Source organism: Microbacterium sp. SORGH_AS_0888, from assembly GCF_030818905.1.
Classification (GTDB): Bacteria; Actinomycetota; Actinomycetes; order Actinomycetales; family Microbacteriaceae; genus Microbacterium.
In genome coordinates this window covers 1,418,312-1,474,720 of record NZ_JAUTAZ010000001.1, presented here as the reverse complement: position 1 = coordinate 1,474,720, position 56,409 = coordinate 1,418,312, and the positions used below count along the sequence as shown (strand labels likewise).

Here is a 56,409-nt window from a genome sequence, read left to right as displayed (position 1 = left end):
GACCGAGATCGACGGCGTCGCGATGGAGCGGTACTACACGTGGCAACGCTCCTGCAGCCGCATCACCGCGACCGCGATGCCGGCCATGTCGCTGCCGGCCGCGTTCTCCGCCGAGGGGCTCCCCATCGGCGTGCAGCTCGTCGGGCCGTACCGGGGTGAGCGGGCGATGCTGGAGTACGCGCTGACGTGGGAGGCGGCCGTCGCCGACGTGGCCGCTCGCCGTCCCGCCCTCTGACGCCGAGACGGCCCCCTCCCGCCCGCGGAGCGGGGGAGGGGCCGTCTCGCGGACGCGGGGTGCGCGTCAGCTGGTGAGCCAGGTGGTGTAGCGCTGCGTCATGTCGTCGTACTGGTCGGCGCGCGCCTGCGCATCCGGCCAGACGACCGTCGTGTGCGAGGGCGCGTTCGGCAGCCGGTCGATCTCCTCGTCCGTGAGGTACGTGAACGCCTCCGAGCTCGACGGGCCGTAGTTCGTGCGCTTCGCGAACTCCGCCTGGCGCTGAGGGTCGGCCATGAACCGTGCCAGCTCGAACGCGGCCTCCGGATGCGCGGCCGCCGACGGCACGACGAAGGGGTTCGCCTCGATGAAGGCCTGGTCCCACGACACGGCGACCGCGATGCCGTCGTTGCTCAGCCCGGCGTAGAGTCCGTTGGGGGCGAACGCGATGCTGGCGCCGCCGCTCGTGAGCAGCTGCTGCACCTGCGGGTACTCGGTGTAGTACACGAGGGAGGGCTTCAGCCGGTCGAGCTTGGCGACCGCGCGGTCGAGGTCCAGCGGGTAAAGGTCGTCCGGGGCGACGCCGTCGGCCAGCAGCGCCGCCTCGAACATGAAGTCGAAGTACTCGCCCGGGACCGCGCGCTTTCCCGGGAACGCCTCGACGTCCCAGAAGTCGGCCCAGGTCCGTGGGCCGCCGTTTGGGAAGGTGCCGGCGAGGTAGCCCTGCGCGTAGCCCACGAACGAGTTCGCGACGGCGTACGGTGCGACCGCGGCGGGGAGCTGGTCCGAACGCGGGACGTCGGCCGGGAGCTCGAGGAGGTTGTCGCCGTACTTCACGGTCTCGGCGAGCCCCGTCATCATGATGTCGTAATCGCCGGGATCACCGCCGAGCATCGCGTTCTGGATGCTGCCCTCGATCGTGGTGGAGATGACCTCCGTGCCGGACTCCGCCGTGAACGGGGTGAAGTAGATGTCGTTGTACGCCTCGTTCGACGTTCCTCCGTAGTCGGCCCACACGATCGGTCCTGCGGTGGCGGGCGACGAGCCGGCGCCGCCCGTCGCGCCGCCCGCACACGCGCTCAGGGCGAGCCCCGCGACCGCTGCAGCGCTCGTGAGGCCCAGGATTCTTCGAGCATTTCTCATCTGCACGTTCCCCCTCTTAATTGGATCCAACACTGACATGTTAGGATCCATTCTGTTTCGAGTGCATGAACTCTCGCGCCAGCCGGTGCGGACCGACGTCGAAGGAGAACCGATGCCGCGTCACATCCCGCCCGCTCCGCCGTTCGACGTCGCCGAATACGAGATGCGCATCGACGCGCTGCGGCGTGCGCTGCGTGAGGCCGAGATCGACGTGCTCCTCGTCACCGCCCCGGTCAACCTCTGCTACCTGACCGGCTACGTCGCGAGCTGGTACGCGCCGCGACTCCCCGTGGGGGTTCTCGTCTCGGCGCACGTCCCCGAGCTCGTCGTCGTCGACTGGTCCCGGCACGCGGACTACGTCCCGCTCATCGCCCTGCACGACGAGGTCCTCCTCGTCGACTACGGCACCGCCGCGGAGGAGCTCGTCGAGGGTCTCGCTCGCCGCGGCTGGGCCGAGGGACGGATCGGTCTCGAGTGGTCGGCTCCGAACCCGGTGGCCGGGGTGCTCCGCGACATCGCCGGCGGGCTCGCCCGGCTCGGCGCGGACGTGGTCTCGGGCGACTACCTCGTCGACGACCTGCGGGTCTACAAGTCCGCCGCCGAGCTCGACCGCATCCGCCGCGCCGGCGGGATGCTCGACGAGGCGTTCGAGGAGCTGCGCACGCGCCTGCGGCCCGGCATGACCGAGCTCGAGGTCTCCGCCCTCATCACGACCCTTCTGGCCGAGCGAGGATCCGAGGTGCCGGCGCAGCACGCCCTCGTCTCGTCCGGTCCCACCGCCTGGGCCGACGTGCACGCGTTCCCGTCCCGCCGCGTCATCCAGCGGGGCGAGGTGGTCTCGGTCGACGCCTGCGCCGTCGTCGACCGGTATCACGCGAACCTCAGCCGAGCCTTCGTCGTCGACGGCGAGAACCCGCGCGCCGAGGAGCTGCTCGCCGCCGGGGCCGCGAGTCTCGCCGTCCTCTGCCGCGAGGCGCGCCTCGGCGAGAGCCCGGCGCCCGCCATGGCGGCCGCCGAACGGGCGCTCCGGGCCCGCGTCGCCCCCGAGAACGTCTGGTGGGTCGGCGGCTACGGGCTGGGGATCGCGTTCCCGCCCAGCTGGGTCGGCCACACCTACCTGGCCGACGACGGTCCGCGCCGTGCGGTGCTGCGTCCCGGCTATGTCTCCAACTTCGAGACGGTCCTGTACGACAGGACGGCGGGCTTCGAAGCCGCCGCCATCGACACGGTGGTCGCCACCGAGGCGGGGCTGGCCCCCCTCTCCCGCGTGCCCCGCGAACTGCTGCACACCTGAACCCCGCGTGCGGCGCACGCCGCCGGAAGGAGACCCATGTCCGAGACGCCCGCCGTCTGGCCGGCCCCGAGCCCGACGCTCTACGGCACGCGTCATTCCGTCTCGAGCGGTCACTGCCTCGCCTCCGCGGCCGCGTTCGCCATCCTGGAGGCGGGCGGCAACGCCGTGGATGCGTGGATCACGGCGCTCCGGGACTACGGCACCCTGAGCTTTGCGGATGCGGCGATGCGCCTGGCGGCCGACGGTTTCGCGGTCTTCCCGCTGCTCGCCGACGGCATCGCCAAGCGTCAGGCGGGCTATCGTCGCTGGCCCGCCAACGAGGCCATCTACCTGCCGGACGGGCGCCCGCCGATCGTCGGGGAGCGCTTCGTGCAGACCGACCTCGCCCGTGCCATCCGTCTCATGATCGATGCGGAGGCCACGTCCGGCGGCTACCTGGCGGCCGACGACCTTGCCGAGTTCCGTTCCCGCGACGAACCGGTGGTGAGCGTGCGCCGGCGCGACGTCACGATCGTCACGTGCGGTGCCTGGTGCCAGGGCCCGATCCTGTCCGAGGCGCTCGCCATCGTGGAGAAGCACGGCATCGAGGGGATGGCCCACAACAGCGCCGACTACATCCACACCGTGACCGAGGCGCTCAAGGGCGCCTTCGCCGATCGCGAGCACCACTACGGCGACCCGGCCTTCGTCGAGGTGCCGCTGGAGCGGATGCTCGGCGAGGAGCACATCGCCGCACGCGCGGCCGCGATCGACCCCGCCCGCGCCGTCGACGGACTGCCGCCGTCGCCCATCGGCGGGAGCCGGCCGCTCCCGGACGCGATCTCCGCCGACGGGGTGCGTCGCATCGGCGAGGGCGGCACGAGCTACGTGTTCGTCGTCGACCGGTGGGGCAACGCGTTCTCCGCGACCCCGTCGGACGGCGCGTCGACTGCCCCCGTCATCCCGGGGACCGGGATCGTGCCCTCGCTGCGGGGGCTGCAGTCGCGCCCCGACCCCGCGCATCCGTCCGGCGTCGCCCCCGGCAAGCGGCCGCGGCTGACCCCCGACCCCGCCATCGCGGTCCGCGACGACGGGAGCGTCATGCCGTTCGGATGCCCCGGCGGCGACATGCAGGTGCAGGCCATGCTGCAGGTCTTCCTCAACGTCTTCCACTTCGGGATGGACCCGCAGGAGGCGGTCGACGCGCCGCGCTTCTCGACGTGGAGCTTCCCCGACTCGTTCGCACCGTTCGACTGCCTCGCGGCGCACGTGTTCCTGGAGGACCGGTTCGACGAGGACGTCTACGCGGACCTCGTCGCGCGCGGGCACGACGAGCGCTGCTGGCCCGCGTACACCCGCGACGCGGCCGCGGTCGAGGCCGTCTACCGCAACGCGCCGACCGGGTTCCTCGAGTCCGCGGCCGATCCGCGCCAGCCCGCCCAGGCGGTCGTCTCGTGAGCGGCACCGCGGTCTATGTCGCCCCCGTCCTGACGATGGACCCGGAGCGTCCCCGCGCCGAGGCCTTCGCCGTGCGCGACGACCGCATCCTCGCCGTCGGCACGCGGGCCGAGGTCACGGCGGCTGCCGGGCGCGGCGCCGCGGTGACGACGCTGGACGGGGTCGTGCTTCCCGGCCTCATCGACGCGCACCTCCACATGCAGCGCGGCGGCCTCAAAGCGATGAGCTACACCGCTGCGGACGCGACGGTCGACGAGATCTCCGTCCGCATGCTCGAGACCTTCCACGCCGAGGACTGGGCGGGGGAGGAGCCGCCGACCCTCGACGAACGCGTCGCGTCGCTGCGGCGCTTCCAGGTGCACCTGCACTCCCTCGGGTTCACCGGTGCCGTCGATCCCGCGACCACGCCCGAGGAGATGCGCGGCTACCAGGAGGCCGCCCGACGCGGTGCGCTGACGATGCGGACGCTCGCGATGCCGTACCTCGAGATCGGTGCCGCGGCCACGCCCGATGTCGACGCGGTCATCGCGACCCTCGGCGGTCTCGGCGCCGCCACGGGCCTCGGCGACGAGATGCTGCGCATCGGGCCCATCAAGGTCTACGTCGACGGCGAGGCCACGAAGGGGCAGGCCCTGCTCGAGGAGCCGTGGGATGCGAGCGGCTATCGCGGCGCGCAACGCATCTCCGACGAGGACTATGCGCGGCTGGTCGCCTGGTGCGCGGCGCACGGGTGGGGTGTGGGGACGCACGCCGTCGGCGGCGCGGCGATCGCCCTCGTCGTCCGCGAGTACGCGAAGGCCGGGGCGGCCGCGGTCCGCGCAGGGCGCTTCCAGATCATCCACGGCTACCTCGAGCCCTCCGCCGAGGTCATCGCGCAGGCGGCGCGGATCGGGGCCATCGCCTCGCTCCAGCCCTCGATCATCTGGCACAACGGTGCGGCATTGCGCGAGAAGCTCGGAGGCCGCGCCGAGCGTTCGAACCCCGTGCGCAGCTGGCTCGACGCGGGGACGACGGTCGCCTTCGGCTCCGACGGGCCCTTCTTCGAGTTCGACCCCCGCCGCCTGATCTGGCAGGCCGTCACGCGCCGGGTGCGCGGTGCCGAGGAGCCGCTGTCGGACGCCGAGGCGATCGAGGTCGCGGAGGGCTTCGCCGCCTATACGACCGGGGCCGCCTATGCGGCGATGGCGGAGGACGACCGCGGCATGATCCGTGCCGGGGCCTTGGCCGATTGGGCGCTGTGGGCTGAGGACCCCCTGAACGCTCCGATAGACGAGCTGCTCGGCATCCCGGTGCTGCGCACGGAGGTGGGCGGGCGCACCGTCTACGAGAGGACAGAGTCATGAGCACCGACGGCCCCCTGTACACCTGGACGGCGCGGGAGCTGGCCTCGGCCGTCGCGGCCCGCGACGTCTCCGCCGCTGAGGTGATGCGCGCGCATCTCGACCGCATCGAGGAGGTCGAGGCCCAGGTCGCCGCCTTCGTCTCGCTGCTTCCCGAGCCGGTGGCGATGGCGATGGCCGACGAGGCGGATGCGGCCGTCGCCCGTGGCGACGAGCTCGGGGCGCTGCATGGTCTCCCGACCGGGGTGAAGGACCTCATGGACGTCGCGGGGCTGCCGACCTCCCAGGGGTCGGCGGCGTACGCCGACGCACCGCCCGCACCGCGCGACAGCGTGCTGGCCGAGCACCTGCGCCGCGCCGGCGCGCTCATCATCGGCAAGACCAACACGCCGGAGATCGGTCTCGGGACCTTGACCTTCAATCCCGTGCGCGGCGTCTGCCGGAACCCGTGGGATCTGCGTCGTCACGCCGGGGGCTCCAGTGGCGGCGCGGGAGCCGCGCTGGCAGCGGGAATGCTGCCGATCGCGGACGGCTCGGACAGCGGTGGCAGCATCCGCTATCCGGCGTCCTTCTGCAACGTCGTGGGGCTGCGTCCCACGCCGGGCATGGTGCCGAGCGGTCGGGTCGGCAACGGCTGGGACCCGCACGGGGTCGCCGGACCGATGGCGCGCGATTCCCGTGACGCGGCGCTCATGCTGGCGGGCATCGCCGGGCACGACCCACGGTGGCCGCTGTCCTGGGTCGACGAGCCCGGAGCGCTCGCCGCGCTCGAGGACCTGCCGCTGTCCGGGCTGCGGTTCGGCTGGAGCCCCGACGTCGGTGGGCTGCCGATCGACCCCGCGGTGCGGGCGGTCCTGGCCGACGCGCGCCGCCGGCTCGAGGCGGCCGGTGCGACCGTGCTCGACATCGAACCCGATCTCGACGGGGCGGACGAGGCCTGGCGGATCGTGGAGATGTTCGGCTTCGCCGCCGACGGCCGGCCGCGGCTCGCGGAGGGGCGCACCGGATTCCGAGCCGACTACCTGCGCAACGTCGAGGAAGGCCTCGCCCTCAGCGCGGCCGACGTCATGGACGGCTTCGCCGCGCGGACGGAGATCTTCCGGCGCACCGCGGCGGTGCTGCGGCAGGTGGATGCGATCATCTACCCCGCGACACCGGTCGCCGCGCCGCCCGCCGAGGTGGAGTGGGTGGCCGAGATCGACGGTGCGAGGTTCGACCGCTACTTCCTCTGGCAGCGCGCCGCTTGCCGGCTCACCGTCACGGGCCATCCCGTGCTCGCGACCCCGGCCGGATTCACGGGCGGGGGCCTGCCGGTCGGCATGCAGATCGTCGGGCCCTCCCGCGGCGACCGGCGGCTCCTCGCGATCGGTGCGGCCGTGGAGGACGCCCTCGGCCTCGTCGGCCGGATGCCGACCGTTGTCGGCCGCGCTGCGGAGTGGTGAACGCGCGCGGATGAGCGGCTCGGCCGTGCCCCCTGACGGCTGTTACAAAGACGAAACAGATCTGTCACGCGTAACGGATCCATATATGTCTAGATTGGATCCACATTCTTCTTTTTCATATCCCGAACCTGTGCGAGAGGTCGTCATGTCTCACTCCCCCCGGTTGCGCCGCGCGGGACTCGCCGTGCTCGGGCTCCTCGGTGTCGCGGCGCTGGCGGCCGGCTGCGCGGGCGGCGCTGAACCGTCGTCGAGCGGCGACAGCACCGTCCTCGGCGGGCAGGTCGTGTGGGCCGACTACGGCGGCCCGACGAACGAGAGCCGTCAGGTCGCCTACTTCGACGGGTTCACGCAGCAGACGGGCGTCGATGTCGTCTCCACCTCGATCGAGGACGCCGTCTACACGAGCATGCTCACGGGCGACCCGGGCGACTACAGCATCTTCCAGGCGAGCGCGGCAGAGGTGCTGCCCAATGTCGGCAACCTTCTCACGGTGCCGGCGGACGCACAGGGCGACCTCCTGCCGGAGAACGTGCGGCCCTACTACATCGGCGGCTTCGTCTTCGGTGAGACCCAGGGGTGGCTCACTGCGACTTTCCCCCACGGCGGTCCGCAGAGCTGGGCGGACTTCTTCGACATCCAGAAGTTCCCGGGCAAGCGTGCCTGGCCCGGTTCCCCGGGCTCGTTCGACGCGTCCTACGAGATCGCGCTGCTGGCCGACGGCGTCGCGCCGGACGACCTCTACCCCCTCGACCTCAAGCGGGCCGAGGCGAAGCTGGACACGATCCGCGGCGACCTCGTCTTCTATCAGGCCTACCCCGAGGTGCAGCAGCTGCTGACCAGCGGCAGCGTCTCGATCGCCGTCGCGGTGACGGGGCAGTTCACCGCCCTGAAGAACGCCGGCCAGGACGTGACGGTGCAGTGGAACCAGGCGTTCGCCGTCCCCTCGGGCTTCGTCGCTCAGTCGGGTGTCCAGAACAAGGCGGCCGTCGATGCTCTCGCGTCCTGGATGAACGATCCGAAGAACCAGGCGGTGTTCACCGAGCGCACCGGGTACGGGCCGGTCAACTCGAAGGTGTTCGACGAGCTCGACCCGGATGTGGCCGCCTCGCTGGTCAACTCGCCGGAGCATGCGAGCCAGATCCTGTACTGGGACACGGACTGGCGCAGCCAGAACTACGAAGAGCTGCTGAACTCGTACACGGCCTGGCTGGCCGGTTGATCCTTCCGTGTCCCGCGGGTCGAGGCCCGCGGGACACCTCCTCCCGCACCACCCCACCCGAAACCCCCGCACCACCTCATCCGAGAGGAATAGCACGTCATGTCAACAATCCTGCGCACCCGCCGGGGTCTGATCGCGGCGGTGGCCATCGGCGCCGTCGCGGCGCTGGCCACCGGCTGCGGCAGCTCCGCCTCGCCCGAGAGCTCCTCGTCGGGCGGCGGCGATGCCCTCAGCGGACAGGTCGTCTGGGCCGACTACGGAGGGCCGACGAACGAGAGTCGTCAGGTCGCCTACTTCGATGGCTTCGGCGAGAAGACCGGTGTCGACGTCGTGTCCACCTCCATCGAGGACTCCGTGTACTACGGAATGCTCGAGGGCGGTTCCGGCGACTACGACATCTTCCAGGTCGGCGCCGCCGAGGTGCTGAACTACTCGGGAAACGTCGAGGAGCTCACCGACGCCGCGCAGGGCGACCTGCTCCCGGACACGCTGCGTCCCTACATGGCTGCCGGGTTCTACATCGGCATCGGCCAGGGCTGGCTCACCGCCACATTCCCCAACGGCGGTCCGCAGAACTGGGCTGACTTCTTCGACACTCAGAAGTTCCCCGGCAAGCGCGCGTGGCCGGGTGCGCCGGGCTCGTACGACTCGTCGTACGAGATCGCGCTCCTCGCGGACGGGGTGGCGCCCGAGGACCTCTACCCGCTCGACATCGCGCGTGCGACGAAGAAGCTCGACAGCATCCGTGGCGACCTGGTCTTCTACCAGTCCTACCCGGAGGTGCAGCAGCTGCTCACGAGCGGCAGCGCCTCGATCGCGGTGAGTGTCACCGGTCAGTTCACGGCCCTCCGCAACGCCGGGCAGGACGTCACGGTGCAGTACAACCAGCTGTTCATCACGCCGAACGGCTTCGTGATCCCGAAGACCTCGAACAACCCGAAGGCCGCGATGGCTCTGGCGGAGTACATCAACGACCCGAAGAACCAGGCCGTCTTCGCCAAGCGCACCGGCTATGGCCCCGTCAACTCGGCCGTGTTCGACGAGCTCTCGGCGGACGATCAGAAGAACCTCGTCAACGCCCCTGCGCACGCCGACCAGGTGCTGCACTGGGACGAGCAGTGGCGCGCGGACAACAAGGACAAGCTTCTCGACGCGTACACCGCCTGGCTCGCGGGCTGATCCGGCGAGTCCGCAGAGAGGGACCCTGTAACGGGAAGGAAACCCGACGGCAACAGCAAAGGATCCATATCAATCTAGATTGGATCCATGATGGATAGACGGGTAACCGAAACGCCCGTGCAACGTCGACCCGGGAGCATGACGAAGTGAGTTCTTCGACCATCGCGACAGGCGCCCGCATGGCCCCGGTCGCTCAGCGCCGCACGCTGGGGGTCTCCCGTGCGGAGCTGCGCTGGCTCATGTGGCCACCGCTCCTCTTCTTCGTCGTGGCGCTCGGGCTCCCCATGGTCGCGCTCGTGATGCAGTCGCTCGAAGGTGGTGGAGCGGCCTATCCCGGCATGTTCTCCGTGCCGGCCTTCCTCGGCTCGCTCGGCCGGACGCTGCTCATGGCCCTGGTCACGATGGTGCTCACGAGCATCCTCGGTGCCGTCTACGGCCTGGCGCTCGTCGCGTCGCCCGCCTGGCTCCGGATCGTCCTGCTCGCGGCACTCATGCTGTCGCTGTGGACCTCGGTCATGGTCCGTTCGTTCGGCTGGATGCTGATGGAGCTCCCCAAAGGCGCCATCTACTGGTTCCTGGGGCTGTTCGGCCTCGCGGACGAGCCGCTGGAGATCTACCAGACGACCTTCGGGATGTACCCGGCGATGATCGCCGTCATGCTGCCGTTCGCGGTCCTGCCGATCATGAGCGCGCTCCAGTCGATCGACCAGGAGCAGTTGAAGGCCGCCTCGGTGTTCGGGGCCGGCCCCCTCCTGACCTTCCGCACCGTCACCTGGCCGCAGATGCTGCCGTCGATCATCAGCGGCGCCGTGCTCGTGTTCGTCATGGCGCTCGGCTTCTACGTGACGCCGCTGCTGCTGGGAGGTCCGTCCAACATGACGATCTCCGGTGTCATCAACTCGCAGCTGAAGACCGCGAACCGTCCCGACCTCGGCGCCGCCATGAGCATCCTGCTGGTCGGCGCCACCATCCTGATCTACCTGATCGCCGACCGGCTGTTCCGTGTCAGCGAGAAGTGGGGCTGAGAGCGTGAGCACCACCGTCGGACGCAGCCTCGGGCCCTACCGCCTGCCGGTCATCGTGATCGCGATCCTCGCGAGCCTTCTGCTGATCGTGCCCTTCCTCATCCTCGTGGCCACCTCGTGGACGTCGGGGAGCTTCATCCTCTTCCCGCCGGAGGGCTTCTCTCTCCGGTGGTACGGCGAGGTTCTCGGCGACCGGCGCTGGATGGGTGCCTTCTGGCTCTCGGTCTGGGAGAGCGCGCTGGCGACCCTCATCGCGACGATCCTCGGTGTCGCGGGCGCGATCGGCCTGACCCGCGTGCGCTCCCGGGCGGCCGGGCGCTGGATCCGGACGCTGTTCATCGTGCCCATCGCGCTGCCGCCGATCGCCTACGCGGTGGGGCTCTACGGGGTGAACCTCGAGCTCGGCTTCCTGCGCGGGACCCTGGTCACTCTGGTGATCGGGCACGCGCTCGTCGCACTGCCCTACGTCTTCGTGATCGTCTCGGGCGGCATCGCCCGGATCGATCCCGCGTTGCGTCCCGCCGCGTGGACACTCGGGGCGCGATGGCCGCTCATCCTCTGGAAGATCGAGTTGCCCGCCCTCCTGCCCTACGTGCTCTCGGGGGCGCTGTTCGCGTTCATCGTCGTCTTCGACGAGGTCGTCCTGGCCGTGTTCCTGCTGCCGCCGGGCACCCAGACGCTCCCGCTCAAGATGCTCAGTGCCGCCTCCGAGGCGTTCTCGCCGGAGCTGACCGCCGCCTCGACGCTCGTCTCGCTCCTCGCGATCGTCGTGCTGGCCCTCGTTCCCCTGCTCACCCGGCGGCGCGGTCGCCGGACCGTTCCCCGACGCCGAGCCCGACCCGTTCCGGCCGTCACGGAAGGAGTCCCCGAATGACCATCGCCCTCTCCGTCTCCGACGTGCATGTCACGCTCGGTGCCAACCATGTGCTCAAGGGCGTCTCGCTCGACGTGCGGCCCGGGGAGTTCGTGACGCTCCTGGGGGCGTCGGGCTCCGGCAAGTCGACGCTCCTGAACGTCATCGCCGGGCTCCTCGGCGTGGACGGCGGGCACGTCACCTTCGACGGCGTGAACGTCGAGAAGCGGCCGCCGCAGAAGCGCAACGTCGGCGTGGTGTTCCAGTCCTACGCACTGTTCCCGCACCTCACGATCGGCGAGAACGTCGCGTTCCCGTTGCTGGCCGCCCGGCGGCCGGCGAAGGAGCGCCGGGCGGTCGCCGAGGAGATGCTGGCCCTCGTCCAGCTCCCCGGGATGGCGGACCGCGACCCGGCGTCGCTGTCGGGCGGCCAGCGCCAGCGCGTCGCGCTGGCCCGCGCGCTCGCGGCCAACCCGGGGATCCTGCTGCTCGACGAGCCCATGGCCGCTCTGGACAAGCAGCTGCGCGAGCAGATGCAGGTCGAGATCACCCGCATTCAGCGCAAGGTGGGGATCACGACCGTGTCCGTGACCCACGACCAGACCGAGGCGCTCACGATGTCGGACCGCGTCGCGATCATGCACGAGGGGCGCCTGGTGCAGGTCGCGAGCCCCGAGGATCTGTACCGGCGCCCGGTGAACGCGTACGTCGCGAGCTTCCTCGGCGAGGCGAACCTGCTCCCGGTCTCGGACGGCGGCCTCATCGACGACACGGCGGGCGTGCACGTCGAGGGCACCGCGGTGCTCCGTCCCGAGGACATGAGCATCGTCCGCCCGGACGAGACGACGCCGGCATGGTCGATCGAGGGCGCCGTGCGCCTCGTCAGCTTCCAGGGCTCCCGCTACCGCCTCGAGGCAACGACCGATCACGGTCGGAAGGTCGTCGCGTCGCTGACGCCGTCCGCCGACGTCACCGGCCTCGCGGTCGGATCCCGGGTGCGCCTCGCGTGCCGCAACCCCGAGCGCGTGCACATGATCGACACGGTGCCCACGGCCGCCATCCCGATCCCGGTCTGAGGGACGCGTCAGGGGCGGTCGAGCAGGAGCGCCGGCTCGGTCACGAGCATCCGGTGGATCCGCTGCGGCGCGATCCCGGCGCGCTCGAGCGCGGGCACGATGCGGCGCAGCACGTGGGCGTAGCCCATGCCGCCGTGCCGTGTGAGCTGGCCCTTCGTCCACACCGAGCAGGTGAGGGTCACGCGCGCCTCGGGCCGCTCGGCGAGCAGGGCGCACAGCGCCGCGATGCGGTCGTCGTCGTTGGCGTCGCGCGCGCGGTCCGCGAAGTGGTGCTCGCTGCCGAACGCGAACTCGACGACCGCGCCGGTGTCGGAGATCTCGGTGATGTAGGCGAGGTCGAGCACCTTGTCGATGTTGCAGAACAGGACGCGGGATGCGGCGAGCCCCTGAGCGGTGAGGATCCCGGCGACCTCGGGGCCCCGGCGGGCGGCCGCATCCAGCCGGATGCTCACGGCCGTCCCGGTCTCGGCGGCCGCGCGCCCGGCGGCACGCAGCGCGCGGCCTTCCGCTCCGGTGATCTCCGCGGAGGTTCCCAGCAGCCCCAGAAGCCCGGCGCGGAAGGAGGTGCCCGGCACGGCGTCCTGGAGGGCCGTCCGGAAAGCGGTCTCGAGCTGGGACTCGTCGAGCGCCCGCCACCACTCCGGGAGCGTCTTGTCGATGTACCCGCCGTAGGCGGCGACGATCGTCACCCCGCTCCGGCGGGAGAGCTCCGGCAGCTCCGCGTGTCGGGGGCCCATGCCCCAGGACGTGGCCTCGACGACCGTCCCGAGCCCCGCCGCTCTGGCGAGGAGGAGCTCCGCGACCGCGTCGTCGGGATCGTCGAGAGCGAGGTTGTCCGGGAGCGAGAGCCAGCTCCACCGGAGATCGCCGAGGATCTCGGGGCGGATCGGGCCGTGGAGGATCTCGCCTTCCCGCGTCGGGCGCAGCAGGACGGTGGAGTCGGTGAGGAGGTGCTCGTTCGTCGCGACGGCGCCGAGGGATGCGGCCGGCACCGGTCCGAGGACCGTCTCGATCATCGGACCAGCCCCAGTAATTGGATCCCAAGTACCATAGACTGGATCCTAACTGACGAACCGAGGAGGCCGCGATGATCATCGACGCGTACAACACCACGCAGGACGTCCGGGGCCGCTCGGACTACCTCACCGGCGCGCGGCCCGGTCAGGAGCCGCCCGCCTACGTCCCGTTCGACCCGGCGCGCATCCTCGATCGGATGGATGCCGCCGGCGTCGACATGGCGATGGTGTGCTCGCTCGCGCAACGCATCGAGAACGACTTCATCATCGGCCTGCAGAACGCGTTCCCCGATCGCTTCATCGGCTTCGGCCAGGTGATGCCGCAGGCCGACGACGCGCTCGAGGAGATCGCGCGTCTCGCGGGCGCCGGCATCCGCGGCCTCAAGCTCCACCCGAGCATGCACGGCTATCACGTGGCGGATCACGGCCTGCTCGACCCCGTCTTCCGTGCGTGCGCCGAGCACGGCATGGCCGTCATCATCAACGCGCTCGACGACGCCTTCTGCGCGCCGTTCTCCATCGAGGAGATCGCGAAGGACCACCCGGACGTGCCCACGATCATCGCCCACATGGGCGCCGTGTGGAACGTGCCGGAGGCGATCATCGTCGCCGAACGTCGCGAGAACGTGTACCTCGAGACATCCGCGACCCTGATGGCCGACGTCAAGCGCGCCTATGCCCGGCTCGGGCCGGAGAAGATCCTGATGGGCTCCGAGTGGCCGGGCTCCGACTTCGACCTGGAGCGCATGAAGATCGCCAAGGCGGTCCCGGACGCCGCCGATCGCGCGCTCGTCGAGGGCGGCAACTACGCACGCATCATGCGCATCCCGGAGCGGGCGTGACCGATCGGCCGCCGCTGGCGCGCCCGGCGGAGATGGACGACGCCGACGCCGAGCTCCTGGGCGTGGCGCGGGAGCTGCTGGGCGCCGTCTACCGCGAGGGGCGCCACGAGGTGACCGCGGCCTTCCGGCTCGCCGACGGCGCGATCGTCACCGGCGTCCACGTGGACGGCTCCGCACGCCGGAGCGCGGTCTGCGCCGAGGGGGTGGCTGCGGGCAACGCCGCGGCGCACCTGCCGGCCGCGCCCGTCGTCTCCGCCGTCAGCGTGCTGCGGCACCCCGGGGGGACCTGGCACGTCATCGAGCCGTGCGGGGTGTGTGCCGAGATGCTGTCCGACCACTGGCCCGACGCCCGGGTGTGGATCACCCGGGGCGATCGCATCGTCGCCACCACGATGGCGGAGCTCCTCCCCGCCAAGCGCCGGCGCACCTGGTGACGGCGCGGTCCGTCCCCACGGTCGGCGCGGATCATGCGGCGGGATCGCGCGGCTCGTCGCGGTCCGCGCGCACGCGCGGGCTGTCGTCGCGGGTGAAGGCCACGAGCACCGCGAGGGCGACGAGCTGGAGCGCGGCGACGATGAGGAAGGCGAAGGTCGACGAGGCGACCGCGATCACGGCGCCGCCGAGGAGCGCCCCGCCGCCGTAGCCGATGCTCGTGAAGCTGGAGAACAGGCCCATCCCGAACGCCCGGTTCTGCGAGGTGAGGCCGCGGGTGGCGAGCATCGTCAGCGACGGGTAGAGCGGCGAGAACCCGACGCCGATGAGGACGGCGCCCGCCGAGGCCGCCCAGAAGCTCTGCGAGAGGGCGAGGACCGTGAGCCCCACCGTGAGAGCCGACAGCGACACCGCGGTGGCCCGCAGCGGTCCGATGCGGTCGGGCAGGCGCGCGAGCACGAGGCGCGCGCCCACGACGCTGACCGCGAAGACGGCGTAGACCGTCGCCGCGCCGCCGAGGCCGACCGCCGGCACGCCGGCCGACCCGAGGTGGACGATGAGGAACGCGATCATGAGCCCCTCGCCGGACCACGCGGCGGCGGCGACGATGCCGGCGCTCCAGACCGAGCGGAGGGCGGAGAGGGCCTGACGGCCCGCACCGCGGGGGAGCACGATCGCGCCGGTGGTCGCGGAGGGCGGTGCCATGCGCGGGCGGGGGAGCGCGAGGATCGTCAGGACGGTCGCCACCTCCAGAGCCGCGCAGACGGCGAACACCCACACCGGGCCGCCCACCGCATCCACGGCCGTGCCGACCTGCGGTCCGACGGCGAGCCCGATCCACACGCTCAGACCGAAGTAGCTGAGTGCCTTGCCGCGCTGGGAGGATGGGGTGATCGCCACGAGCCAGGTCATGACGAGACCCATCGCAGCGGAGTTGCCGAGGCCGAAGAGGATGCGGCTGAGACCCGCGCCCCACAGTGTCGGGATGAGCGCGAGGATCGACATCCCGATGACCGCGATGAGTCCCGCCGTCGCCGCGACCACCCGGTACCCCTGCCGGTCGGCGAGCGCGCCGGCGGCCGGCTGCGCGACCATCGACGAGACCGCGGCGATCGCGATGACGAACCCCGCGAGGGTGCTGCCGCCGCCGAGCACGTCCTCGACGTACGCCGGGATGATCGGCGTGCTGGCCGAGTTGGTGATGCCGCCGAGGGCGGAGGCGATGAAGATGAGCCAGAAGGGCAGGGTGCGCGTGACGTCGCGCTCGCCGTTCATGCGCGCGGGGCGTCGGGTGCGCACTCCAGGCTGAGCCACAGTTCGAAGCAGTTGTTGCGCGAGAGGCTCGTTGCTCCGATCGAGGCGCGTCCGACGCTTCCGGCCTCGTCGCCGAAGACGTCCAGGAGCAGGTCGGTCGCGCCGTTGGAGACGAGATGCAGGTCCTCGAAGCCGGGTGGGCAGACCACGAAGCACAGGGCGCGGGACAGGCTCACGACGTTGTCGAGCGACCCGACGGCGTAGCGGATCATGCCGAGGGTGTGCACGGCGGTCAGCCGGGCGGCCGCGTAGCCCTCCTCGACCGTGACGTCCACGCCGACGACGCCCGGGTGGAGCCGGTCGCCCGCGCGGTTCTCCGGGGTCAGCCCGGCCAGCTCGACGAGCGCGCCGATGCGGTGGAAGGGCTTCATCCGGCCATATCGGATCCCGAACGGCGGGTCGCTGTAGTCGGGGATCTCGAGTCCGAGCTCACGTACGCGTGCTTCTGCGGATGTCATCGGGCACCTTTCCTCGAGTTGTATCCTATATTATTAGAAATGGATCCATTGTGACGAGGAGATCTGATGACCCGGAGCGCGGAGCAGCGTGTCAAGGAGCTGGGACTGACCGTCCCGGACTACTCCGACCCGCCGTACGGCGAGCGGTACGCGACGATGAAGGCGTTCCACCACCTCGGGCGCACGCTGACGATCAGCGGCATCACGCCGGAGGACCGTCAGGGCAACAAGGTCTTCCCCGGACGCGTCGGGGAGACGGTCACGCTCGAGGAGGGGTACCAGGCGGCACGGTACGCGGCGATCAATGTGCTCGGGCTCATCCGTTACGCCGTCGGCTCGCTCGACGAGGTCTCCGCCTTCATCCGCACGCTGACCTTCGTGTGCGTCGCACCGCATTTCACCGACGTGAACCTCGTCACCAACGGCGCCGCCGATCTGTTCGTCGAGGTCTTCGGCGACCGCATCGGCCGTTCGACCTCCGCCGGCATCGGTGTCACGAGTCTGTCCGGCAACAACGTGTTCGAGATGGTGACGGTCGTCGAGACCCGTCATCCGGCTCCGGAGGGGGCGGAATGAGGGTCGACACGCACGTCCACATCTACGCCGACCCGGAGCGCGGACGCTACGAGATCGAGAACTTCCCCATCGTCGAGTACGGCGAGATGGCCGAGATCCCTCTCGCGGGCGTCGGAGGATCGCGCGAGGACGCCCTCGACATGCTCGCGGCGGCCGACGTCGACTACGCGACGGTCCTCGGCAGCTACGAGGTCCCTGGCTACCCGGATCTGCCTGAGGGGCGGCGGCACTGGCCCGCCGAGCCCGTCTACCCGCAGTACCGCGACGACCTCGTCGCCTACAACCGCTGGGTCTGCGAGCTGGCGTCGACGGATGCGCGGCTCCTGCCGTTCGTGAGCGCCAACCCGGCGGTCATGACCTCGGACGACGCGCGCGAGCACCTGGGCCAGGCTTTCGGCGACTGGGGCGCGCGGGGACTGAAGCTGCATCCGATCGGCATCCGTACCTACCCCGACGACCCGGGGCTCGCGGGGGTCTACGACGCGTGCATCGAGGCGGGCGCCCCCATCGTGTTCCACAGCGGCCCCGACACCCGCGGTCGTGGCTTCTCGGCACCCGCGGTCTTCGGGGAGCTGGCAGCCGCGCGTCCGGAGCTGAAGCTCGTGCTCGCCCACCTCGGCGGCGGCTCGTGGCGGGACACGCTCGCGGTGGCGGAGGCGTTCCCGAACCTCATGTACGACCTGTCGGAGATCGTGATCTGGATCGGCGCGACCGCGGGCCCGTCGGCCGCCGAGGTCGCCGAGCTCGTGCGGGCGATCGGGGTGGAGCGCGTGGTCACCGGATCCGACTTCCCCTGGTACACCTTCGCGACGACGGCGGAGGCCGTGCACGCCCTGCCCGGGTTCTCGGACGCCGAGCGCGACCTCCTGCTGGGGGAGAACGCCGCCCGTCTCCTCGGCCTCGCCTGACCCGCGCGGCGCCCGCCGCTCCCGCGTCGTCGCCGCTGCTCGCCACCGCGCATAACTCAGGCGGTCTCGGGCTCTGGGGCCGGTTCTGGCTCGGGGCGGGTGGTTCTGCCTGAGTTATGCGCAGGCTAGCGGGGGTGGGACCCGGGGCGCCGCCCGCTGCTCCGGCGTTGTCCCCATCTCGGCGTCGCCGCTGCGCCGCCGCTGCTCTGGCGTCGCCGCCGCGCCGCTGCTGCTCCGCCGCCGTGCGCATAACTCAGGCAGTTTCGGGTTCTGGGGCCGGTTCTGGCTCGGGGCGGGTGGTTCTGCCTGAGTTATGCGCAGGCTAGCGGGGGCGGATGATCGGGGGTGTCAGGCCGTGCGGAGACCGCGGGCGATGAGCAGCGGCAGGATGTCGTCGGCGAACCTGGCCATGCCGTCCTCCCACAGCGGCCACCCGAGGAGGCACCCGTCGATGCCGACGTCGGCGAGCCACTCCAGGCCGTCGGCCACCTGGGCTGCGGTCCCGATGAGCGGCACGCCGCCGTCGCCGGCCACCCAGCTGAACCGCCGGGCCGCCGTGGAGTTGTCGCCGGCGACCTCGGCCTCGACCCCCATGATGCGCAGCGCGTTGATCGCCGCGTCGTGCATCCCGTGCTCCTGCGCGTAGTGGTGGAGGAAGTCCCGTGCGTCCTGCTCGGTCGGCCCGTCCACGACATAGCCGAAGGTCCAGACCTCGAGCTCGCGCCCGTATCTCTCGCGCGCCTGCCGTCTCGCGTTCGCGACCTGGGCGGTCGCCTGCTCCCGGTCGTCGCTGAGCTTCACGTAGAGCGTGTCGGTGTTCTGCAGCGCGAACTCCAGCCCGCGGCCGGACATCGCGGCGTTCATGATCCGGGGCCGCTCCCCGAGGGGCTTCGGCATCGAGAAGGCGCCCCGCAGCGAGAAGAACTCGCCCTCGAAGTCGAACTCCTCCGTCTCGGTCCACAGGCGCTGGACGATCTCGATCCACTCGTCGGCGAGGTCGTAGCGGCGGTCGTGGGCGAGGAGGTCGGCGCCGAACATCTCCATCTCGGGGCGGTACCAGCCGGCCAGCACGTTGATGCCGGCGCGGCCGCCGGTGACATGGTCGATCGTGGCCATCTGCTTCGCGGCCATCACGGGGTGCACGACCGGCATCGACACGGTCGCGAAGATCCGTGCGCTGTGGGTGACGGCACCCACAGCGGCGGCCCAGGTGAGGGTGTCGTACGCGTCCGAGTGCGGGTTGTGCGCGCCGCCGTAGCCCTTCCATCGGGAGATCGGGACGATGGCTTCGAAGCCCATGGCCTCCGCGCGGGCGGCGATGTCCGTCACCCGCGACCAGTCCGTCGTCAGCGCCCCCGGGATGCTGGTGAAGGTGATCCCGGGGGCGAGGTTCGTGCCGAAGGTGCCCAGCTGCAGCCGGTTGCGCGTCACGGCCGCGCTCACTTGTAGACGACGTAGAGCTTGCGCACGGGCTCGACGACGGTCCAGACGCCGGTCCAGCCGAGGGGGAAGTACGCGGCGCTGCCCGCGGTGAGCTCCACCGCATCCTCGCCGTCACGCTGCACCGTCATCCTTCCCTGCAGGATGTGGACGATCTCGCCGCGCGTGAGGAACTCCCAACGCGACGTGCCGGGGTCGCTCTCCCAGATGCCGGAGATGATGGTGCGCTCGTCGTTGGCGAACTCGACCTTGCCGCGGACGATGATCTCGCCGGAGAGGGGCTCGGCGCTCGGCGGTGCGAGAGGCTTGGCCTCGAGGTCGGCGGCGTCCACGTCGGCGGGACGGATCACGTGAGTCATAATTGGATCCTAAATCCATAGAAATGGATCCGCAAGGAGGAGGCATCGTGATCGAGACGGTTCGGGGAGAGATCCCCGCCGAGGCGCTCGGGGTCACCTGCATGCACGACCACGTGCTCAGCGACTCGTCCCGCCTGCACCGCCCGGGCGCCCAGCCGGCGCCCGCGGACGATCGCGTCTCGCCGGAAACGACCGGGTACCTCCGCTGGAACGCTTTGGCCCTCGCGGACAACCTCCGCCTCGACGATCCCGACGTCGCGGTCGCCGAGCTCTCCGCGCTCCGGGCCACCCGCCAGCGCTCCCTCGTCGAGTGCTCCTCCTGGGGACTCGGTCCTGTCCACGAGGGCTTGCCGGCCGTCGCGGAGGCCGCCGGCGTCACGATCGTCGTCGCATACGGCGCCTACATCCCGCGCACCGTCCCGGCCCACATCGCGGAGCTCGATGAGGCGACCCTCGAGGAGCACTTCGTCGCCGCCCTCACCGTCGCCGTCCCCGGAACGGCATACCGCGCGGGGATGCTCGGCATCATGGGGACCACGGACGCGCTGGCCCCGCGCGAACGCGAGCAGCTGCGCGCGGCCGGTCGCGCCGCCGTGCGCACCGGTGCGGCGGTGTCGGTTCGGCTGGACGACGAGGTCTACCGCGGACTCGAGGTGCTGGAGATCCTGGGCGCCGAGGGGCTTCCGGCCGGCCGTGTCGTGTTCACGAACGCGGACGAGTACATGGATGCGGGCTACTGGGCCGACCTCGCGGCCGCCGGCGCGGTGCTCGAGATGTGCTTCGGCAGCGAGATGGTGCACGAGGGTCGTATGGACAACCCCTCGGACCGCGAGCGGCTCGCGTTCTTCCCCGCCTTCGTGGCGGCCAACCCCGAGGCGCGTCACGTGCTGGGGCAGTCGACGTGGACGAAGATGCAGCTGCGCCGCCACGGCGGCTACGGCTACGACTACCTCGCGCGCCGGATCGTCCCCGCGCTGGGGGTCGCGGGCGTCCCGGCCGAGCGGATCGAGCGGATGCTGGTGGCAGAGCCCGCGCGACTCCTCGACCGTCGGTCGTAGACGCCGTCGTCGCTCAGGGCCGTGGAGCCAGCGTGCGCCGTTGACGATCGGCACCGGGAGGGACGCGGGGGACATGGCTGGCCGGCGTGCGGTCGACGACGGGCTCGACCCGTATGCCCCCGACTGCATGCTCATCCCCGCCACCCGTGCCGTGAGCCGCGGCCGCGGTCACGCCGGCTCGGCGACGGGCTCGGCGTCGGCGCGCTCCGCGGCGAGCTCGGCGAGCATCGCCGCCTCGGCGTCGGCCTCGGTCGAGCGGCGCGGGGAGACGATGGCCACCGCGACGTACACGCCGAAGCCGATGACCGCGGCGACCAGGGTCGCCCAGCCGTCGAACTCCGCTCCCACGAGGTCGTTCGGGACGTAGAGGATGTCGTTCGGCAGGCCGTAGAGGGTCGGGGTCAGGGCGAGGAAGACCATCCGCACGACGAATCCGACCGCGATCGCGCTGAGGGCGGCCACGACGCCGGGCCGCTTCCAGAACACCCCGATGAGGAACGGCGCCGCGAGGCACGCGAGCATGAGGTCGAAGGCGAGGGTCAGCAGGATGCCGGTCTGGCTCACCTGGATCGCGAGGAACGACCCGGCGACGACGAACGGCACCATGGCGACCCGCGTCCATCGCAGCAGCGGGTCGGGGTCGGTGCCGGTGTGGCGGCGCACCGCGAAGATGTTGCGCACCGCGACCGCCGAGGTCGCGAGCATCGCGCCGGACGCGGTCGAGAAGGACGCGGCGACGATGCCCGACAGCACGAGGATCGCGATGAGAGGCGGCGCGTAGTCGCCGAGCAGCGAGTAGAGGATCGGCCCGTCGTCGACGCTGAGGCCCAGGGTCGAGCTGACGCTCAGGGCGACGATCGCGAAGGTGCTCCCGATCGCCGCGGTGAGGCCGGCGGCCCAGAAGCAGGAGCGCTGGGCGACCTTCGGGCTCCTCGCGCCGAAGACCCGCTGCATGAAGTCGATCGCGACGATGTCGCCGATCGCGAGCGAGATGAGCGTCGCCCAGTTGATCGGGGCGCCCGCGGCCGGGTCGCTCAGCTGTGCGAGGTCGAACGGCCCCATCCCCTCCGGGATGACGATGCCGTAGCTGATCGCGACCCACACGAGCAGGGTGATGGCGGCGATGACCGTGATGGTGGTCTGGATGGCGGCCGTGTAGGCGTCGGAGAAGAGACCGCCCGCGATCGTGTAGGCGAGCACGAGCGCCACGGCGATGACGACGCCCCACGCGTAGGGGATGTTCGCGAAGCGCTCGAGCAGGAACCCGCAGGCCACGAGGTTCCCGGCCAGCAGGAACGTGAACGAGACGATCATGAGGATCGAGGCGAGCACCTCGACCGGCCGGTTGTAGCGCAGACGGAAGAAGTCGCCGAGGGTGAACAGGCGCATCCCGTTCATCCGCTTCGCGAGGAACAGCCCGGTCAGGAGCAGGCAGATCGCGAGACCGATGGCGAGCGAGGCGCCCGACCAGAACCCGAACTGCGAGGTGAGGTCGGTGTTGCCCACCGTGGCGTTGGCGTCGACGGCCGCCGCCGTGAGCGAGACGGCGACGAGCGGCGCGCCGAGGCGCCGGCCGGCGACGAGATAGTTGGCGCTGTCGCCGTCGATCTTGCGGGCGACGACGATGCCGACGACCAGCACGACCAGCACGGTCAGCGCGACTCCGAGAACGATCATGTGCCCTCCCCAGGCGGTGGTGCGGATGCGGGACCGAACTTTCTATTGCTTGACAGAAAGCATCGGGACGCGCGCGTCGCCCGTGGTTTCGCGGGTGTAACGTTCCTGTGAACTCGTCCGGGCCGGGGGCGGCGCGGACCGGAGATCAGTCCAGGGCGGAGAGGATGCGCGCGCCCGTGTCGGCGGCGCGCTGCCGCACGGCGCGGTCGAGGTCGAGCACGCGCAGGGCGGCGGAGGCGATCTCGGCGGCCTTGGCATCCGTCGGGGCGATCCCGCGCTTGCGCTGCAGGATGACGTTCTCGACCAGGGCGAGCACCAGTTGCGCGCCGCCCCAGCTCTGGGCCGCGTCGATGCCGCAGGCCGCGACCAGCGTGCGGTAGGCGGTCTCGAGCTCGCTGCGGCGCTCCCGGAATGGCGCGAACTGCTCGTCCGAGACCTCGGGGAGCAGGTACAGCGCCCCGACGTTGTGGGGGCCCGAGGCGAGCAGCCGCACGTCCGAGACGCACAGCGCCCACAGGCGCGCGGCCGGCTCCTCGTCGCGGGCCAGCAGCTGCGCCGCGACGTCGAGCGAGGGCTGCACGGTGTCGAGCAGCAGCGCGAGCAGCACGTCGGCCTTTCGCGCGAAGTGGTGGTACAGCGAGGCCTGCCGGATGCCGGCGGCCTCGGCGATCGCGTGGGTGCTCGCCGACGCGTATCCGCGGGTGCAGAAGAGGTCCGCGGCGGCGGCCAGCACGTCGGCGCGGGTGCCCTGGCCGGTGGGGGAGGACCCCGAGGCGCGAGGTCTGCCCGTCCGTCCCGGTGTCATCCCCTCACCGTATCGGCCCGGGCCGGCAGCATCCGCCCACCATGACGTAACACCGGTGAAACGCGGGCGTGGTCGAATAACTGTCAACCGATAGAAAGGGCCTCGCGTGGACGGTCGAACTCAGGCGCTCGGTGATGTCGGCACGGCTCGCGCGGACGCCCGCGCCCGGGCGACGACCTCGGAGTGGATGCCGTACCTCCCGCCCGAGACGGCTCCGTTCGCCCCGGCCGATCTCGACGCCGCCGACCTGCTCTGGGCCGAGACGGTCGCCCCCGGCGGCTACACGCATCTGCGCGTGGCCCGGGGCACCCGCATCCGTCTCGCCGACCCCCTCGGCGACGCGTCGGCCGCCGTCCTCCTGTTCAACGCGGTCGAGCCGTGGGAGCGCCTCAACGTCGCCGACACGCAGAAGATCCCGTGGCAGGCCTACCTCGGCGAAGGCCACCCGCTGCTCTCCGGCGACGGCCGCGTGCTCGCGACGATCGTCGCCGACACCTCCGGCCACCACGACGCGTTCTGCGGCACGACCAGCGACGCCGCGAACATGGAGCGCTACGGGGACGCGGCCCCCGAGGGGCCCTCGCCGTCCGGGCACGGGCTGCTGCGCGTGGCCGGTGCCAAGCACGGCCTCACGACGCGGGATCTGCCGCCCGCCGTCACGTTCTTCCAGGGCGTCCGGGTCGCCGGGGACGGTGCGCTCGAATGGCTCGGCTCCGCCGGCCCCGGCACCGTCGTCGAGCTCGTCGCCGAGCTGCCGCTGATCGTGCTCATCGCCAACGTCCCCCATCCGGCGGACCCGCGGGAGGACTACGTCGTCGGGCCGCTGCGGGTCCTCGCCTGGCGCGGCCGGCCGACATCGGAGACGGATGCGCTGTTCACCGCCTCCCCCGAGCGCGAGCGCGCCTACCGCAACACCCTCGCCTACGCGGCGCTGGCCGGACTCTGACCCGACACGAGGACACCATGCACACCACCGTTCCCCCGCGTCCCGTCCACGCCCCCGGCGTCCCCCTCGACTGGTCCGAGCCCCTCGTCGACGGCGAGGTGGTCCTCGACGAGCGCGTGGCGCCCCGCGCGCCCTGGTCCGCCGTCGTCCGCGCCGGTGACGTGCTCACGATCGTGGACGTGGGGGGCAACCAGTCCGCCGACTTCCTGGTCTACGCCGCGGACGACACGCAGGAGCGCTACAGCGCCGCCGACACGATCGCCTGGCAGCGCAACGTCTACGTCCGCACCGGCACGGTGCTGCGCAGCAACCTCGGCCGCCCGCTCATGACGGTCGTGGGCAACGAGGTGGAACGGCAGGACACGATCGGCGGCGCGTGCGGCAAGGAGTCCAACACCCTCCGGTACGGCCACCACACGCTCTCCCAGCACGGCTGCCGCGAGAACTTCCTCGCCGAGGCGGCGAGGCACGGGCTGGGCGCGCGCGACCTCGTCTCGAACATCAACTGGTTCATGAACGTGCCGGTCGAGGCCGACGGGTCGCTCGGGATCGTCGACGGCATCTCGGCCCCGGGCAAGCGCGTCGCGCTGCGCGCCGATCGCGACGTCCTCGTGATCGTCTCCAACTGCCCCCAGATGAACAACCCGTGCAACGACTTCAGCTGCACCCCCTTGCGGATGCTGGTGACGCGGCGGTGAGCTTCGACACGCTGCTGGTCGCCAATCGAGGGGAGATCGCCCGCCGTGTCGTGCGCACGGCGCGGGAGCGGGGGCTGCGCACGGTCGCGGTGTACTCCGACATCGACCGTGCCGCCCCGCACGTGCGCGAGGCCGACACCGCCGTGCGGATCGGCCCGGCCCGCGCGGCGGACTCCTACCTGCGGATCGACGCCGTGCTCGAGGCGGCGGCAGCCACCGGCGCCGGCGCCGTGCACCCCGGCTACGGCTTCCTGTCCGAGAACCCGGAGGCCGCCGGCGCGGTCGAGGCCGCGGGCCTGGCGTGGGTCGGGCCGACGCCCGAGCAGCTCGAGGCGTTCGGGCTCAAGCACACCGCCCGGGCGCTGGCCGCCGCAGCCGGTGTCCCGCTGCTGCCCGGCAGCGGCGTGCTGGGCTCCGTCGAGGAGGCCGAGGCCGTCGCAGCCTCGATCGGCTACCCCGTCATGCTGAAGGCGATCGGCGGCGGAGGCGGGATCGGGATGCGCGTCTGCGCGAGTGCGGCGGATCTCCGCAGCGCCTTCGACGCCGTCGGACGCCAGGCGGCGGCGAGCTTCGCGAGCGCCGGCCTGTTCGTGGAGAAGCTCGTGCGGCCCGCGCGTCATATCGAGGTGCAGCTGCTCGGCGACGGCCGCGGCAGAGTCGCGGTCCTCGGCGACCGTGACTGCACTCTCCAACGGCGAAACCAGAAGGTCATCGAGGAGGCCCCGGCCCCGGGACTGCCCGACGAGGTCCGCCGAGGTCTCCACGAGTCCGCCGCCGCGCTCGCCGCGAGCGTCTCGTACCGTTCGGCCGGCACCGCCGAGTTCGTCTACGACCCGATCGCGCAGCAGGCGTACTTCCTCGAGGTCAATGCCCGGCTGCAGGTCGAGCACCCGGTCACGGAGGCCGTGTTCGGCATCGACCTGGTGGGCCTCATGCTCGACGTGGCCGCAGGACGGCCGCTGCCCGGGGACCTGGTCGACGCGCCGCGCCCGCCGCGCGGTCACGCGGTCGAGGCGCGCGTCTACGCGGAGGATCCGGCGCGTGGGCATGCGCCCTCGACCGGGCTCGTGACATCCGTGTCCTTCCCCGAGACCGTGCGGGTCGACACCTGGATCGAGGCGGGGACCGAGGTCACGCCGGAGTACGACCCGCTCCTGGCGAAGGTCATCGCCCACGCCGACGATCGGGACGCCGCGCTCGACCTCCTCCATGACGCGCTCGCCGAGACCCGTGTGCACGGCATCGTCACGGGTGTCGGCATGCTGCGCGAGACGACCCTCGACCCGCGCGTGCGCGAGATCCGTCACGACACCGGGACGCTGGACGGGGCGGTGGACCCCGACCCGCGCATCGACGTCGTCGAGCCCGGGCTCATGACGACCGTCCAGGATCTGCCCGGCCGGCTCGGGTACTGGCAGGTGGGTGTCCCGCCCTCGGGCCCCATGGATGCGGTGTCCCTGGCCGAGGCCAACCTCGCCGTCGGGAACGACCGCGGCGCCCCGGGCCTGGAGATGACGCTCACCGGCCCGGTCCTCCGTTTCAGCGCGCCGGCACTCGTCTGCGTCACCGGTGCCCCCGTCGCCGTCAGCCTCGACGGCCTGCCCGTCCCGCCGTGGGAGCCGATCGCCGTGCCGGCCGGCGGGGTGCTCACGATCGGCGAGGCCGCCGGTCCCGGGCTCCGGATGTACCTCGCCGTCCGCGGCGGCATCGACGTGCCCGACTACCTCGGCAGCGCATCGACCTTCACGCTGGGCGGCTTCGGCGGGCACGGCGGCCGCGCGCTCGTCGCCGGCGACGTGCTGCGGCCGCGCGACGCGGACCCCGACCGCCCGCCGGGCGGGCCCACGCCGTCCGACCGGCGCCCCCGGCTGACCTCGAGCTGGCGCATCGGCGTCACGGAAGGTCCCCACGCCGCGCCCGAGTTCTTCACGCGATCCGACATCGACGCGCTCTACCGCAGCGAGTACGAGGTGCAGGTCAACTCCGCACGCACCGGGGTGCGGCTGAGCGGGCCGCAGCCGCAGTGGGCGCGCCGCGACGGCGGCGAGGCGGGGCTGCATCCCTCCAACATCCACGACACCCCCTACGCCGTGGGCGCCCTCGACTTCACCGGCGACACCCCGATCATCCTCGGGCCGGACGGCCCCAGCCTCGGGGGCTTCGTGTGCCCGGCCGTCGTGGCCAGTGGCGAGCTGTGGAAGCTCGGTCAGCTCCGGCCCGGCGACACGGTCCGCTTCGTGCCGGTGCGCGAGGCCGAGGCGGCGGGCGCCCCGCACGCCGTCCCGCTCCTCGGACGCGGCGACGGCGACGACGGGGTGATCGCGGTCCGCGAGCCGGAGACGATCGACGACCGCATCGTCCGTCCGCGCGTCGTCTACCGCCGCGACGGCGACGACAACCTCCTCGTCGAGTTCGGCGAACAGGTGCTCGACCTCGGTCTCCGGATGCGCGTGCACGCGCTGCAGGAACGGCTCGCGGCCGCGGCGCCGGCGGGGCGTGGTCGACCTGACCCCCGGCATCCGATCGCTGCAGGTGCACACGGACGCCTCGGTCGTGCGCGCATCGCAGCTGGTCGGACTCCTGCAGGAGCTCGACGACGACCTCCCCGCCACGGGCGAGCTCGTCGTGCCCTCGCGGGAGGTGCACCTGCCGCTGTCGTGGGACGATCCGGCCACGCGGCTCGCGATCGAGCGGTACATGGCGGGCGTTCGCGACGATGCGCCGTGGACGCCGTGGAACATCGAGTTCATCCGCCGGATGAACGGACTCCCCGACGTCGAGGACGTGTACCGGACCGTGTTCGATGCGGAGTACCTGGTGCTCGGTCTCGGCGACGTCTATCTCGGCGCCCCGGTGGCGACGCCCCTCGACCCGCGTCACCGGCTCGTCACCACCAAGTACAACCCGGCCCGGACCTGGACCGCCGAGAACTCGGTCGGCATCGGCGGCGCGTACCTCTGCATCTACGGGATGGAAGGCCCCGGGGGCTACCAGTTCGTCGGGCGCACCGTGCAGGTCTGGAACCGCTTCCGCCGCGGCGGCCTGTTCGAGGAGCACCCCTGGGCGCTGCGGTTCTTCGACCGCATCCGCTGGTACCCGGTCTCGGCCGAGGAGCTCCTGGAGCTGCGGGCCGAGACGGCGGCGGGCCGGGGCGGTTTCCGCACGATCCCGGGCAGCTTCGCGCTCGCGGACCACGAACGCTTCCTCGCCGAGAACGCCCCCTCGATCGCGGCCTTCCAGGAGCGGCAGCGAGCCGCCTTCGACGCCGAGCGGGAGAGGTGGCGGGCATCCGGGGAGTTCGACCGCCCGCAGGTGATGGATGCGGCTCCGGTCGCGGCCGCGGAGGTCCCGCTGCCCCCGGGAACGGTGCCCGTGCGCGCCCCGTTCGCGGCCTCCGTCTGGAGGGTGGCCGCGGCCGCGGGCGACGCCCTGGGGAAGGGCACGGCGGTCGTCGTTCTGGAGGCCATGAAGATGGAGACCACGATCGTCGCCCCCGAGACCGGCATCGTGCAGCAGGTGCTCGTGCGTCCCGGCGAGCGCGTCGCCGCAGGCCAGGTGCTCGCCATCCTCGCCCCGGGAGCCCCCGGACCCGAGACACAGGAGGAAGGATGCCCATGAGCGCTGTCACCCGCGTGCGCGACGCGTACGCCCGAAACGCCGAGGTGGACCGGCCGGAGGCGTGGATCTCGCTCCGGCCCGAGTCGGACGTGCTCGCCGAGGCGGCCGACATCGATCGCCGCGCGGCGCGGGGTGAGCGGCTGCCGCTGGCCGGACGGGTCGTGGCCGTCAAGGACAACATCGACGTGGCGGGACTTCCGACGACCGCCGGAAGTCCCGCGTACGCGTACGAGCCCGCGGTCGACTCTCCCGCCGTGGCACGACTGCGCGCGGCCGGAGCGGTCGTGATGGGCAAGACGAACCTCGATCAGTTCGCGACGGGGCTCGTGGGAACCCGCAGCCCCTACGGCGCCGTCCGCGGCGCCTGGGACCCGCGGCGGATCTCGGGCGGCTCCAGCTCCGGCTCCGCGGTGATGACGGCGCTCGGTGTCGTGGACATCGCCCTCGGCACCGACACCGCGGGCTCCGGCCGCGTGCCGGCCGCGCTCAACGGCATCGTCGGGGTGAAGCCGACGATCGGCCTCGTTCCGACGACGGGCGTCGTGCCTGCCTGCCGGACGCTGGACTGCGTCACGGTCTTCGCCCGAGACCTGCCGCGAGCGCGCGAGGCGATCGAGATCATGTCCGGACCGGACGGGGTGGACCCGCTCTGCCGGATCGACGCCCCGACGCCTCCGCTCTCCGCGCGTCCGGTCGTGGCCGTGCCGACACCCGAGCACCTGGACGGACTCGCGCCCGGGTGGGCGGAGGCGTTCGCCGGAGTCGTCGAGCGCCTCGCGGCCTCCGGAGTCGAGATCGTCGAGGTCGACATCGCCCCGCTCCTCGACGCGGCGTCCCTCCTCTACGGCGGGGCCTTCGTCGCCGAGCGCACGGCCGCCGTGGGCGATTTCATCGCCGGCCATCCCGAGCTGGTGGGGACCCAGATCGACGAGACGGTCGCCCGGATCGTGCTGGCCGGCGGGACCGCCACCGCCGCGGAGTACTTCCGTGACCGCGAGCGGCTCGAGCGGCTCGGACTCGAGGGCCTGGGCCGGCTCGCCGGGACCGTGGCGCTCCTGACGCCGACGACGACGTGGCATCCCACGCTGGACGAGGTCGCGGCCGATCCGGTCGGGGCGAACACCCGGATGGGCCGGTTCACCAACTTCGCCAATCTCCTCGATCGCAGCGCGCTCGCCGTGCCCGCCGGCGTCGTCGACGGTCTTCCCTTCGGCGTCATGCTCACCGGTGCCCCCTTCGCCGATCGTGCGCTGGCGCAGCTGGCCGAACGCATCGGGGCGGCATCCGTCGATCTGCTCGTGGTCGGCGCCCATCTGCGGGGTGAGCCGCTGAACCACCAGCTCGTGGCCGCGGGCGGCTCCTACGTCGCGGATGTCGAGACCTCGCCCGACTACCGCCTGTACGCGCTCGCGACGACCCCGGCCAAGCCCGGCCTCGTACGGGTCGATGCGGGCGGAGCCGCGATCGCGGGGGAGGTGTGGCGGCTCTCCGCCGCCGGCTTCGGACGCTTCGTCGCAAGCCTGCCGGAGCCGATGGGCGTCGGCGTGGCACGGCTGTCCGACGGTCGACGCGTCTCGGGGTTCCTGTGCGAGGCGGTTGCGCTGCAGGGGGCGGAGGACATCACGGCGCACGGTGGCTGGCGGTCCTATCGGAAGGCCGTCGGGTGACGGCTCCGGGCGCGGTGCGCTCGGCCGTCCGCGAGCACTCGGAGTCGCCGGCGCTCGCGGTGGACGGACGCCCGCGCGCGCTCGTGCCGATGGTGGTCGGGTACGAACCGATCGCCGAGGCCGTGTCCGTGGCCGGCGGCAGCAGGTTTCGCTATCTGCTCGAGCCCGTCACGGCCGTCGCGGTCGTCTTCGACCGGGGGTGGATCCTCGTGGACGGCGGCTTCGACCCGCGCCGGGTGCGGGATGCCGCCGCGCGGGTGGCCGGATTCGATTACGAGAACTACACCCCGATCGTCCCGCCCGGGGACCCCCTGACCGATCAGGCGGCCGAGGCGGGGCTCGAGTGGAGCGAGCTGGCCGCCGCTGTCGTGACGCATGCGCACTTCGACCACACGGGTGCCGCGCGCCTGCTCCGTCCCGATCAGCCGCTGCTGCTGCAACGCCGCGAGTGGGAGCACGTGCGGGACACGGACGACGCGCGGTCGCACTTCCTCTTCCGCGACGATCTCGACCGGCCGGGTCTGACGCTCGTCCTGCTCGACGGTGACACGCAGCTGGCGTCCGGGCTCGGGGTCATCGACACCCGGGGGCATACGCCCGGCCACCAGTCGGTGGTCGTCGAGCTGCCGGGGCGCACCGTCGTGCTCGCGGGAGATGCGGCGGACCTGCGGGTCAACGTCGCGGCCTGCCGGCCCTGCGGGTCCGTCGTCGGCCCGGACGGATCGGCGGAAGCCGATCGGGCGATCCGTCGGCTCGCGGAGCTCGATGCGCTGCCGGACGTGGAGGTGTGGCCGGCTCACGACCCGGACTGGGAGCCGTGGCGGCGGATCATCGACTCCCGCGGCTGATCGCCGCATCCTCTCTCCTGACCGCGAGACCAGTCTGCGCCGCCGAGACCGGTGGGTTCATCGCCGGTCTCGGCGCGCGGGACTGGTCTCGCGGTAAAACGGAGGGGGAGGGGGTCAGTCGTCGGTGACGGTCACCGTCACGTCGATGTTGCCGCGGGTCGCGTTCGAGTAGGGGCACACCTGGTGCGCCGCGTCGGCGAGGGCCTGCGCCTGCTCGTGCGGGAGGTCGGGGATGACGACCTCGAGCTCGACGGCCAGCCCGAACCCGCCCTCGCCGTTCGAGCCGATGCCCACGCGCGCGCCCACGCTCGTGTCGTGCACCGGCGTCTTCTGCTGGCGCGCGACGGCGAGCAGCGCGCTGTGGAAGCATGCGGCGTAGCCCGCCGCGAAGAGCAGCTCCGGGTTGAGCGCGCCGCCGGCGCCGCCCATCTCCTTGGGGACGCGCACGTCCGTGTCGAGCTGTCCGTCGCGCGTGGCGACGTGTCCGTTGCGGCCGTCGCCGGTCGCGAGTGCTTCCGCGGTGTAGAGGATGTCCATGGTGTGTCCTTTCATCAGGCGGATGCGGCGAGGCTCGCCGCATCCCGGTCGTTCGCGTCCTGCATCGCGCCGGTGACGCGTCGCAGGACGGCGAGCAGCTCGTGCGCGCCCTCGACGGAGAGGCCGAGGCATTCCCCGAGCGCCGCGGGGATGCCGGAGAGCTCGCCGCGCAGCGCCTCTCCCCGTTCGGTGAGCGAGACCCGGACCACGCGTGCGTCGGCCTGCTCGCGTGCGCGGGAGACGAGGCCGGCCGCCTCCATGCGGCGCAGCAGCGGGGAGAGGGTGCCCGAGTCGAGCGCGAGGTCGTCGCCGAGCTCGCCCACCGTGAGCGGCCCGCGATCCCACAGCGCGACCAGGACGAGGTACTGCGGATAGGTGAGGTCCCAGTCGGCGAGCAGGCGGCGGTAGGCCTGCGTGGTGGCGCGGCTGGCCGAGTACAGCGAGAAGCACAGCATCTGCTCGAGGGCGCTCATGGAAGAAGCATTGCACACAATTTAATTGCGCACAACAGAACTCGAGAGCGCGGCGCGCTCGCCGCCGCGCGTCCCCTCGTGACGCCGCATGACGCCGCATGAACGCGTGTTGCGCCGGCGCATGACGTCGTGGGTCGCAGCCGCGAGGCTCGCATCGTGGCGCACCTCATCGATCCGGACACGCTCGCCGCGGCGGTGGCCGCGGGGGCGCGTGTCCGGCTGCTCGACGTGCGCTGGCGCCTCGATGTGCCGGAGGGGCGTCCCGCCTACCTCGACGGGCACCTTCCCGGAGCCGTCTACGTCGACCTCGAACGCGAGCTGTCCACGCCCGGTCATCCGGAGGAGGGGCGGCATCCGCTGCCGTCCGCGGCGACCCTGGCGCGCAGCATCCGCCGTTGGGGGGTGGATGAGGGCGACCTCGTCGTGGCGTACGACGACAACGACGGCGTCGCCGCCGCGCGGCTGTGGTGGCTGCTGCGACGGCGAGGGCTCGAGGTGCGCGTGCTCGACGGGGGCCTCGGGGCATGGATCGCCGCGGGCGGGCTGCTCGAGTCCGGCGATGTGCTGCCCGTGCCGGGATCGGCGGTGCTCCGGGATGCGGATCCGGGCGTCGCGAGCATCGACGACGCCGCACAGGCCGCCGTCGCCGGCCGGCTCGTCGATGTGCGCGGGCCGCAGCACTATCGGGGCACGACGGCCGGCAGCGATCCCGCGGCCGGTCACATCCCCGGTGCCGTCAACGTGCCGACGCTGTCCCACGTCGATCGCTCGGGCCGGCTACGGCCACCCGAGCAGATCCGCCGGACCTTCTCCTCGGCGGTACAGGATGTGTCCACGGGCCTCGTCCTGTACTGCAGCTCCGGCATCGCCTCCGCCCACTCCGCCCTCGCCCTGGCGCACAGCGGGATCGAGGCGCGGGTCTTCCCCGGCTCGTGGAGCAGGTGGTCGCGGGCGCGCGACCGGCCCGTCGCCTCGGGGCCGCGCCCGTGGGGGGATGTCGGCGCTCGCTGAGCCGCTACGACGGTCGGTCCGCCGCGATCCGCGCGATCCGCACGACCTCGCCCAGTGCCGGCATGAGCTGCGTCGCCATGAGCTCGTAGCTCTCCCAGCCGCGGCGGTACGGGTCGATCACGTCGTCCTCCGCCGGGTCGAGCGGCGGCTCGACCTCGCTGCGCAGCCCGGCCAGGGACGCGAGCAGCGCCCGCAGCCGCTCGCGGGGGACCTCGCCCGCCGCATCGGCGATGCGCCGCGCCTCCGCATCCGGGACGTACGCGGCCAGGCGCGCGAACTCGCGCGCCGTGAACGCCGATCGCACCTTGGCGGGCGCGAGCTCCACGACCTCGCGCCGGTGCTCCCTGGCCATCGCGAGCACGAGGTCGGGGGAGGAGAGATGGGACTCCGTGAGCCAGCGGGCGCGGTGCGCCTCGACCGCCTCGGACGAGATGCCGTACTGCCGGGCGAGCCGGGCGGCGTCGTGCTCCATCGGGTGGTCGATCAACGCGCGCGCGCCCGCGCTCGCGACGCCGATCCCCGGCAGCTCGGCGGCCAGGACGACCTCCGCGAACGGAGAACGGCAGACGTTGCCGGTGCAGACGGTGAGGATCTCGAACAACGTGGACTCCGAGGTCGGGGGTGCCCGGTAGCCTGGGCAGCGTGAGCGAGTCTATCGACGCCTCGACGGCGGACGGCGCGGCGACGCCCGACGCCGAGCCCGGAGACGCGCGCGACGCGGCTGCGCGCCGGCCTCGCCGCGGCCGTCCGAGCCGCCCGCGGGAGTGGCGCACCGGCGGCGCCTCGGTGCAGCAGTGGAGCTGGCTGCTGGTGGGCTGGGCGGTCGTGGCCCTCGGCGCCGGCGTGCTCGTCGCCACCGCGTCGACCGAGTTCATCGGCGGGGTCCTCGGCGGCTGGATCGGCACCGTCGCGCTGTGGGTCTCGATGCTCGTGCCGGCGATCGCCGCGCTGCGTCTGTCGGTGCCCCGCGGGCTCTTCCGCTTCCGGCCCGTCGACCTGCTCTTCGGGATCGTGCTCGGGCTCATCCTCCGCGCGGTCGCCGGATGGCTGAGCCAGGCGGCGACCGGCCGATCGGTGTGGCCGTCGTTCCCGACGGCCGACGGGCGGCTGCCGGGAGGATGGTGGTTCGAGGATCTCCTGGTCCCCACCGTGGTGGGCCCGGTGGTCGAAGAGCTGTTCTTCCACGCGCTGCTCCTGGTGGCGCTGTTCACCGCGTTCCGCCGTCTGACCGAGCTCCGTCCGGTCGCCGGCGCCGGCGCGGCGCTCGTGTCCACGGGCCTGTTCCTCCTGCTGCACCAGCTCACCGGGTCGCTCGCCCCGACGTGGGACGCAGCCGTCTCGATCGGCCTGGTCGGCCTCACGGGCGCTCTGCTGGTCCTGCTCACGGGACGGTTCTGGGCGGCGCTCCTCCTGCACGTCGTCTTCAACGGCTCGTTCGTGGCGCTCGCGCTCGTGGGCACGCTGACGGGCGTCGGCGCCGGCTCGGTGGGGTTGTCCTGAGCGCGCGGGTCATGGCAGTCACAGTGGAGTCGGTGCTCCCGCGTGGTCGGGTGATACTCGCCCGATGATCGACTCCGCCAACGTACTGGCGGCGGCGGAACGGATCGTGGCGGCGTTCGTCGCGCCCGGACACGCGCTCGCCGCCTCGGACGCCGACCGGCTCGCCGTCGCCGCGCCGCCCTCGCCCGCCGCGATGCCGGCCGGTGCTCGAGCGGTGACCCATACCGCGATGATCCTCGCGCGACTCCACACCGGCCGGCGCGAGGCCGCGCTCGAGCTGGCCGAGGCGGTCGCCGAGCGGGCGGACGCCGATGACCCCGGAGTCGCCGCGCTCCAGCGCAGCGGTCTGTACGCCGCGATCTCCGAGGCCTACGCCACCGCCGGTCTGGCTCGACCCGGCTTCTCCTCCGCGCGGCGCGCGGTGGCCGCGGCGGAGGCGGCCGGCGATGACGCCGCCCGCTTCCGCGCCGCATCCCTCGCCTGCGTGTGCGCCGTGCTGAACGGCGACTACGCCGCGGCGGGTCGCGAGGCCGAGACGGCTCGCGCGGTGGCGGAGGAGCGGGCGTGGATCCCCTCGTTCGCGGCCTATCCGCTGCTGCTGGGCGAGGCCCTCCTCGCCTCCGCCGAGCTTCGGCCGGACCGGCTCGCCGAGATCGCCGCCTGCCTGCGCCTGCGCCCCTCGGATGCGCGCTGGAGCTCGACGGCGGATGCGGTCGAGGCGATGGTCGCGCTCGTCGACGGCGACCCGGGCGCCGCCATCGCGCTGGCCACGCGGGTGACCGGCGGTGCCGAGGACATCGCCGTGCTCCCGATGATCCGCGGTTTCGCGCTGGGCATCCTCGCCGACGCGTTGCTGGTGCGCGGTGAGCCCGAGCGGGTGCTCACGGTCCTGCACGGGGTGCCCTCGCCGCCCGGGCACGCGCTGTGCTTCGACATGCAGCGCGCCTCGGCCCACCTCGCGTGCGACGACCCGCTCTCGGCGCTGCGCGCGACGAGCGGGTGCGTCTCCCTGGGCGCGGGCCACGCGCTTCGCACGCTCGCGCCGGTCCTGCTCCGCCGTGCGCTCGCGCACCGGCGGCTCGGCGACACGGCGGTGGCGGAGTCGGAGTTCGAGGATGCGTTCCGCATGATCGCCGACTCCGGCTCGGCGCTGCCGTTGCTGACCCTGCCGGGAAAGGACCTCGCGCAATTCCTCGCCGGGCTCGCCGAGCGGCGGCCGGAGCTCGTCTCCGCGATCGCCGACGTCCGCGCGCGATTCGAGCGGCTCCCCGTCCTGGTGGCGCGGCGAAGGCCCGCGCTCCCCGCCTTCACGCGCCGTGAGTCGGAGCTGGTGTGGGGGCTGCGCCTCGGGTCCTCCGTCGCCGAGCTCGCGCAGGGCGCGTTCCTGTCCATCAACACGATCAAGACGCAGCTGCGAACGCTGTACCTGAAGCTCGGTGTGCGCTCGCGAACGGATGCGGTCGAGCTGCTGGAGCGCGCCGGCTACTTCGACCGGATGCCGCCGCCCCCCGACGGCTCTCGTCCGGGGTGAGGGTCAGGCCTTCGCGGCGGCACGGGTCAGGAGCAGGTACACGGCCGCGGTCCACGTGTAGGCGCGGTCGCGGAGCCCTTCGCCCGTGAGCGCGTCGAAGTTCTCGGCGAAGCCGGATGTCTCGCACAGGCGCCGGAACCTCGCGCTCACCTCGTCCGCGAGGTCCCCATGGCCGGACCGCCGGAGGCCGTCCTCGATCAGCAGCGTGGCGGGTGCCCAGATCGGGCCCCGCCAGTAGCCGTCGGACTCGTAGTGGCCGGAGTCCACCCGTTCCGTGGCCGGTCCCCAGTCGGTCAGGAACTCGCGGACCCGGTCCGCGAGGACGGCGGAGACCTCGGCGCCGAGCAGATCCCCGGCCGCGATCGGCATGACCGAGAGCAGGCTCGTCCGGGTGCTCTCACCGCCGTCGACGCCGCGGGCGACGAAGCCGTCGCCCGTCCACAGCTCCGCCATGAGCGCCTCGTGGACGGCTCGCCGCTCGTCGAGCCAGGGGTCGGGGTCCTCGCCGAGCTCCGCGGCGAGCTCGGCGAGAACGTCCAGCTGCTGGAGGAGGAACGCGGCGAGGTCAGGGGCCGCCACGACGCGATCCCGGTCGAAGAGCGTCGAGTTGTCCCATCCGCTGTCGTTGCCGTGCTGATAGAAGGGCAGGATGCGGCCGGGTGCCCGTCGGCGGTCCAGCCAGAAGCGCGTCCACGACGCCATCCGCTCGTAGACGTCCCGCGTCTGCGCGGCGGGGACGGCACCGTCGGCGCGCAGCCGCCGCAGCGCCCAGCCGTGGATGGGCGGCTTCACGAAGTTGAAGAGCCGCTCCGAGTGCGCGATCGAGTCCGGCAGCGCGCCGGAGGCATCCTGGTGGTCGAAGGGGGCGAGGAACTGGTCGAGGGCCGCGCCGGGGAGCCCCGGCGCGAGGGCCAGGGCGGTGAAGCAGTGGTCCCAGCTCCACACCTTGTCCATCCAGTGCTTGGACATCAGCACGGACTCGCGGCCGAGGAAGCCCGCGGCCGACACGGTGGCCGACCACAGCACGTAGGCGGCGAGGGTGGCCGCGGGGGCGTCGCCGCCGGAGCGCCAGGGAGCGATCGCGTCCGCGTACGCGGCGAACTCCGCCGCGACGTCCGCGGCGGCGGCATCGAACGACGCGGCGTCGGCGTAGGGGGCGCGAGCCGTGCCCATCTCCTCGAGCACGATCTCCCACCCGGACGACTCGCTCGCGCCCGTGACGGTCACGGCCCGGTCGGCGGCCCCGAGCGCTTCCGTCCCGGTGGTCTCGCTCGCGCCCGCCAGCACGGTCACGCGATACCGGCAGCCCGTCTCGTACGAGGTCAGCACGGTGCTCCCGTCCTGCGGGTCGCGCAGCAGGTAGGCGCCGGTGAACGGGGTCAGCTCGGCGGCGGGATCCGCGAGCCGGATGCCGGTGCCCGCGCTCCCGCGCAGGCGGATCGCATCGATCCGCTCGAACACCGCCTCGATCGCGCCGTCGTCCTCGAGCTCCCAGCGCAGCACCGCCGGATCGACGACGACGGCCGACGCCGCCCGCTCGCCCGCACGCAGCGGGACGAGCGCGAGCACGGCGTGCATCCCCGTGCGGTGAGAGACGAGGTGGATGTCGTCGCGCACCTCGTGCGCCGCTGCGACGGGCGACAGGTTCAGCCACGCGCCGCGTCGGCTGAACGGGATCTGGCGGATGTCGAAGCGCATGTGGCGGACATCGGGGGAGGGGGTGGTGCTCGTCATCGAGGGCTCCGTGGATCGTGATCGAGTCGACACTTGCAGTCGCGGTGGCTCCACTGTACTGTCGAACCGGTTCGAAATCGAACCGGTTCGACAGTGGGGATCGCTGCCTCGGACCCCGCAGCGAGACGACGGAGTGCGCACATGGTGAACATCGGCGACGTGGCCCGCGCGGCCGGCGTCTCGCGCAGCACCGCCTCCTACGCGCTCTCGGGCAAGCGCACGATCTCGGCGGACGTGCGCCAGCGGGTGGCCGACGCCGTCGAGCGTCTCGGCTACACCCCGAACGCGGGGGCGCGGGCGCTCGCGACCTCCCGCACGAACGTGCTGGCGCTGCTCGGCCAGTTCTACGAGGACGAGTTCGCGCCCGCCATGCTCCAGTACATCCTGGGCGTCACCAACCGTGCGCGGGCGCTCGGCTACGACACGCTGCTCGTCTCGGAGGAGGACGGCGTGGCGGCGCTGCGGCGCATCGCCGACTCGCGCATGGCGGACGGCTTCGTGCTCCTCAACGTCGCCGAGCACGACGAACGACTCGGCGTTCTCCGTGCGGTCCCGCAGCCCGCCGCGCTCATCGGCTTGCCCGCCGACCCCTCCGACGTCGACGTGTTCGACCTCGACTTCGTCGCCGCCGGGCGGCTCATGGTCGAGCGCCTGCACGCCCTCGGCCATCGTGAGCTCATCCTCGTCTCGCAGCCCGAGCACGTGGTCGAGCGCGGCGGCGCCTACGTCTGGCGCCTCGCGGACGCGGCCGCCGCGCGCGCGGACGAGCTCGGCATCGTGCTCCACCGCGCCTTCGGCGCCTCCCGCCAGCCCGAGATCGGGCGCGACCTCGCGCTCCTGCTCGACGCCCACCCCGGCGCCACGGGTCTCCTCCTCAACAACGAGGCGGCGGCCGCGGCGCTGCCGAGCGTCCTGCAGTCGCGGGGACTCGGCTCGCCCGCCGACATGTCGGTCATCGGCCGATACTCCGACGACTTCGCCCGCACGTTCTCGCTTCCCTACTCCGCCATCGACAGCGCCGCCGACGAGCTCGGACGCCGCGCGGTGGAGCACCTCGTCTCCCGCATCACCGCGGCACCACGGATGCGGACACCCACGTCGTCGACCTGATCGCGCCCATCATCGACGACCGCGGCTCCATCGCCGCGCCACCCCGCACCTGACACCAGGAGACCCGCAGGACGGGTCGCGTTCAAGGAGGAACTCATGATCATCAGCAAGCTCCGCGCACCGCTCGCGGTCGCGGTCGCCGTCGTCGCGGTGGGCGCGCTCGCCGGCTGCTCCGGCTCGAGCACCGGCGGCTCGTCGGATGCGGCGGGCGGCACCTACACGTGGTGGGACCCGTACCCGCAGCACGCCGACGGCTCAGACTGGGCCAACCGTGTGCAGGCGTGCGGCACCGAGGCGGGCGTCACGATCCAGCGCACCGCCTACGACACCACCGCGCTCACCAACCAGGCGCTGCTCTCGGCGCAGGAGGGCACCTCGCCCGACATCATCCTGCTCGACAACCCGGCCGTCTCCACGCTCGCCTCCACCGGGATGCTCACCACGACGACGGACCTCGGCCTCGACACATCGAGCATCGACGCCAACCTGCTCGCGGCCGGTCAGCTCGACGGGCAGACCTACGGCATCCCGATCGGCGCGAACACGCTCGCGCTCTACTACAACGCGGATGTGCTGCAGGCCGCGGGGGTGGACCCGGCATCCATCACCGACTGGAGCACGCTCACGGATGCGCTCGCGAAGGTCAGCGCCACCGGCAGCAAGGGGATCACGTTCGCCGGCATCGGCACCGAGGAGGGGTCCTTCCAGTTCCTCCCCTGGTTCTGGGGCGCAGGAGCCGACCTCACCCAGCTCGACTCCTCGCAGGCGGTCCAGGCGCTGACGCTGTGGACCGACTGGGTGAAGAAGGGCTACGCGCCGCAGTCCGTCATCAGCAACTCGCAGAACACGAGCTGGGAGGAGTTCCTCACGGGGAAGTTCGGCTTCGCGGAGAACGGCACCTGGCAGGTCGACAGCGCCGCCTCGCAGTCGTTCAAGACGGGCGTGATCGTGCTGCCCGGCATGAACGGAGGAGCCGCGCCGGCACCGACCGGGGGTGAGTTCATCGTCGCTCCGGTCCAGAAGGACACGGCCCGCTACGAGGTCACCAAGAAGATCATCGACTGCATGACGACCACCGACGGCTTCGTCAAGACCGCCGACACGTTCGCGTACTACATCCCGCCCACCGAGGCGGGGCAGAAGCAGCTGCTGCAGGAGCACCCCGACCTCTCGACCTGGGTCACGGCGGTGCAGTCGGCCAAGGGGCGCACGAGCGACAACCTCGGCACCACGTACCCGCTGATCTCCGAGCAGCTGTGGACCGCGATCCAGAGCTCGCTCTCGGGCGCCTCGTCGCCGCAGGACGCGCTCACCGCCGCGCAGAAGGCGGCGGCCGCGGCCACGAGCAAGTGACGGCCCGTCCGGGGCGGACCGTGCGTCCGCCCCGGGCACCTCGAAGGAACAGGACATGACGATCTCCACGACACGCACCGGCGCCCCGCCGACCGACACGGTGGCGGTGACGGTCCCGGCGCACCGGCGCCGGCACCGCTCCGGGGGCGTGAACGGCTCGGGCTGGATCGCGCTCGGCTTCGCGGCGCCCCTGCTCGCCTACCTCATCGCGTTCTACGCCTACCCGCTGATCCGCAGCATCGACCTCAGCATCCACGACTACACGGTCCGTGCCTTCGTGCAGGGGGACGCCGCGTTCGTCGGGCTGAAGAACTACGTCGAGGTCGTGACCGCGCCGCTGTTCGGGCAGGCGATGGTGAACACCGCGGTGTTCGTCCTCTGCTCGCTCGTCTTCCAGTACGCGATCGGCCTCGCCCTCGCGGTCTTCTTCCGCGGCAGCTTCCGGCTGAACGGTGTGCTGCGCGCCCTCTTCCTCGTGCCCTGGCTGCTGCCGCTCATCGTCTCCGGATCCACCTGGTCCTGGATGCTCAACAGCGACAACGGCGTCGTCAACGCCTTCCTGCAGGCGACGGGGCTGGGGTCGGTGAACTGGCTGACCTCGCCCGACACCGCCATGGTCGCGGTCGTCATCGCGAACATCTGGCTCGGCATCCCCTTCAACCTCGTGATCCTGTACTCGGGGCTGCAGAACATCCCCGGCGACCTCTACGAGGCGGCGAGCCTGGACGGCGCCGGCGCCTGGCGCCAGTTCTGGAGCATCACGTTCCCGCTGCTGCGCCCGGTCTCCGCCATCACCCTCCTGCTCGGCCTCGTCTACACGCTCAAGGTCGTCGACATCATCTGGATCATGTCGAAGGGCGGCCCCGCCAACGCGACCACGACGCTCGCCGTCTGGTCCTACCGCGAGGCCTTCGGCACGGGCCAGCCCGACCTGTCGCCCGCTGCCGCGGTCGGCAACATCCTCATCGTCATCGCGCTGGTCTTCGGGTTCCTCTACCTGCGGGTCCAGCGCCGCCAGGAGAACTCATGACCGCCCGCCGCGCCTGGTGGAAGACGGCACTCGGCATCGTCTTCACCGCTCTCATGCTCTTCCCCGTCTACTGGATGCTCAACGTCTCCTTCACCAAGACGGGCGACCTGCGGCTGAGCCCGCCGCACCTCTTCCCGGTCGACCCCACGTTCGAGGGCTATGCCGCCGTGCTCAGCGAGCAGCTGCCCAACCTCGGCACGAGCCTGGCGATCGGACTCGGATGCGTCGTCCTGACGGTCGTGATCGCCGCGCCCGCCGCGTACGCCATGTCCCTGCTGAACCTGCGCGGCGGTCGCACGCTGAACTTCCTCCTGCTGGTCGCGCAGATGATCCCCGGCGTCGTCATGGCGATGGGCTTCTACGCGATCTACGTGCGGATCGGCCTGCTCAACAGCGTCGCCGGGCTCATCATCGCCGACTCGACGGTCGCGGTGCCCTTCGGCGTGCTGCTGTTCACCGCGTTCATGTCGGGCCTTCCGCGCGAGCTGCTCCAGGCGGCGCGGATCGACGGCGCAGGGGCGTGGCGCACCTTCACCTCGGTCGTCCTGCCGCTCAGCCGCAACTCCGTGCTCACGGTCGCGCTGTTCGCGTTCCTCTGGGCCTGGTCCGACTTCGTCTTCGCCTCCACGCTCGCCCGGAACTCGCCGCTCAAGCCCATCACGCTCGGGATCTACAACTACATCGGCAACAACACGACCCAGTGGAACGCGATCATGGCCACGGCGGTCGTCGCCTCGATCCCCGCCGCGGTCCTGCTCGTGGTCGCGCAGCGCTACGTCGCCGCGGGCGTCACCGCCGGCGCGGTCAAGGACTGACCCGTGACGACGTGCTCGGATCCCGTGGTCGCGGCGGCCTCCGCGACGGCGGCTCCCGTCGTGCCCGGCCACGGCGCCCGTCGTGGCGCCGCGGTCGGCGACGTGTCCCTCGACCCCTCGGGGTTCTGGGGCCTCCGTCAACAGGTGAACGCCGCCGCCACGCTGTCGCACTGCCGCGAGTGGATGGAGCGGCTGGGCTGGATCGACACCTTCGATCGTGTCGCGCGGGGCGAGGTGATCCGCGACCGTCCCGGCTGGCAGTTCTCCGACTCGGAGGTCTACAAGCTGCTGGAGGCCATGGCGTGGGAGCTCGGGCGCTCCCCGGATCCGGCGCTTGCGGCCGCCTTCGACGAGCTCGTCGCCCGGGTGGGAGCCGCCCAGGACGCCGACGGGTACCTCGCGACGGCTTTCGGGCACGCGGGGCTGCCGCCGAGGTATTCCGACATGGGCATGGGGCATGAGCTGTACAACATGGGGCATCTGCTGCAGGCGGCGGTCGCGCGGGTGCGCACGGGCCACGGGACGGATGCGCTGGTCGACATCGCGCGCCGCGCCGCCGACCACATCTGCGAAGAGTTCGGGGTGGAGGGGCGGCAGAGCGTCTGCGGTCACCCCGAGATAGAGGTGGCGCTCGCCGAGGCGGGGCGCGCGCTCGGCGAGCGTCGCTACACCGAGCAGGCCCGGCTGTTCGTGGAGCGGCGGGGCCACGGCACGCTGCCGGTGCCCCCGCTGCAGTCGCCGGAGTACTTCCAGGACGACGTCCCGGTGAGGCAGGCGCGCGTGCTGCGCGGGCACGCCGTGCGGGCGCTGTACCTGTCCGCCGGGGCGGTCGACGTCGCGGTGGACACGGGCGACAGCGACCTGCTCGCGGCCGTGACGCGGCAGTGGGAGCGGACCGTGTCCCGCCGCACGTACCTGACCGGCGGGATGGGATCGCGCCACCAGGACGAGGGGTTCGGCGAGGACTGGGAGCTGCCGGCCGATCGCGCCTACTGCGAGACGTGCGCCGGCGTCGCCTCCGTCATGCTCGCCTGGCGGCTCTTCCTCGCGACGGGCGAGGTCCGCTACGCGGACCTGATCGAGCGCACCCTGTTCAACGTCGTGGCGGCCTCGCCGAGCCTCGACGGGAGGGCGTTCTTCTACGCCAACCCGCTCCATCAGCGCGAGGCGCCCGAGCATGCGATCGACGGCGTCAACACGCGCGCCGAGGGCGGCGTGCGCGCGCCCTGGTTCGAGGTCTCGTGCTGCCCCACCAACGTCGCCCGCACGCTCGCCTCATGGGGCGCCTACGTCGCCGCCGCCGACGAGGAGGGCGTTGCGCTCCTGCAGTACGCGTCCGGCCGGGTGCGCATCGGCGGCTTCGTGCTCGAGGTCCGGACCCGCTATCCGGATGACGGACGCATCCGCGTCCGTGTCCTGGAGGCGCCCGCGGGCAGCACCCGCCTCCGGCTGCGGGTGCCCTCCTGGGCCCAGGGGTCGACCCTGGTCGATCCCACCGGGGCGGTGCGCGTCGTCCCGCCGGGCTGGGCCGACGTGCGGCGGGCCTTCTCGGCGGGGGACGAGCTCGTGCTCGAGCTGCCGCTCGCCCCTCGGCTGAGCTGGCCAGACCCGCGCATCGACGCGGTGCGGGGCGCGGTCGCGGTGGAACGGGGCCCGCTCGTGCTGTGCCTCGAGTCCGTCGACCTGCCCGCGGACGTCGACCTCGCCGACATCCGCGTCCTCCGCGGCGCCGCTCCGATCGCAGCGCCCGCGGGAGCGGTGATCGCCGGAGCCGTGGCGCCGGCGCCGGATCGCGCCGGCGTGCCCTACGGTGCGGCGGTGGATGCCGCATCCGCCCGTCCGTGCGAGCTGACGCTCGTGCCCTACCACCGGTGGGCGGAACGCGGGCCATCGACCATGCGGGTCTTCCTGCCGCTTTCCGAGGGAGAATGAAGCCGTGCGGATTGCAGTGACGGGATCATCGGGGAAGCTCGGCACGGTCGTGGTGCGGGAGCTGCGCGCCGCAGGCCACGAGGTGGTCGGGCTCGACGCCGTGGGGGAGCGGGGCGCCGGCTTCGTGCAGGTCGACCTGACCGACTACGGCCAGGTCGTCGACGCGCTCACGGGAGTCGGCGACCAGCACGAGGGCGTCGAGGCCGTCGTGCACCTCGCCGCGGTGCCCGCCCCCGGCATCCGGTCGGACGTCGCGACCTTCCACAACAACATGACCGTCACGTTCAACGTGCTCTGGGCGGCCGTGCGGCTCGGCATCCGGCGGATCGTGTACGCCTCGAGCGAGACGGTGCTGGGGCTTCCCTTCGACGTACCGCCGCCCTACATCCCCGTGGACGAGGACTACGCGCCGAGGCCGGAGTCGGTGTACTCGCTCGTGAAGACCCTCGAGGAGCGCCTCGCCGCAGAGCTGGTGCGCTGGCACCCCGACGTGTCGATCACGGCGCTGCGGTTCTCCAACGTCATGGTGCCGGACGACTACGCCGTCTTCCCCGGCTTCGACGCCGACGCGCGGGCGCGCAAGTGGAACCTCTGGGGCTACATCGACGCGCGCGACGGGGCGCAGGCGGTGGAGCGCGCGCTGGAGGTCGCCGCCCCCGGCTTCGACACGTTCATCATCGCGGCCGCCGACACCGTCATGACGCGCCCCAACGCCGAGCTCGTCGCCGAGGTGTTCCCGGATGTGCCGCTGCGCGGCGAGCTCGGGGTCAACGAGACGCTGCTCTCGATCGACAAGGCCCGCCGCCTGCTCGGGTATGCGCCCCGGCACTCCTGGCGCGACGAGGTCTGACGCGCGGCCGCGGCCGCGGCCTGCGGCCCTGCGCCGTCGCAGGCCCGCACGGATGTCGCAGGATCTCGCACGATCGCTGCGACATCCGTGCGACTCTGCGACCGAGGCCGCTCGCCGGGCGCGACACGCCCGGCTGGCGGCATCGCCCTCGATCGCGTAAGCTACTGATTTGGTGCGTCGTCCTGCGCGGCGTCACCCGAACGTGAGCCCTCCACTGGCGTGTTCCCGTGCACACGAGAACCACCCCGGAGTGGGATTCACGAACCTCTCCGTTCGAACAAGAAAGCAGCACTACTGTGACGCGCACTTTCACCCCCAAGGCTGGCGAGATCCAGCGCGAGTGGCTGGTCATCGACGCGACCGACGTCGTCCTCGGACGTCTCGCCTCGCACGCGGCGACCCTCCTCCGCGGCAAGCACAAGCCGACCTTCGCGAACCACGTCGACACGGGTGACTTCGTCATCATCGTCAACGCCGACAAGGTCGCCCTCACCGGCCAGAAGCTCCAGAAGAAGATGGCCTACCGCCACTCCGGCTACCCGGGCGGACTCAAGTCGGTCAGCTACGCCGAGCTCCTCGAGAAGAACCCGGTCCGCGCCGTCGAGAAGGCCATCCGCGGCATGCTCCCCAAGAACAGCCTGGGCCGCCAGCAGCTGTCCAAGCTGAAGGTGTACGCGGGCGCCGAGCACCCCCACGCCGCGCAGCAGCCCCAGACCTACACGTTCGACCAGGTCGCCCAGTAAGCGCCGACCAAGACAAGGACACACTCGTGGCGAACCTCTCCGACTCCATCGACAACAACTACTCCACCGAGACCCCGGCCGACGAGACCGTGGTCGTGGCCGAGCGCCCCGTGCTCTCGGTCCCCGGCGCCGCCGTCGGTCGCCGCAAGCAGGCGATCGCCCGCGTGCGGCTGGTCCCGGGCTCCGGCACCATCACGATCAACGGCCGCACGTTCGAGGACTACTTCCCGAACAAGCTGCACCAGCAGCTGGTCACCGACCCCTTCACGGTGCTCAACCTCACGGGCGCCTACGACGTCATCGCGCGCATCTCCGGCGGCGGCCCCTCGGGCCAGGCGGGCGCCCTGCGCCTCGGCATCGCCCGTGCGCTCAACGAGATCGACGCCGAGAACAACCGTCCGACCCTGAAGAAGGCCGGCTTCCTCTCGCGCGACGCGCGCGTCAAGGAGCGCAAGAAGGCCGGTCTCAAGAAGGCGCGCAAGGCTCCCCAGTACTCGAAGCGCTGACTTTGGGTCTGTTCGGCACAGACGGTGTGCGGGGCCTGGCCAATGGCCCCCTCACCGCCGACCTTGCTCTCTCCCTGGCCCAGGCGACCGCGGTCGTCCTGGGCCAGGGCCGTTCCGCCGAGGCGCGCCGCGCCGCGGGCAAGCGGCCGACGGCCGTCGTGGCGCGCGACCCGCGCATCTCGGGCGAGTTCCTCGCCGCCGCGGTGGCGGCGGGCCTGGCCTCCTCCGGTGTCGACGTCTACGACGCGGGCGTGCTGCCCACGCCCGCGGCGGCCTTCCTCATCGCCGACATCGACGCCGACTTCGGCGTCATGGTCTCGGCCTCCCACAACCCCGCGCCCGACAACGGGATCAAGATCTTCGCGCGCGGCGGGGTGAAGCTGCCCGACGCGGTCGAGCAGCGCATCGAGTTCGCCCTGGGCGCCCCCAAGCTGCAGCCCACGGGAGCGGATGTCGGACGCATCCGCCGTTTCGCCGATGCCGAGGACCGCTACGTCGTCCACCTGCTGCAGTCGCTGCCGCACCGGCTCGACGGGCTGCACGTCGTGCTCGACTGCGCGCACGGCGCGGCCTCGGGCGTATCGCCCGAGACGTTCCGGGATGCCGGGGCCCGGGTCACGGTCGTCGGCGCCGACCCCGACGGCCTCAACATCAACGACGGCGTCGGCTCGACGCACCTGGAGCACCTCGCCGCCGAGGTCGTGCGCCGGGGCGCCGATCTCGGCATCGCGCACGACGGCGACGCGGATCGCTGCCTCGCGGTCGACGCCGAGGGCCGGGTCATCGACGGCGACCAGATCATGGCGATCCTCGCGGTCTCGATGAAGGAGCGCGGTGTGCTGCGCGACGACACGCTCGTGGCGACCGTCATGAGCAACCTGGGGCTCCATCGCGCGATGGCGGCCCACGGCATCCATGTCGTGCAGACCGGTGTCGGGGATCGGTACGTGCTGGAGGCCATGAACGAGCACGGCTACTCGCTGGGCGGCGAGCAGTCGGGGCACGTGATCATGAGCAGTCACGCCACGACCGGCGACGGCGTGCTCACGGGGCTGCACCTGATGGCCGAGATGCAGCGCACGGGCCGCAGCCTCGCCGAGCTGGCGGCGATCATGACGGTGTACCCGCAGGTTCTCGTCAACGTCACGGGCGTCGACCGCACGCGCGTCGCGGACGCCGAGCTGGCCGTCGCGGTCGCGGCCGCCGAGCGCACGCTCGGCGACACCGGGCGGGTCCTGCTGCGCGCCAGCGGCACCGAGCCGCTCGTGCGCGTCATGGTCGAGGCCGAGGACGAGGGCACGGCGCGGCGGATCGCCGAGGAGCTCGCGACCGTGGTGCGGGAGCGGCTCGCCCTCTGAGCCGTCGAGCGCCCGGCCGTGCGACGGCGCTGCGGGGATCGTGGCCGACACGCTGTGTCGGACGCTCCTCGCCCGGCGTGTCGTCGAGAATCCCCGCCGCTCGGTCGTGCAGGAGCGGCACGACCGACCGGGGTCAGGTCCAGGCCATGTTCTCGATGTAGCGCAGCAGCACGCCCTCGCGCAGCGCCCAGGGGCTCACCTCGAGCTCGTCGACGTCCATGACCCGCATCGCGGTGTGCAGCACGACGGCGCCCGCGACGATCTGGAACGTCCGGTCCGCGGTGATGCCGGGCAGCTCCTGGCGGGCGGATGCGGGGAGCCGGGCGAGCCGCGGGATCCACGACCCGAGCGCCGCCTGGGGCAGCACCATCCGATCGATCCCCGACCAGCCCGGCACGGGGTAGCCCGCGAGCTTCGCGAGCGAGCGGATCGCCTTGGACGATCCCACGACGTGATCCGGGCGCGGCTGCGACGAGAACTCCCGTGCGACGGGGGCGAGCACCTGCGCGGCGTGCGCGCGCAGCCGCTCGACGGCGGCTTCGCCGGGCGGATCGTCCGGGAGGAAGCGGATCGTCATCCGCCCCGCGCCCAGTGGCACGGATGCCGCCGCCTCCGGCAGCTCGTCGGCACCGGCCGCGAGCTCGAGCGACCCGCCGCCGATGTCGAACAGCATGATCTGCCCGGCCGACCAGCCGAACCACCGGCGCACGGCGAGGAAGGTGAAGCGCGCCTCGTCCTCGCCGCCGAGCACCTGCAGCGGCTGGCCCAGCGCCGCCTCGATGCGGGCGATCACCTCGGGGCCGTTGGTCGCCTCGCGCACGGCGCTCGTGGCGGTGGCCAGGAGCTCCGAGACGTGCTCGGCCCGTGCGACCTCGCGGGCTCGGGCCACGGCATCCACGAGCGCCGTGACCCCGTCCTCGCTGATCGCGCCGTCGGCGGTGAGGTACCGCATGAGCCGCAGCACCGTGCGGGTGCTGCTCGTCGCGAGCGGGCGTCCGCCCGGGTGCGCGTCCGCGACGAGGAGGTGCACCGTGTTGGAACCGATGTCGAGCACTCCGAGTCGCACGATCCCACAGCCTAGCGGCGCCACTAGTCTGAACGGATGACCGTGGATGAGGCGTTGCAGGCCGACTCGCTCGCGCTGTCCCTCTACCGCGAGATCGCGCGTTCCGACTGGGCCCGGCTCGCCGCCGGGGTCACCCAGCCGCTCACCGAGGCGGAGGTCGTGCAGCTGCGCGGTCTCGGGGACCGGCTCGATCTCACCGAGGTGCGCGAGGTCTATCTGCCGCTCTCGCGGCTCCTCTCCCTGTACGCCAGCGCGACCAAGCGCCTGGGCGCGGACGAGAGCGCCTTCCTCGGCGAGGCGGACTCCACGACGCCGTTCGTGCTGGGGGTCGCCGGCTCGGTCGCGGTCGGGAAGTCGACGATCGCGCGACTGCTGCGCGAGCTCATGAGCCGCTGGCCCGGCACGCCCCGCGTGGAGCTCGTCACGACGGACGGCTTCCTCTATCCGAACGCCGAGCTGGAGCGCCGCGGCCTCATGGACCGCAAGGGCTTCCCCGAGTCGTACGACCGGCGCGCCCTCGTCGAGTTCCTGACGGCGGTGAAGTCGGGCGAGCCCGAGGTGAGGGCGCCGTTCTACTCCCACATGCGCTACGACATCGTCCCCGATGCGCACACGATCGTGCGGCGTCCCGACGTCGTGATCGTCGAGGGGCTGAACGTCCTCCAGCCTCCGCCCACGCCGAACGACGTGGCCGTGAGCGAGCTGTTCGACTTCTCCGTGTACGTGGACGCCGATCCCGCCCACATCCGCGACTGGTACACGCAGCGGTTCCTCGCGCTGCGCGCCGCCGCGTTCAGCAACCCGAACTCGTTCTTCCGGGTGTATGCCGAGATCTCGGACGAGGAGGCCGTGCGGCGCGCGCACTACTTCTGGAACGAGATCAACCTCCCGAACCTGCTCGAGAACGTGCTGCCGACCAAGCACCGCGCCTCGCTCGTGCTCGAGAAGGGCGTCACCCACGGCGTCGAGCGGGTGCTCCTGCGCAAGCTCTGACCGCGAGACCAGTCCGGGCCGCCGAGACCGGCGGTTTTCTCGCCGGTCTCGGCGCGGAGGACTGGTCTCGCGGGTGGATGCGGGGGAGAGCGGGTCGGGGCGGGGGCTCAGGCGTGCCCATCTACGATGGTGCTATGTGCGGAATCGTGGGATACGTGGGCCCGAGGCCGAGTCAGGACATCCTTCTCGCCGGACTCGCCCGTCTCGAGTACCGGGGATACGACTCCGCCGGCATCGCGGTCATCGACCGTGACGGCGACCTCGGGATGCGCAAGCGCGCCGGCAAGCTCAGCATGCTGCGCGACGACCTCGAGCGCCACCCCCTCGCCGACGGCACGACCGGGATCGGCCACACGCGCTGGGCGACGCACGGCGGACCGACCGACGTCAACGCCCACCCCCATCTGGCCGACGACGGCAAGCTCGCCGTCATCCACAACGGCATCATCGAGAACTTCGCCGACCTCAAGGTCGAGCTGATCTCGGAGGGGTACGAGTTCCAGAGCGAGACCGACACGGAGGTCGCCGCGGTCCTGCTCGGCCGCGAGTACGCGGCATCCCACGATCTCGTGGCCGCCTTCCGCGCCACCGTCGTGCGGCTCGAGGGCGCGTTCACCCTGCTCGCGATGCACCAGGAGCAGCCGGGTCTTGTCGTCGGCGCCCGCCGCAACTCGCCGCTCGTGATCGGGCTCGGCGAGGGGGAGAACTTCCTCGGCTCGGATGTCGCGGCCTTCGTCGAGCACACGCGCGACGCTCTCGCGATCGGTCAGGATCAGATCGTCGCCATCACGCCCTCGGGCGTCGAGGTGAGCGACTTCACCGGCGCGGCCGTCGAGGTCGAGCCCTTCCAGGTCACGTGGGACGCGTCCGCCGCCGAGAAGGGCGGATGGTCCTCGTTCATGGCCAAGGAGGTGGCCGAGGAGCCGGAGGCCGTCGCGAACACGCTGCGCGGGCGCATCCGCGACGGGGTCGTCGTCATCCCCGAGCTCGACGGCCTCGACGAGCTGTTCGCCGAGATCACCCGGGTCGTGGTGATCGCCGCCGGCACGGCCGCCTACGCCGGCCTCGTCGGCAAGTACGCGATCGAGCAGTGGACGCGCGTTCCCGTCGAGGTCGAGCTCGCGCACGAGTTCCGCTACCGGGACCCCGTGCTCACGCCCTCGACGCTCGTGATCTCCATCAGCCAGTCGGGCGAGACGATGGACACCCTGATGGCCGTCAAGTACGCCCGCGAGCGCGGCGCGCGCACGCTCTCGATCTGCAACACGCAGGGGGCGACGATCCCACGCGAGTCCGATGCGATCGTCTACACGCACGCCGGTCCCGAGGTCGCGGTCGCCTCCACGAAGGCGTTCGTCGCCCAGATCACGGCTCTCTACCTGCTGGGGCTGCACGTCGCGCGCGTCCGCGGTGCGCTGTCGGCGACCGAGGTCGCGCAGCACGTCCTGGAGCTCGAGGCGATCCCGCGCAAGATCGCCAAGGTGCTGGATGCGGAGTCGGCGCGGATCTCGCAGCTCGCCCACTGGATGGCGGACACGCGGTCCGTGCTCTTCCTCGGTCGTCACGTGGGCTACCCCATCGCCCTCGAGGGAGCGCTCAAGCTCAAGGAGATCACCTACATCCACGCGGAGGGGTTCGCCGCCGGTGAGCTCAAGCACGGCCCGATCGCGCTGATCGAGCCGGGGCAGCCGGTCTTCGTGCTGGTGCCCTCGCCGCGCGAGTCGTCGCTGCTGCACGACAAGGTCGTCTCGAACATCCAGGAGATCCGCGCGCGCGGCGCCCGCGTCATCGTCGTGGCCGAGGAGGGCGACGCCGCCGTGCTGCCGTTCGCCGACGAGGTGCTGCGCATCCCGCTCGCCGGACCCCTGTTCGAGCCGCTGCTCGCGGTCGTGCCGCTCCACCTGTTCGCGATGGGGCTCGCCGAGGCGAAGGGCCTCGACGTCGACCAGCCGCGCAACCTCGCGAAGTCCGTCACGGTCGAGTAGTCGCGGTGATCGTGGGCATCGGTGTCGACCTCGTCGACATCCCGCGGTTCGAGCGGCAGCTGGAACGGACGCCGCGCCTGCGCGAGCGGCTGTTCTCGCCGGCCGAGCGCGTGCTGAAGCCGCGCTCGCTGGCGGCGCGCTACGCCGCGAAGGAGGCGCTCATCAAGGCGCTCGGCGGCTCGGACGGGGTGCACTGGACCGAGATCGAGGTGGCGTCGGAGGCCTCGGGGCGCCCGTGGCTCGCGCTGTCCGGCTCGACCGCGGCGGTGGTCGCCGAGCGGGGCATCACGGGGCTGCACCTGTCGATGTCGCACGACGCCGGCTTCGCCGTCGCCTACGTCGTGGCCGAGGGCTGAGCGGTGCGGGAGTCGAGGAGAGGAACGGGCGGATGAGTCGGATCGCGGTGTACACCGGGTCGGCGGAGGGCAACCGGCCCGCCTATCGGGAGGCGGCGCAGGCGCTCGGCGAGCATCTCGCCGCGCGTGGCGTCGGGATCGTCTACGGCGGCGGCCGCGCGGGCCTCATGGGCGTCGTCGCCGACGCCGCCCGCGCGGCCGGCGGCGAGGTCATCGGCGTCATCCCGCAGGCGCTCGTGGACGCCGAGCTCGCCCATCCGGGGCTCTCCGAGCTCGAGATCGTCCCCGACATGCACACCCGGAAGATGCGCATGGCCGACCTCGCGGACGGCTTCGTGGCCCTTCCCGGCGGCCCCGGCACACTCGAGGAGCTGGCGGAGGCGTGGACGTGGCTGCAGCTCGGCTTCCACCGCAAGCCCGTCGCGCTGTACGACGTCGACGGGTTCTGGCAGCCGTTGCTCGCCCTGCTCGACGGCATGCTCGACGCGGGCTTCCTGCGCGCCGAGTTCCGCGGCTCGCTGCGCGTCGTCCACACGCCGCAGTCGCTGCTCGACGCGTTCGGCGCCTGGGAGCCGCCCGCGCCCAAGTGGGCGGCCCGCTGACGCCGACCCGCGGCGGCGTGTGACCGCATCCGTCACCCCGCCCGAGCGGCGCACGTCCGCAACGGCGGGGATCGTGGCGGACACGCCGGGGCGGATGCGGGTTGCGCGGCGCGTCGCGCACGATCCCCGCAGGACGGGCTCGGGGTCGCCCGGGCACACCCCGCCGCGGACCCTAGTCCAGGTCCTCCTGGGTGAGCTGGAGCGCCCGGAAGTCCGAGCGGTGGAACACGAGCGGCTCGAGCTCGGGGAGCACGCCGATGCCGGTGACCTCCAGCAGGGCGATCGTGTGGTCGCCGGCGGGATGCTCCGCGTACAGACGACACTCGAGCCACAGCGGCGTCCCGTCGATGAAACGCGCGGACGAGCCCGTCTCGCGCAGCGGCACGCCATCGAACCGACGTGCGCGGTCCCGTCCCGAGAGCTGGCGGGCGAGATCGCCCTGCCCGTCGGCGAGCACCGTGACCCCGATGCGCGCAGCGCCGCGCAGCAGCGGCCACGTCGTCGAGGTGCGCTGGACCGCGCACGACACGAGCGGCGGGTCCATCGAGACCCCGACCGTGAACGCCGAGGCGACGAGCCCCTGCGGCTGTCCCTCGACCTCGGCGAGGAGGGCGACCACGCCGGACGGGAAGAACGAGAACGCCCGCCGCAGCTCGGCGGTGTCGTTGTCGTACAGGGGCAGTTCGGCGCGGCTCATGCGGTGATCTCCTGTTCTGGCGCCCCGGGGCGCGTCGGCTGCGGCGCGAGGGATGCCGCGATCAGCGTGACCGCGCGCTCGGCGATCGCGACGGTCGGGGCCTGGGTGTTGGCGGTGGGGATGACGGGCATGACCGAGGCGTCCGCGACCCAGACGCCCGTGAGGCCCCTGACGCGCAGCCCCGGGTCCACGACCGCGAGCTCGTCGCCGCCGATCCGGGCCGTGCCCGCGCAGTGGAAGAAGCTGCCGATGTTCTCACGCACGAACCGGGTGCGCTCGGCGCGGTCGAGACCCACGGGCGGCGTGAGGGGACCCGCCGCGAGCTCCGCGTAGGCGGGGGAGGCGATGAGGTCCTGCACGGCCTCGAGCGCCTCGACCATGGCGGCGAGGTCGCGCGGATCGGCCAGGTAGTTCGGCTGGATGTCGGCCGGCACCGCCGCATCCGCGGCCCTCGCCCGCACCCAGCCGATGCTCCGCGATCCGTACAGCCCCGGGACGAGCGCGAACACGCGATCGCCGGACAGGTCGTGGCGGGCGTGCAGCGCCTCATCGCCCCGCGACCCGTGCGCCACGACGACGTGCAGGTCCGGGCCCGCCGCGGCCTGGCTGCTGCGCCAGTTGAGCATCGCACCGCCGCCGTTGCCGATGACCGGGCCGAGGTCCGCGCGGGCGCGGACGGTTGACGCCGAGGATCAGCGGGTGGTCCTGGAAGTTCTCGCCCACCCCGGGCAGGTCGTGCACGGGACGGATGCCGACGGCGCGAAGCCGCGCCGGATCGCCGATGCCCGAGCGCTGCAGCAGCAAGGGGGTGTCGATCGCCCCGGCCGCGAGGACGACGGCATCCGCCCGCGTCTCGATCTGCCTCCCGGCGACCATGTGCCGTACCCCGACGACCCGCGTCCCCTTGAGCACGAGGGTCTGCACCGGGCTGTCGACCCGCACGTGCAGGTTCGGCCGTCCGAGCGCCGGCTCGAGGTAGGCGCGTGCCGTGCTCCACCGTTCGAATCCGCCGTCGGCCGTCTCGAGCGCGTTGTAGTCCGGGTAGGTCGCCCCCTCGTTGTCGGCGGCGTTCGCGTCGTCGATCACGGGCAGCCCCCGCTCGGCGGATGCCGCCACCAGCGCATGCGCGATGGGGTGCAGCCGCGACAGCGGACCGACCCGCACCGGGCCGGCGGTGCCGCGGTAACGGGGATCGCCGCCCGCGCGCGTCTCGGAGCGCCGGAAGGACGGGAGCAGGTCGTCGTAGCCCCAGCCGGTCGCTCCCGCCGAGGCCCACGCGTCGTAGTCGGCGCGGCCGCCGCGGTACCAGAGCATCGCGTTGGTCGACGAGCTGCCGCCGAGCACGCGGCCCCGCGGCATCCCGATCGAGCGTCCGAGCACGTGCGGCGTCGGCGTCGAGCGGTAGCCGTAGTCGTAGCGACCGCCGATCAGGGCGTCCCAGTGCGCCGCGTCGAGGATCCCGTGGACACCCCGATGATCGGGTCCGGCCTCGATCAGCAGCACCTGCGCCGCCTCGTCCTCGGAGAGGCGCGCGGCCAGCACCGAGCCCGCCGCGCCGCCGCCCACGACGATCACGTCGTAGCCGGATGCGGCGGGCTCGGCCGCCCGGAGCAGGACCATCAGTTGTGCTCGCTCGGACCCATGATCGTGACGCCCTCGAGCTCCTCCACGTGCCGCACGAAGATGTACTTGTCCTCGCGTCCGTCCGAGTGCTTGCGTCGGATCCCGGGCTCGAGGACGCCGTCGGTCTTGGCGACCACGATGTACGGCTCGGATGCGGCGAGACCCGCCTCGCAGTGCGTGTCGAACTCCGCGAGGGTCTCGGCGGTGTACGCGTGCCGCACCCCCGCGCCGCGCGCGATCGCCGCGAGATCGACGTTGCCCGCAGCCGTGTGCGTGCGCGGCCCGCCGATCGACTGGTACTGCTCGTTGTCCCACACGACGACGAAGAGGTTCGCGGGCTTCTCGTTGCCGAGGGTCGCGAGGATGCCCAGGTTGAACAGCAGCCCGCCGTCGGTGTCGAGCGACACGACTCGGCGGTGCGGCAGACCTGCGGCAAGGCCGAACGCCTCCGGCGTGACGCATCCGAGCTGCTGCTGGAACAGGCTCGCCGCGCGCATGTGCGGGGCGGCGTTGTACCACTCGTCCACCGCGCCGCCCAGCGACAGGATCACCAGCGCCTCGGTGTCGAGCCGGGCGCCGAGCAGCTTCATGGCCTCGAAACGGCTGTAGCTCATCGGACCAGCCCTCCTCCCAGGACGACGGCTACGTGGTAGTACGAGGCGTAGGCCGTCTCGTACGCGTTCACGATCGCCTGCTCGATCTCGTCGACCTCGCGCACGATCGTGTACGGCGTGCGCAGGGCCTGCAGCAGCGGCTCCATCGTGATGCCGTGCGGGATCGCCCACCAGTTGTTCTCGCCGATCTCGCCCCGGTAGCTCATGATCATGACGACCGGGATGCCGGCGCCGAGGCCCATCCGTGCCAGGTGCTCGGTCGCCGCGCGCAGCCCCGAGTTCTCCATCACGAGCACGGCCCGCTTGCCGGAGAGGAACACCCCGCCCGCGATGGCGGCCCCCTCGCCCTCGTTCGTCACGGGGATCGTGCGGATGTCGGCATCCGCGTCCAGCGCCGGGTACAGCTCCTTGAGGAGCGAGTCGGGCAGGTAGGTGGCGATCGAGACCCCGGCCTTCTTCAGGCCCCGGATCACCGCCTCGACGGCGTCGGCTCTCATGCGTTCTCTCTTTCTGTCTGCCGAGCCGTCACATTCCGCTCGATATCGGGGCGACTATGCGCGTTTCTTGACGGTTCGATGGTGGATGCGGTGAGACGGCGTGCGCGGTGGGTGGCGGCCAGGCGCGGGGAGCCCGTGAGGCGTTCGCGCAGGGTGACGGGCGCGGCGGGGGCGGCGGGCACGGCGGTGGCGGCGGGCGGGGCGGGGGCGACGCGACCGCGGGAGCGGAGGAGCGGGAGCACCAGGTCGATGAACGCGCGATAGGCGGCGGAGCCGCCGAAGGTCGGCTCGAGCATGATCCCGTCGATCCCGGAGCCGTCGACGATCGCCTCGATCTCGTCCGCCACCTGCTCGGGTGTGCCCGTCACCTGGAAACCGCGGATCGCCTTCGTGCGGAACTGGTCCAGCACGGCACGCACCCGGATGTCGGGATCCGCGCGGGCGTAGCGGTTGATGAGCGTCTGCCCGAGATCGGTCGAGAGGTCGGCGACGCGCGTGTCGGGGTCGATGCCCGTCAGGTCGATTCCCGTGATGCCGGCGAACATGACCGCGGCGTCGTCGAGCCTCAGCACCGCCTCGTACTCCGCGCGCAGCGCGCGCGCCTCCGCC

The 56,409-nt window shown here is 72.1% G+C and carries 55 protein-coding genes and 1 pseudogene (2 of these 56 only partly in view); 37 read left to right on the top strand and 19 right to left on the bottom strand.

The genetic code is table 11. The features are described 5' to 3' along the window. Positions 1-235, top strand: the 3' portion of a protein-coding gene (locus QE381_RS07220; RefSeq protein WP_307216783.1) for an amidase. The gene continues 1,181 nt to the left of window position 1, outside the view; the window shows 235 of its 1,416 coding nt (coding positions 1,182-1,416); the start codon falls outside the window, past its left edge; it ends in the stop codon at positions 233-235. 66 nt (positions 236-301) lie between these two features. Here QE381_RS07220 and QE381_RS07215 read toward each other — a convergent pair whose 3' ends face one another. Then, positions 302-1,357, bottom strand: coding sequence for an extracellular solute-binding protein (locus QE381_RS07215; RefSeq protein ID WP_307220435.1), 1,056 nt, complete (start codon positions 1,355-1,357; stop codon positions 302-304). A gap of 112 nt (positions 1,358-1,469) precedes the next feature. Between QE381_RS07215 and QE381_RS07210 the strand changes: the two genes are divergently transcribed. The 9 genes from QE381_RS07210 to QE381_RS07170 all read left to right on the top strand — a co-directional run bounded on the left by QE381_RS07210 (position 1,470) and on the right by QE381_RS07170 (position 12,222). Further along, complete coding sequence (locus tag QE381_RS07210; protein ID WP_307216781.1) at positions 1,470-2,651, top strand: M24 family metallopeptidase; 1,182 nt, start codon at positions 1,470-1,472, stop codon at positions 2,649-2,651. A gap of 36 nt (positions 2,652-2,687) precedes the next feature. Continuing rightward, complete coding sequence (locus QE381_RS07205; protein ID WP_307216779.1) at positions 2,688-4,088, top strand: gamma-glutamyltransferase family protein; 1,401 nt, start codon at positions 2,688-2,690, stop codon at positions 4,086-4,088. Then, complete coding sequence (locus QE381_RS07200) at positions 4,085-5,431, top strand: amidohydrolase (RefSeq protein WP_307216778.1); 1,347 nt, start codon at positions 4,085-4,087, stop codon at positions 5,429-5,431. Before QE381_RS07205 ends, QE381_RS07200 begins: the two co-directional genes overlap by 4 nt. Beyond that, a complete protein-coding gene (locus QE381_RS07195; protein ID WP_307216776.1) occupies positions 5,428-6,870 on the top strand; it encodes an amidase in 1,443 nt (480 codons plus the stop codon). Before QE381_RS07200 ends, QE381_RS07195 begins: the two co-directional genes overlap by 4 nt. Positions 6,871-7,015: 145 nt before the next feature. Further along, a complete protein-coding gene (locus tag QE381_RS07190) occupies positions 7,016-8,089 on the top strand; it encodes a PotD/PotF family extracellular solute-binding protein (protein WP_307216774.1) in 1,074 nt (357 codons plus the stop codon). Positions 8,090-8,188: 99 nt separating this feature from the next. Then, positions 8,189-9,268, top strand: coding sequence for an extracellular solute-binding protein (locus tag QE381_RS07185; protein ID WP_307216772.1), 1,080 nt, complete (start codon positions 8,189-8,191; stop codon positions 9,266-9,268). Positions 9,269-9,414: 146 nt separating this feature from the next. After that, the gene (locus QE381_RS07180) at positions 9,415-10,293 is read left to right on the top strand and encodes an ABC transporter permease (protein ID WP_307216771.1); all 879 of its coding nucleotides are present in this window, start codon (positions 9,415-9,417) and stop codon (positions 10,291-10,293) included. Positions 10,294-10,297: 4 nt separating this feature from the next. Continuing rightward, a complete protein-coding gene (locus QE381_RS07175; protein WP_307216769.1) occupies positions 10,298-11,167 on the top strand; it encodes an ABC transporter permease in 870 nt (289 codons plus the stop codon). Further along, complete coding sequence (locus tag QE381_RS07170; RefSeq protein WP_307216767.1) at positions 11,164-12,222, top strand: ABC transporter ATP-binding protein; 1,059 nt, start codon at positions 11,164-11,166, stop codon at positions 12,220-12,222. The genes QE381_RS07175 and QE381_RS07170 overlap by 4 nt, the downstream gene beginning before the upstream one ends. Positions 12,223-12,230: 8 nt before the next feature. Here QE381_RS07170 and QE381_RS07165 read toward each other — a convergent pair whose 3' ends face one another. Beyond that, the gene (locus QE381_RS07165; RefSeq protein ID WP_307216765.1) at positions 12,231-13,238 is read right to left on the bottom strand and encodes a hypothetical protein; all 1,008 of its coding nucleotides are present in this window, start codon (positions 13,236-13,238) and stop codon (positions 12,231-12,233) included. 71 nt (positions 13,239-13,309) lie between these two features. On the opposite strand from QE381_RS07165, the gene QE381_RS07160 reads away from it, so the two are divergent. Further along, a complete protein-coding gene (locus tag QE381_RS07160) occupies positions 13,310-14,080 on the top strand; it encodes an amidohydrolase family protein (RefSeq protein ID WP_307216763.1) in 771 nt (256 codons plus the stop codon). Then, the gene (locus tag QE381_RS07155) at positions 14,077-14,514 is read left to right on the top strand and encodes a hypothetical protein (protein ID WP_307216761.1); all 438 of its coding nucleotides are present in this window, start codon (positions 14,077-14,079) and stop codon (positions 14,512-14,514) included. Before QE381_RS07160 ends, QE381_RS07155 begins: the two co-directional genes overlap by 4 nt. 31 nt (positions 14,515-14,545) lie before the next feature. On the opposite strand, the gene QE381_RS07150 is transcribed toward QE381_RS07155, so the two are convergent. Continuing rightward, complete coding sequence (locus QE381_RS07150; RefSeq protein ID WP_307216759.1) at positions 14,546-15,787, bottom strand: MFS transporter; 1,242 nt, start codon at positions 15,785-15,787, stop codon at positions 14,546-14,548. Next, positions 15,784-16,284 carry a RidA family protein gene (locus QE381_RS07145; protein ID WP_307216757.1) on the bottom strand — a complete coding sequence of 167 codons (501 nt, stop codon included), beginning with the start codon at positions 16,282-16,284 and terminating at the stop codon, positions 15,784-15,786. The genes QE381_RS07150 and QE381_RS07145 overlap by 4 nt, the downstream gene beginning before the upstream one ends. A gap of 66 nt (positions 16,285-16,350) precedes the next feature. Here QE381_RS07145 and QE381_RS07140 point away from each other — a divergent pair, with 66 nt between their 5' ends. Continuing rightward, positions 16,351-16,860: a RidA family protein gene (locus QE381_RS07140; RefSeq protein ID WP_307216755.1), complete on the top strand. Its 510-nt coding sequence runs from the start codon at positions 16,351-16,353 to the stop codon at positions 16,858-16,860. Then, complete coding sequence (locus QE381_RS07135; RefSeq protein ID WP_307216753.1) at positions 16,857-17,768, top strand: amidohydrolase family protein; 912 nt, start codon at positions 16,857-16,859, stop codon at positions 17,766-17,768. The genes QE381_RS07140 and QE381_RS07135 overlap by 4 nt, the downstream gene beginning before the upstream one ends. A 348-nt stretch (positions 17,769-18,116) precedes the next feature. Here QE381_RS07135 and QE381_RS07130 read toward each other — a convergent pair whose 3' ends face one another. Both QE381_RS07130 and QE381_RS07125 read right to left on the bottom strand, forming a co-directional pair. Further along, positions 18,117-19,211 carry an LLM class flavin-dependent oxidoreductase gene (locus tag QE381_RS07130; protein WP_307216751.1) on the bottom strand — a complete coding sequence of 365 codons (1,095 nt, stop codon included), beginning with the start codon at positions 19,209-19,211 and terminating at the stop codon, positions 18,117-18,119. Then, positions 19,208-19,567 carry a cupin domain-containing protein gene (locus tag QE381_RS07125; protein ID WP_307216749.1) on the bottom strand — a complete coding sequence of 120 codons (360 nt, stop codon included), beginning with the start codon at positions 19,565-19,567 and terminating at the stop codon, positions 19,208-19,210. The genes QE381_RS07130 and QE381_RS07125 overlap by 4 nt, the downstream gene beginning before the upstream one ends. 47 nt (positions 19,568-19,614) lie before the next feature. Between QE381_RS07125 and QE381_RS07120 the strand changes: the two genes are divergently transcribed. Continuing rightward, on the top strand, positions 19,615-20,625 hold the full coding sequence (locus tag QE381_RS07120; RefSeq protein ID WP_307216747.1) for a hypothetical protein: 1,011 nt from the start codon (positions 19,615-19,617) through the stop codon (positions 20,623-20,625). 168 nt (positions 20,626-20,793) lie between these two features. Here QE381_RS07120 and QE381_RS07115 read toward each other — a convergent pair whose 3' ends face one another. Further along, the gene (locus QE381_RS07115) at positions 20,794-22,302 is read right to left on the bottom strand and encodes a sodium:solute symporter family protein (protein ID WP_307216745.1); all 1,509 of its coding nucleotides are present in this window, start codon (positions 22,300-22,302) and stop codon (positions 20,794-20,796) included. A 145-nt stretch (positions 22,303-22,447) separates the two neighbouring features. Next, positions 22,448-23,107: a TetR/AcrR family transcriptional regulator gene (locus tag QE381_RS07110; protein WP_307216743.1), complete on the bottom strand. Its 660-nt coding sequence runs from the start codon at positions 23,105-23,107 to the stop codon at positions 22,448-22,450. 106 nt (positions 23,108-23,213) lie between these two features. On the opposite strand from QE381_RS07110, the gene QE381_RS07105 reads away from it, so the two are divergent. The 6 genes and pseudogenes from QE381_RS07105 to QE381_RS07080 all read left to right on the top strand — a co-directional run bounded on the left by QE381_RS07105 (position 23,214) and on the right by QE381_RS07080 (position 30,884). Further along, positions 23,214-24,053 carry an urea amidolyase associated protein UAAP1 gene (locus tag QE381_RS07105; protein WP_307216741.1) on the top strand — a complete coding sequence of 280 codons (840 nt, stop codon included), beginning with the start codon at positions 23,214-23,216 and terminating at the stop codon, positions 24,051-24,053. A 17-nt stretch (positions 24,054-24,070) separates the two neighbouring features. Further along, positions 24,071-24,751, top strand: a complete 681-nt coding sequence (locus QE381_RS07100; RefSeq protein ID WP_307216739.1) for an urea amidolyase associated protein UAAP2 — start codon at positions 24,071-24,073, stop codon at positions 24,749-24,751. Beyond that, positions 24,700-26,955: pseudogene (locus QE381_RS07095) on the top strand (5-oxoprolinase/urea amidolyase family protein); the annotation flags it as partial. The gene QE381_RS07100 and the pseudogene QE381_RS07095, both read left to right, overlap by 52 nt. A 292-nt stretch (positions 26,956-27,247) precedes the next feature. Continuing rightward, a complete protein-coding gene (locus tag QE381_RS07090) occupies positions 27,248-28,369 on the top strand; it encodes a carboxyltransferase domain-containing protein (RefSeq protein ID WP_307220434.1) in 1,122 nt (373 codons plus the stop codon). Next, entirely contained in the window at positions 28,360-30,036 is a 1,677-nt protein-coding gene (locus QE381_RS07085) for an allophanate hydrolase (protein WP_307220433.1), read from the top strand. The genes QE381_RS07090 and QE381_RS07085 overlap by 10 nt, the downstream gene beginning before the upstream one ends. After that, entirely contained in the window at positions 30,033-30,884 is an 852-nt protein-coding gene (locus QE381_RS07080; RefSeq protein WP_307216737.1) for an N-acyl homoserine lactonase family protein, read from the top strand. Before QE381_RS07085 ends, QE381_RS07080 begins: the two co-directional genes overlap by 4 nt. A 114-nt stretch (positions 30,885-30,998) precedes the next feature. Here QE381_RS07080 and QE381_RS07075 read toward each other — a convergent pair whose 3' ends face one another. Further along, the gene (locus tag QE381_RS07075) at positions 30,999-31,421 is read right to left on the bottom strand and encodes an organic hydroperoxide resistance protein (RefSeq protein WP_307216735.1); all 423 of its coding nucleotides are present in this window, start codon (positions 31,419-31,421) and stop codon (positions 30,999-31,001) included. A gap of 14 nt (positions 31,422-31,435) precedes the next feature. After that, positions 31,436-31,894: a MarR family winged helix-turn-helix transcriptional regulator gene (locus QE381_RS07070; RefSeq protein WP_307216733.1), complete on the bottom strand. Its 459-nt coding sequence runs from the start codon at positions 31,892-31,894 to the stop codon at positions 31,436-31,438. 156 nt (positions 31,895-32,050) lie between these two features. Between QE381_RS07070 and QE381_RS07065 the strand changes: the two genes are divergently transcribed. Continuing rightward, positions 32,051-32,905 (top strand): sulfurtransferase, encoded by an 855-nt coding sequence (locus tag QE381_RS07065; RefSeq protein ID WP_307216731.1) that lies wholly within the window; start codon positions 32,051-32,053, stop codon positions 32,903-32,905. A 4-nt stretch (positions 32,906-32,909) separates the two neighbouring features. On the opposite strand, the gene QE381_RS07060 is transcribed toward QE381_RS07065, so the two are convergent. Beyond that, complete coding sequence (locus QE381_RS07060; protein WP_307216729.1) at positions 32,910-33,506, bottom strand: low molecular weight phosphatase family protein; 597 nt, start codon at positions 33,504-33,506, stop codon at positions 32,910-32,912. Positions 33,507-33,547: 41 nt separating this feature from the next. Between QE381_RS07060 and QE381_RS07055 the strand changes: the two genes are divergently transcribed. Together QE381_RS07055 and QE381_RS07050 are read left to right on the top strand one after the other, a co-directional pair. Further along, entirely contained in the window at positions 33,548-34,405 is an 858-nt protein-coding gene (locus tag QE381_RS07055; RefSeq protein WP_307216727.1) for a CPBP family intramembrane glutamic endopeptidase, read from the top strand. 64 nt (positions 34,406-34,469) lie between these two features. Continuing rightward, positions 34,470-35,936, top strand: coding sequence for a helix-turn-helix transcriptional regulator (locus QE381_RS07050; RefSeq protein WP_307216725.1), 1,467 nt, complete (start codon positions 34,470-34,472; stop codon positions 35,934-35,936). Positions 35,937-35,939: 3 nt separating this feature from the next. Here QE381_RS07050 and QE381_RS07045 read toward each other — a convergent pair whose 3' ends face one another. Continuing rightward, on the bottom strand, positions 35,940-37,670 hold the full coding sequence (locus QE381_RS07045) for an amylo-alpha-1,6-glucosidase (RefSeq protein WP_307216723.1): 1,731 nt from the start codon (positions 37,668-37,670) through the stop codon (positions 35,940-35,942). A gap of 141 nt (positions 37,671-37,811) precedes the next feature. On the opposite strand from QE381_RS07045, the gene QE381_RS07040 reads away from it, so the two are divergent. From QE381_RS07040 to glmM, 9 genes are all read left to right on the top strand, one after another. After that, positions 37,812-38,780, top strand: coding sequence for a LacI family DNA-binding transcriptional regulator (locus QE381_RS07040; RefSeq protein ID WP_307216721.1), 969 nt, complete (start codon positions 37,812-37,814; stop codon positions 38,778-38,780). Positions 38,781-38,876: 96 nt separating this feature from the next. Next, the gene (locus QE381_RS07035) at positions 38,877-40,133 is read left to right on the top strand and encodes an extracellular solute-binding protein (protein WP_307216720.1); all 1,257 of its coding nucleotides are present in this window, start codon (positions 38,877-38,879) and stop codon (positions 40,131-40,133) included. 55 nt (positions 40,134-40,188) lie between these two features. Then, positions 40,189-41,163 (top strand): carbohydrate ABC transporter permease, encoded by a 975-nt coding sequence (locus QE381_RS07030; protein ID WP_307216718.1) that lies wholly within the window; start codon positions 40,189-40,191, stop codon positions 41,161-41,163. Then, complete coding sequence (locus QE381_RS07025) at positions 41,160-41,978, top strand: carbohydrate ABC transporter permease (RefSeq protein ID WP_307216716.1); 819 nt, start codon at positions 41,160-41,162, stop codon at positions 41,976-41,978. The genes QE381_RS07030 and QE381_RS07025 overlap by 4 nt, the downstream gene beginning before the upstream one ends. A gap of 3 nt (positions 41,979-41,981) precedes the next feature. After that, on the top strand, positions 41,982-43,910 hold the full coding sequence (locus tag QE381_RS07020; protein ID WP_307216713.1) for a glycoside hydrolase family 127 protein: 1,929 nt from the start codon (positions 41,982-41,984) through the stop codon (positions 43,908-43,910). A 4-nt stretch (positions 43,911-43,914) separates the two neighbouring features. Then, positions 43,915-44,760: an NAD(P)-dependent oxidoreductase gene (locus QE381_RS07015; protein WP_307216711.1), complete on the top strand. Its 846-nt coding sequence runs from the start codon at positions 43,915-43,917 to the stop codon at positions 44,758-44,760. 296 nt (positions 44,761-45,056) lie between these two features. Beyond that, positions 45,057-45,503 (top strand): 50S ribosomal protein L13, encoded by a 447-nt coding sequence (gene rplM, locus QE381_RS07010; RefSeq protein WP_307216709.1) that lies wholly within the window; start codon positions 45,057-45,059, stop codon positions 45,501-45,503. 26 nt (positions 45,504-45,529) lie between these two features. After that, the gene (rpsI, locus tag QE381_RS07005) at positions 45,530-46,009 is read left to right on the top strand and encodes a 30S ribosomal protein S9 (RefSeq protein ID WP_307216707.1); all 480 of its coding nucleotides are present in this window, start codon (positions 45,530-45,532) and stop codon (positions 46,007-46,009) included. 2 nt (positions 46,010-46,011) lie between these two features. Next, entirely contained in the window at positions 46,012-47,367 is a 1,356-nt protein-coding gene (gene glmM / locus QE381_RS07000) for a phosphoglucosamine mutase (RefSeq protein ID WP_307216705.1), read from the top strand. Between the two features lie 133 nt (positions 47,368-47,500). Here the strand turns inward: glmM and QE381_RS06995 are convergent, their stop codons facing one another. Further along, positions 47,501-48,433: a Ppx/GppA phosphatase family protein gene (locus tag QE381_RS06995; protein ID WP_307216704.1), complete on the bottom strand. Its 933-nt coding sequence runs from the start codon at positions 48,431-48,433 to the stop codon at positions 47,501-47,503. Positions 48,434-48,469: 36 nt separating this feature from the next. Here QE381_RS06995 and coaA point away from each other — a divergent pair, with 36 nt between their 5' ends. The 4 genes from coaA to QE381_RS06975 all read left to right on the top strand — a co-directional run bounded on the left by coaA (position 48,470) and on the right by QE381_RS06975 (position 52,369). After that, positions 48,470-49,426, top strand: a complete 957-nt coding sequence (gene coaA, locus QE381_RS06990; RefSeq protein ID WP_307216702.1) for a type I pantothenate kinase — start codon at positions 48,470-48,472, stop codon at positions 49,424-49,426. A 134-nt stretch (positions 49,427-49,560) separates the two neighbouring features. After that, positions 49,561-51,411 (top strand): glutamine--fructose-6-phosphate transaminase (isomerizing), encoded by a 1,851-nt coding sequence (gene glmS, locus QE381_RS06985; protein ID WP_307216700.1) that lies wholly within the window; start codon positions 49,561-49,563, stop codon positions 51,409-51,411. Positions 51,412-51,416: 5 nt separating this feature from the next. Continuing rightward, positions 51,417-51,767, top strand: a complete 351-nt coding sequence (locus QE381_RS06980; protein WP_307216698.1) for a holo-ACP synthase — start codon at positions 51,417-51,419, stop codon at positions 51,765-51,767. Between the two features lie 32 nt (positions 51,768-51,799). Beyond that, entirely contained in the window at positions 51,800-52,369 is a 570-nt protein-coding gene (locus tag QE381_RS06975; RefSeq protein ID WP_307216696.1) for a TIGR00730 family Rossman fold protein, read from the top strand. Positions 52,370-52,541: 172 nt separating this feature from the next. On the opposite strand, the gene QE381_RS06970 is transcribed toward QE381_RS06975, so the two are convergent. The 6 genes in view from QE381_RS06970 to QE381_RS06945 are tightly spaced (each overlapping or abutting the next) and all read right to left on the bottom strand, a layout consistent with a single transcriptional unit that may run on beyond the window. Continuing rightward, a complete protein-coding gene (locus tag QE381_RS06970) occupies positions 52,542-53,066 on the bottom strand; it encodes a flavin reductase family protein (RefSeq protein ID WP_307216694.1) in 525 nt (174 codons plus the stop codon). Beyond that, complete coding sequence (locus QE381_RS06965; RefSeq protein WP_307216692.1) at positions 53,063-53,692, bottom strand: GMC oxidoreductase; 630 nt, start codon at positions 53,690-53,692, stop codon at positions 53,063-53,065. The genes QE381_RS06970 and QE381_RS06965 overlap by 4 nt, the downstream gene beginning before the upstream one ends. Continuing rightward, positions 53,613-54,686: a GMC family oxidoreductase gene (locus tag QE381_RS06960; protein ID WP_307216691.1), complete on the bottom strand. Its 1,074-nt coding sequence runs from the start codon at positions 54,684-54,686 to the stop codon at positions 53,613-53,615. The genes QE381_RS06965 and QE381_RS06960 overlap by 80 nt, the downstream gene beginning before the upstream one ends. Continuing rightward, positions 54,686-55,303: a thiamine pyrophosphate-dependent enzyme gene (locus tag QE381_RS06955; protein ID WP_307216689.1), complete on the bottom strand. Its 618-nt coding sequence runs from the start codon at positions 55,301-55,303 to the stop codon at positions 54,686-54,688. The genes QE381_RS06960 and QE381_RS06955 overlap by 1 nt, the downstream gene beginning before the upstream one ends. Beyond that, complete coding sequence (locus tag QE381_RS06950; protein ID WP_307216687.1) at positions 55,300-55,800, bottom strand: thiamine pyrophosphate-binding protein; 501 nt, start codon at positions 55,798-55,800, stop codon at positions 55,300-55,302. Before QE381_RS06950 ends, QE381_RS06955 begins: the two co-directional genes overlap by 4 nt. Further along, positions 55,797-56,409, bottom strand: the 3' portion of a protein-coding gene (locus tag QE381_RS06945; protein ID WP_307216685.1) for an NtaA/DmoA family FMN-dependent monooxygenase. 878 nt of this gene lie beyond the right edge of the window; only the last 613 of its 1,491 coding nucleotides appear in the window; its start codon lies beyond the right edge, outside the window; it ends in the stop codon at positions 55,797-55,799. Before QE381_RS06945 ends, QE381_RS06950 begins: the two co-directional genes overlap by 4 nt.

Bases quoted from the DNA above. Each gene is read 5' to 3' on its own strand.
- QE381_RS07215 (WP_307220435.1), bottom strand. From the start codon at position 1,357: ATGAGAAATGCTCGAAGAATCCTGGGCCTCACGAGCGCTGCAGCGGTC.
- QE381_RS07210 (WP_307216781.1), top strand. From the start codon at position 1,470: ATGCCGCGTCACATCCCGCCCGCTCCGCCGTTCGACGTCGCCGAATAC.
- QE381_RS07205 (WP_307216779.1), top strand. From the start codon at position 2,688: ATGTCCGAGACGCCCGCCGTCTGGCCGGCCCCGAGCCCGACGCTCTAC.
- QE381_RS07195 (WP_307216776.1), top strand. From the start codon at position 5,428: ATGAGCACCGACGGCCCCCTGTACACCTGGACGGCGCGGGAGCTGGCC.
- QE381_RS07190 (WP_307216774.1), top strand. From the start codon at position 7,016: ATGTCTCACTCCCCCCGGTTGCGCCGCGCGGGACTCGCCGTGCTCGGG.
- QE381_RS07185 (WP_307216772.1), top strand. From the start codon at position 8,189: ATGTCAACAATCCTGCGCACCCGCCGGGGTCTGATCGCGGCGGTGGCC.
- QE381_RS07170 (WP_307216767.1), top strand. From the start codon at position 11,164: ATGACCATCGCCCTCTCCGTCTCCGACGTGCATGTCACGCTCGGTGCC.
- QE381_RS07165 (WP_307216765.1), bottom strand. From the start codon at position 13,238: ATGATCGAGACGGTCCTCGGACCGGTGCCGGCCGCATCCCTCGGCGCC.
- QE381_RS07160 (WP_307216763.1), top strand. From the start codon at position 13,310: ATGATCATCGACGCGTACAACACCACGCAGGACGTCCGGGGCCGCTCG.
- QE381_RS07150 (WP_307216759.1), bottom strand. From the start codon at position 15,787: ATGAACGGCGAGCGCGACGTCACGCGCACCCTGCCCTTCTGGCTCATC.
- QE381_RS07145 (WP_307216757.1), bottom strand. From the start codon at position 16,284: ATGACATCCGCAGAAGCACGCGTACGTGAGCTCGGACTCGAGATCCCC.
- QE381_RS07140 (WP_307216755.1), top strand. From the start codon at position 16,351: ATGACCCGGAGCGCGGAGCAGCGTGTCAAGGAGCTGGGACTGACCGTC.
- QE381_RS07135 (WP_307216753.1), top strand. From the start codon at position 16,857: ATGAGGGTCGACACGCACGTCCACATCTACGCCGACCCGGAGCGCGGA.
- QE381_RS07125 (WP_307216749.1), bottom strand. From the start codon at position 19,567: ATGACTCACGTGATCCGTCCCGCCGACGTGGACGCCGCCGACCTCGAG.
- QE381_RS07115 (WP_307216745.1), bottom strand. From the start codon at position 22,302: ATGATCGTTCTCGGAGTCGCGCTGACCGTGCTGGTCGTGCTGGTCGTC.
- QE381_RS07110 (WP_307216743.1), bottom strand. From the start codon at position 23,107: ATGACACCGGGACGGACGGGCAGACCTCGCGCCTCGGGGTCCTCCCCC.
- QE381_RS07100 (WP_307216739.1), top strand. From the start codon at position 24,071: ATGCACACCACCGTTCCCCCGCGTCCCGTCCACGCCCCCGGCGTCCCC.
- QE381_RS07085 (WP_307220433.1), top strand. From the start codon at position 28,360: ATGCCCATGAGCGCTGTCACCCGCGTGCGCGACGCGTACGCCCGAAAC.
- QE381_RS07075 (WP_307216735.1), bottom strand. From the start codon at position 31,421: ATGGACATCCTCTACACCGCGGAAGCACTCGCGACCGGCGACGGCCGC.
- QE381_RS07070 (WP_307216733.1), bottom strand. From the start codon at position 31,894: ATGAGCGCCCTCGAGCAGATGCTGTGCTTCTCGCTGTACTCGGCCAGC.
- QE381_RS07050 (WP_307216725.1), top strand. From the start codon at position 34,470: ATGATCGACTCCGCCAACGTACTGGCGGCGGCGGAACGGATCGTGGCG.
- QE381_RS07045 (WP_307216723.1), bottom strand. From the start codon at position 37,670: ATGACGAGCACCACCCCCTCCCCCGATGTCCGCCACATGCGCTTCGAC.
- QE381_RS07040 (WP_307216721.1), top strand. From the start codon at position 37,812: ATGGTGAACATCGGCGACGTGGCCCGCGCGGCCGGCGTCTCGCGCAGC.
- QE381_RS07035 (WP_307216720.1), top strand. From the start codon at position 38,877: ATGATCATCAGCAAGCTCCGCGCACCGCTCGCGGTCGCGGTCGCCGTC.
- QE381_RS07030 (WP_307216718.1), top strand. From the start codon at position 40,189: ATGACGATCTCCACGACACGCACCGGCGCCCCGCCGACCGACACGGTG.
- QE381_RS07025 (WP_307216716.1), top strand. From the start codon at position 41,160: ATGACCGCCCGCCGCGCCTGGTGGAAGACGGCACTCGGCATCGTCTTC.
- coaA (WP_307216702.1), top strand. From the start codon at position 48,470: ATGACCGTGGATGAGGCGTTGCAGGCCGACTCGCTCGCGCTGTCCCTC.
- glmS (WP_307216700.1), top strand. From the start codon at position 49,561: ATGTGCGGAATCGTGGGATACGTGGGCCCGAGGCCGAGTCAGGACATC.
- QE381_RS06975 (WP_307216696.1), top strand. From the start codon at position 51,800: ATGAGTCGGATCGCGGTGTACACCGGGTCGGCGGAGGGCAACCGGCCC.
- QE381_RS06970 (WP_307216694.1), bottom strand. From the start codon at position 53,066: ATGAGCCGCGCCGAACTGCCCCTGTACGACAACGACACCGCCGAGCTG.
- QE381_RS06965 (WP_307216692.1), bottom strand. From the start codon at position 53,692: ATGCTCAACTGGCGCAGCAGCCAGGCCGCGGCGGGCCCGGACCTGCAC.
- QE381_RS06960 (WP_307216691.1), bottom strand. From the start codon at position 54,686: ATGGTCCTGCTCCGGGCGGCCGAGCCCGCCGCATCCGGCTACGACGTG.
- QE381_RS06955 (WP_307216689.1), bottom strand. From the start codon at position 55,303: ATGAGCTACAGCCGTTTCGAGGCCATGAAGCTGCTCGGCGCCCGGCTC.
- QE381_RS06950 (WP_307216687.1), bottom strand. From the start codon at position 55,800: ATGAGAGCCGACGCCGTCGAGGCGGTGATCCGGGGCCTGAAGAAGGCC.